Origin of the sequence: Pseudomonas rossensis, assembly GCF_039888995.1 — a bacterium.
GTDB classification, from domain to species: Bacteria; Pseudomonadota; Gammaproteobacteria; order Pseudomonadales; family Pseudomonadaceae; genus Aquipseudomonas; species Aquipseudomonas rossensis.
The window spans coordinates 1-57,671 of sequence record NZ_JBBWCB010000007.1 but is presented as its reverse complement, the minus strand read 5'-3'; the positions used below and the strand labels follow the sequence as shown (position 1 = coordinate 57,671).

Genomic DNA, 57,671 nt, shown 5'->3' with positions numbered 1-57,671 from the left:
TCGGCAGTACCCTGGACTTCAATGAAGCCGCCAGTGCTGGTCATCACCACGTTCAGGTCGGTCTCGGCGGCCGAGTCTTCCAGGTAGTCGAGGTCAAGTACCGGCTCACCCTGGTACATGCCCACCGATACGGCAGCAATCATTTGCTTCAGCGGGTCGCCGCCTTTCAGGCCGCCGCGCTTCTTGATCACTTTCAAGGCATCGACCAGTGCAACCATGGCGCCGGTGATAGACGCGGTGCGGGTGCCGCCGTCAGCCTGGATCACGTCGCAGTCGACGTACAGGGTGACGTCGCCGAGCTTGGACATGTCCAGCGAAGCGCGCAGGGAACGACCGATCAGACGCTGGATTTCCAGGGTGCGGCCGCCTTGCTTGCCGCGGCTCGCTTCACGCTGGTTACGCTCGCCAGTGGCGCGCGGCAACATGCCGTATTCAGCGGTCAACCAGCCTTGGCCCTGACCTTTGAGGAAACGCGGCACGCCGTTCTCAACGCTGACGGTGCAGATGACTTTGGTATCACCGAACTCGACCAGTACAGATCCCTCGGCGTGTTTGGTGTAGTTGCGGGTAATGCGGATCGAGCGGAGCTGATCGGCAGCGCGACCACTTGGACGTTTCATAGGGAATACCTGTACGGGGGACGGAAAACTGCGGAGCATTATAGAGCCGCAGGGCCATGAGTGGGCACTTCTAAAAAAATCCCCCGACGACTGAAGGCCCTGAACAGCGCTTTGCCGACGGCCTGCAGCCCTTTGTCACACCGTGTGTTTGGGCGCATTCGCCCCACTGCGCTACAATCCTGCGCCTTTGCTGCCTCTGGGCTTAAATTCATATAGATCAGGCCTGCGAAACCTTTGGTAACGCATGAACCTGCATTGCGAGGTACCTCCATGGTGCACAGCATGACCGCCTTCGCCCGCGTCGAGAAAGCCGGCGCCCAAGGCACCCTGAGCTGGGAACTGCGCTCGGTCAACAGCCGCTACCTGGAGCCGCATTTGCGTCTGCCTGAGTCCTTTCGCGACCTCGAAGGCGCGGTCCGCGAAGCGCTGCGCCAGGGAATCTCCCGGGGCAAGCTTGAATGCACCCTACGCTTCACCGAAGAAAATACCGACAAACCACTGCAAGTGGACCGCGAGCGCGCTGCGCAATTGGTCGCCGCCGCCGAGACCATCGCCGGCCTGATCAAAAATCCGGCCGCGCTGAACCCGCTGGAAGTCCTGGCCTGGCCCGGCGTGCTGGTGGGCGACGCGACCGACCCGCAAGCCCTGAATGCCGAAGCCCTGGCGCTGTTCAACGAAGGCCTGAAAGAACTCAAGGCCGGCCGCGAGCGCGAAGGCGCGGAGCTGGCGCGGTTGATCAACGATCGCCTGACCTCCATTGAAGAAGACGTGGTGACCCTGCGTGAACTGGTCCCGCAGATGCTTGCAACCCAGCGCCAGAAGGTCCTCGACCGCTTCGCCGACATGAAGGCCGAGATGGATCCGCAGCGGCTGGAGCAGGAAATGGTCATGCTCGCGCAAAAGAGCGACGTCGCCGAAGAACTGGATCGCCTGAGCACTCACATCATCGAAGTTCGCCGGGTGCTCAAATCCGGTGGCGCTGCAGGTCGGCGCCTGGACTTCCTGATGCAAGAGCTCAACCGCGAAGCCAACACACTGGGCTCCAAAGCCTTCGACCCGCGCAGCACCCAGGCGGCGGTCAACCTCAAGGTGTTGATCGAGCAGATGCGCGAACAAGTGCAGAATATTGAGTAAGGCAAACCCCACATGACCCACAGCACCGGCACCCTGTACATCATTTCCGCACCTTCGGGCGCGGGCAAGAGCAGCCTGGTCAAGGCCCTGACCGACGCTGATCAGGAGATCCGCGTCTCCGTCTCCCACACCACCCGCGCCATGCGCCCCGGTGAAGTGAACGGCGTGAACTATCACTTCGTCGAACGCAGCGAGTTCGTCAAGATGATCGAGCATGGGGATTTCCTCGAGCGCGCCGAAGTGTTCGGCAATCTCTACGGCACTTCGCAAAGCCATTTGCAGCAGACCCTGGACGAAGGCCACGACCTGATTCTGGAAATCGACTGGCAGGGCGCCGAGCAAGTGCGCAAGTTGATGCCCCAGGCTCGTTCGATCTTCATTCTGCCGCCGTCCCTGCAAGCCTTGCACCAGCGCCTGACCAATCGCGGCCAGGACAGCGACGAGATCATCGAAGGCCGGATGCGCGAAGCCGTCAGCGAGATGAGTCACTACGTCGACTACGATTACCTGATCATCAACGACGATTTCGCCCACGCACTGCGCGATTTGCAGGCGATTTTCCGTGCCAATCAGCTGCATCAGAAGCGCCAGCAGCAGCGTAACGGAAAACTTTTGGCCGAATTGCTCGGCTAAACAGCACTTCCCAAAACCGCTGCAAGGGCTTTACATTGGCACTTGCAGCGCGTCGAAGAGCTTGGTCAAAAAATCAGCGCTTCCCTAATCGCTGGTGATTTTTTAAACTGTTGAGTCCGCTCGCCCAACCGGGCAGCGCGCATATTGCATTCGCTCCGAGGAATACCATGGCCCGCGTAACCGTTGAAGATTGCCTAAACCACGTGGAAAACCGCTTTGAGCTGGTCATGCTGTCTACCAAGCGTGCCCGTCAACTGGCCACCGGCGGCAAAGAGCCACTGGTTCAGTGGGAAAACGACAAGCCTACCGTTGTAGCCTTGCGTGAAATCGCTGAAGGCCTGATGAGCTACGAGTTCATCGCCAACGCTGAAATCGTCGAAGACGAACCGCTGTTCGCAGCGTTCGAGGACGAGTCCAACGAGGCAGTCTAAGCCATGCCTGGTCGACGTAGCACGGCGCGGGGTCACAGCGAACGGCAGGTTTCATCATGCCGAGCATAGACGCCCTCGCCGATCGCTTATCGACCTACCTCGGCAAGGACCAGGTCAACCTGGTCCGCCGAGCGTACTTCTACGCCGAACAAGCCCACGATGGCCAGCGCCGCCGTAGCGGCGAGGCGTACGTCACGCACCCACTTGCGGTTGCGAATATTCTTGCCGACATGCACATGGACCATCAGAGCCTGATGGCTGCGATGCTGCATGACGTAATCGAAGACACCGGTATTGCCAAGGAAGCGCTGCAAGCGCAGTTCGGCGAAACCGTGGCCGAACTGGTCGACGGGGTCAGCAAACTGACCCAGATGAACTTCGAGACCAAGGCCGAAGCCCAGGCTGAAAACTTCCAGAAAATGGCCATGGCCATGGCCCGCGATATTCGCGTGATCCTGGTCAAACTCGCCGACCGCTTGCACAACATGCGGACCCTGGAAGTCCTGTCCGGCGAAAAACGCCGACGAATCGCCAAGGAAACCCTGGAAATCTATGCGCCCATCGCCAACCGGCTGGGCATGCACGCCATCCGCATAGAATTCGAAGACCTCGGCTTCAAGGCGATGCACCCGATGCGTTCCGCACGGATCAACCAGGCGGTCAAACGCGCCCGGGGCAACCGCAAGGAAATCGTCAACAAGATCGAAGAATCACTCAGCCACTGCCTGGCCATCGACGGCATTCAGGGCGAGGTCAGCGGTCGTCAGAAACACCTCTACGGCATCTACAAGAAAATGCGCGGCAAGCGTCGGGCCTTCAACGAGATCATGGACGTCTATGCGTTCCGGATCATCGTCGACAAGGTCGATACCTGCTACCGCGTGCTGGGTGCTGTGCATAATTTGTACAAACCGTTGCCGGGGCGCTTCAAGGATTACATCGCGATCCCCAAGGCGAACGGCTACCAGTCGCTGCACACCACATTGTTCGGCATGCACGGCGTTCCGATCGAGATCCAGATCCGCACCCGCGAAATGGAAGAGATGGCCAACAACGGCATCGCCGCCCATTGGCTCTATAAATCCAGTGGCGATGAGCAGCCAAAAGGTACTCATGCCCGCGCCCGCCAGTGGGTCAAAGGCGTGCTGGAGATGCAGCAACGGGCCGGCAACTCGCTGGAATTCATCGAGAGCGTGAAGATCGACCTGTTCCCGGACGAGGTCTACGTGTTCACGCCCAAAGGCCGGATCATGGAGCTGCCCAAAGGCTCCACGGCGGTCGACTTCGCTTACGCGGTGCACACCGACGTGGGCAACAGCTGCATTGCCTGTCGGATCAATCGACGTCTCGCACCGCTGTCCGAACCGCTGCAAAGCGGCTCCACGGTCGAGATCGTCAGCGCCCCCGGCGCGCGGCCGAACCCGGCGTGGCTCAACTTCGTGGTCACCGGCAAGGCGCGGACGCACATCCGCCATGCGCTGAAACTGCAACGCCGCTCCGAATCCATCAGCCTCGGCGAACGCCTGCTGAACAAAGTGCTGAATGGCTTCGACAGCTCGCTGGAGAAAGTCGCGGCCGAGCGCGTCAAAGCGATGCTCACCGAGTACCGTCTCGAACTGATCGAAGACTTGCTCGAAGACATCGGCCTGGGCAATCGCATGGCATACGTGGTCGCCCGCCGACTGCTTGGCGAAGGCGAGCAGCTGCCAAGCGCGGAAGGCCCGCTGGCGATTCGTGGCACTGAAGGCCTGGTCCTCAGTTACGCCAAGTGCTGCACACCGATCCCGGGCGACCCGATTGTCGGCCACCTGTCTGCGGGCAAAGGCATGGTCGTGCACCTGGACAACTGCCGCAACATCAGCGAAATCCGCCACAACCCGGAAAAATGCATCCAGCTCTCGTGGGCCAAGGATGTCACCGGCGAATTCAATGTCGAGCTGCGCGTCGAGCTGGAACACCAGCGCGGCCTGATCGCTCTGCTGGCCAGCAGCGTCAACGCGGCCGACGGCAATATCGAAAAAATCAGCATGGACGAACGCGATGGTCGCATCAGCGTGGTCCAACTGGTGGTCAGCGTGCACGACCGCGTGCACTTGGCCCGCGTGATCAAGAAACTGCGCGCCCTGACCGGGGTGATTCGCATCACTCGCATGCGTGCGTAAGCCACTCATTACAAGGAGCTATTCATGACCAAAACAGTTATCACCAGCGACAAGGCCCCGGCCGCCATCGGCACTTACTCCCAGGCGATCAAGGCCGGCAACACCGTTTACATGTCGGGTCAAATTCCTCTGGACCCAAAAACCATGGAACTGGTAGAAGGCTTCGAAGCCCAGACCGTGCAGGTGTTCGAGAACCTCAAAGCCGTGGCTGAAGCCGCTGGCGGTTCGTTCAAGGACATCGTCAAACTGAACATCTTCCTCACCGACCTGAGCCACTTCGCCAAGGTCAACGAGATCATGGGCAAGTACTTTGACCAGCCTTACCCTGCCCGCGCCGCCATCGGCGTAGCAGCCCTGCCAAAGGGTTCGCAGGTTGAAATGGATGCCATTCTGGTCATCGAGTAATACATCCGGCGCAGCTTTTTGAGGCTGCGCCGACTCCGTTTCTGAAAGGATTCCACCATGCGCCAAGCGCTAGCTCTCTCGCTGGTCGCCCTACTCTTGGGCGGTTGTGCCAGCAACCCTGCCGACCGTGACATCAGCGGCACCTGGATCAATCAAGTGGCGATCGATGCAGCAGCCAAAGGCGGCCCCCTGCGCGAAGCGCTCCAGGCCTATGGTCCGAACCTGGAATGGGACGTCAACACCAAGGCCGGCCAGGCCCGCTACACCAACGGTTTTGAAAATGTCGACGGCAAGCTGCTGGGCGAAGAGTCCGGCGCCTGGAAAATCGACTTTTATGGCAGCTCGGGTAGTGAGTTGAAGCGTGACGGCAAGCAACTGAGCCAGGTCGCCAGCGACAACGAACCAGAACAGGTCTTCGACCGCGCACTGATTCCTGTGCCGGACGGCGCACCGATGGGTGCCAGTTTTGAACGCGCACTGTATTCGGCCTACATGGGCGGTAGCTGGAAAGTCGTCAGCGGTCCCGGTGAAGGCAATACCGTGCAATTCCAGGCTGACGGCCAGGTTGCAGGTCTGCCGGGGGCGGATCGCTATGCCCTGTGCCTGGCCGGTGATTGCGCGTCGATGAGCGGCGGCAATGACAACATGTGGCTACAGGCGAATGGTCAGGGCAACACCTGGATCTTTGCGCGCAAGGGCAAGGAACTGGAAATCCTCCAGGCCGTGAACACCGCACAGGCGGATGAAATGCCGCAGTTCACCCCGGGTGATCGCAAGTGGTTGCTGGAAAAGCAGTAACCCGGCCTTAAAGCCAACGCAAAACCAATGTGGGAGCGAGCTTGCTCGCGATGGCGGGCTAACAGTCAACGATGATGTTGAACGTTAGGGCCTCAATCGCGAGCAAGCTCGCTCCCACATTTGGTTAGCGGGGTCTGGAAGTCAGCAGCGGCCTTCGAGAATCGCCGCATAACCTTCGCGATAGCTTGGGTACTTCGGCGTCCAGCCCAAGGCTTTCGCCCGAGCATTGCTGCATTGCTTACTGCCAGTGCGGCGCACGCTCGCGTCTTCGGCCCATTCGGTCACACCCAGATACTCACGCAACCAGTCCACCACTTCGGCTAGCGGCGCAGGCGCATCGTCCACACCGATGTAGACGTCATCCAGCGCCACACCGCGTCGATCAGCCTCAAGCAAAAACGCCATCAACCCCGCCGCATCGTCGGCGTGAATGCGGTTGCCGTACAACGGTGGATCGACGGCCACGCGATAACCCCGACGAACCTGCGTCAGCAGCCGTTCGCGCCCCGGGCCGTAAATGCCGGTCAAGCGCACGATGCTCGCCGGGATGCCGCTTTGGAGTGCCACTTGCTCCGCCTCTAGCATCAATCGACCCGAATAGCCTGTTGCAACGGTCGGCGAAGTCTCATCGACCCACTCGCCATCCTGCTGGCCATACACACTGCTGCTGGAAACAAACAGCAGGCGATTGGGCACCTGCCCGTAGTCGTTCAGCCAGTCCAGCACATGCTGCAAGCCCTGCACATAAGCAGCGCGATAACCGGCCTCATCGTGATCGGTGGCAGCCGCGCAATACACCAGGTAATCCACCGCACCGACTGGCCAGGTCGCCGGACAGTCTTCATTGAACAAGTCACCGGCAATGCCAATGACCCCCTGGGGCAAGCGTGAGATGTCACGCCTCAGGCCATGAACCTCCCACCCGCAAGCCAGCAATTGCGTAGCCAGACGGCTGCCGACATCACCGCAGCCGGCGATCAAAACAGAGGGCGCGGACATCAGAAAACTCCCATTGGAAAGGCACAGACTAGCGCCGGCAATGGACGAGCGGCTAGCAATGCAGGAAAAAAGATACTCTATTACTTTTGTTAACAAGAATTACTTGCAATAATGCCTGCCACTTTTGTTCTCGGCCTCACGAGGCCTGGAAGAGCATCTACCGTTTTTCTTTCTCAGGTCCGGCCAGCATGACACGCAATCAATTCCCCGCTTCGCCAACCAAACGACCTCGCGCCTGGAGCGCAGTGGCCGCCCTGCTGCTCAGCCTGATGCTGGCGCCGACCGCCGCTTTCGCTGACGCACAAGCGCCAGCCGCTCCAGCAGCCAATGCAGCCAATGCAGCTCCAGCTCCAGCTCCAGCCGATCATGTTACCCCGGCTGCGACCGACCCGGCCCAAGCCGTAGACACCGCCGCCGAAGACGTTCCGGAAGTCCTCGAAGCCGACAACACCCTGGGCATGGCCCACGACCTGTCGCCGTGGGGCATGTACCAGAACGCCGACATCATCGTGAAAATCGTGATGATCGGCCTGGCCATCGCCTCGATCATCACCTGGACCATCTGGATCGCCAAAGGCTTCGAGCTGATGGGCGCCAAGCGTCGTCTGCGCACCGAAATCGTCCACCTGAAAAAAGCCACCACCCTTAAAGAAGCCAGTGTGACAGCCACCAAGCAAGGCACCCTCGCCAATTTGCTGGTGCATGACGCCCTAGAAGAGATGCGTTTGTCGGTCAACAGCCGCGAGAAAGAAGGCATCAAGGAACGCGTCGCCTTCCGCCTCGAGCGTCTGGTTGCAGCCTGCGGTCGCAACATGAGCAGCGGCACCGGCGTGCTCGCCACCATCGGTTCCACCGCGCCGTTCGTCGGCCTGTTCGGTACCGTGTGGGGCATCATGAACAGCTTCATCGGCATCGCCAAAACCCAGACCACCAACCTCGCCGTCGTAGCTCCCGGCATCGCCGAAGCCCTGCTGGCAACCGCGCTGGGTCTGGTTGCCGCGATTCCGGCCGTTGTGATCTACAACGTCTTTGCCCGCTCCATCGCCGGTTACAAGGCGCAGGTGTCCGACGCGTCGGCAGAAGTCCTGCTGCTGGTCAGCCGCGACCTCGACCACCTGCCGACCGAGCGCAGCTCGCAACCGCACATGGTGAAAGTGGGGTAATCGGCCATGGGCCTGCATTTGAGAGAAGGCGCAGACGACGATCTGGCCGAGAACCACGAAATCAACGTCACGCCGTTCATCGACGTGATGCTGGTGCTGTTGATCATCTTCATGGTGGCGGCCCCGCTCGCCACCGTAGACATCAAGGTCGATCTGCCCGCTTCCAGCGCCAAACCGGCGCCACGACCAGAGAAACCAGTGTTCCTCAGCGTCAAGGCTGACCAACGCCTGTTCCTCGGCGAAGACGAAGTGAAGGCCGAAGCACTCGGCGCCACCCTCGACGCCAAGACCAAAGGCAAGAAAGACACGACGATCTTCTTCCAGGCCGACAAAGGCGTGGATTACGGCGACCTGATGAGCGTGATGGACAACCTGCGCTCTGCCGGTTACCTGAAGGTGGGTCTGGTCGGACTCGAGACGGCAGTCAAGAAATGATCACGACGCGCCAAAAGCTGACGCGTTACAGCGCGAGCCTGGCCGTGGTGCTGGGCGTCCATGCGCTGGCCATTGCGCTGGCGCTGAACTGGACGTCGCGCCCACCGATCGAGCTGCCGCCGCAGGCGATGATGGTCGAGTTGGCGCCGGTGCCGGCCCCACCACCGCCGGCACCGCCGAAGGTCATAACGCCGCCACAGCCACCCGCCCCGGTGGAAGAACTGCCGATACCGAAGCTGGCTGAAGTGCCGAAGGCCGAGATCGCCGTGCCGAAACCGGTCAAACCCAAGCCAAAGCCTCAACCGCCCAAGCCTGTGGAGAAAAAACCGGAACCGCCTAAAGAGAAGCCGTCCGAGGAAAAACCGAGCGACGCGCAACCGACTCAGGCGCCAACGGAGAAATCCGCTCAGCCGGCACCGGGCCCATCACCGGCGCAGCAAGCGGCCAAGGCCAGTTGGCAAGGCACCCTGCTCGCTCACTTGGCCAAGTACAAGAAGTACCCGGCCAGTGCGCAGGCGCGGGGCAAGGAAGGCATGAACCGTCTGCGCTTCGTGGTGGATGCTGAAGGTAACGTGTTGTCGTTCGAACTGGTGGGCGGTTCCGGCACTGCCGATCTGGACCGGGCCACCCTGGAAATGATCCGCCGCGCCCAGCCGCTGCCAAAGCCACCGGCTGACATGTTGACCAATGGCGCCATCGAAATCGTTGCACCGTTTGTTTACTCGCTGGAAAAACGCCGGCGCTAAAACAGACACCGCCGCTCCCACAGGGTTATCCAGCAGCAGAAAATTCCGTGATCAAGCAAATAAGGCACCCGAAAAGGTGCCTTTTGCATATCCGCCAGCGGCAAACCTGCTTTGCCCTGTGTCACTCAACACACTCAGTCTGATAACGTGCGTCTATCGATTGCAGCCGGTATGCTTGGCCCGCAACTTCATGGACGCTTGCTATGACTCTTACAGAATTACGCTACATCGTTACCCTCGCCCAAGAGCAGCACTTCGGCCACGCGGCCGAGCGTTGCCACGTCAGCCAGCCGACTCTGTCGGTGGGCGTGAAAAAGCTTGAAGACGAACTCGGTGTGCTGATTTTCGAGCGCAGCAAGAGTGCCGTGCGCCTGACCCCGGTCGGTGAAGGCATTGTCGCCCAGGCGCAGAAAGTGCTGGAACAGGCCCAAGGCATCCGCGAACTGGCCCAGGCCGGCAAGAACCAGCTGACTGCCCCGCTGAAAGTCGGCGCGATCTACACCGTCGGCCCGTACCTGTTTCCGCACCTGATTCCACAACTGCACCGGGTCGCCCCGCAGATGCCGTTGTACATCGAAGAAAACTTCACCCACGTGCTGCGCGACAAACTGCGCAACGGCGAGCTCGACGCGATCATCATCGCCCTGCCGTTCAACGAAGCCGACGTGCTGACCCTCCAGCTCTACGACGAACCGTTCTACGTCCTGATGCCGGCCCAGCACCCGTGGACCCAAAAAGAATCCATCGACGCCGCCCTGCTCAACGACAAGAGCCTGCTGCTGCTCGGCGAAGGCCACTGTTTCCGCGACCAAGTGCTGGAAGCCTGCCCGACCCTGGCCAAAGGCAACGACGGCGCCAAGCACACCACGGTGGAATCCAGCTCCCTGGAAACCATCCGCCACATGGTTGCGTCCGGCCTCGGCATCTCGATCCTGCCGCTGTCGGCGGTCGACAGCCATCACTACGCTCCCGGCGTGATCGAAGTGCGTCCACTGACGCCTCCGGTGCCGTTCCGCACCGTGGCCATCGCCTGGCGCGCAAGCTTCCCGCGGCCGAAGGCGATTGAAATCCTCGCTGACTCCATTCGCCTGTGCTCGGTGGCCAAGCCGCAAGCACCGGTGGTTGCGGCCTAAGTCGCTGCCATGACCGAGTTGTCGCAAGTGTCGGTGACGGCACTCAAGGGTGTCGGCGAAGCCATGGCCGAGAAGTTGGCCAAGGTCGGCCTGGAGAATCTCCAGGACGTGCTTTTTCACCTGCCGCTGCGTTATCAGGACCGCACTCGCGTGGTCCCGATCGGCCATTTGCGCCCCGGGCAAGACGCCGTGATCGAAGGCACCGTCAGCGGCGCCGACGTGGTCATGGGCCGCCGCCGAAGCCTGGTGGTGCGCCTGCAGGACGGCACCGGCGGGCTCAGCCTGCGTTTCTACCACTTCAGCAACGCCCAAAAAGAAGGCCTCAAACGCGGCACGCGCATTCGCTGCTACGGCGAAGCGCGGCCCGGTGCGTCAGGGCTGGAGATCTATCACCCGGAATACCGCGCCATCACCGGCGACGAGCCGCCGCCGGTGGACGAAACCCTGACCCCGGTTTACCCGCTCACCGAAGGCCTGACCCAGCAGCGCTTGCGCCAGTTGTGCATGCAGACTCTGACGATGCTCGGCCCGACCAGCCTGCCCGACTGGCTGCCGACCGAACTGGCCCGTGACTATCAATTGGCACCGCTGGCCGATGCGATCCGTTACCTGCATCACCCACCCGCCGATGCCGACGTCGACGAACTCGCCCTCGGTCATCACTGGGCGCAGCACCGTCTGGCCTTCGAAGAACTGCTGACGCATCAACTGTCCCAGCAACGCCTGCGCGAGAGCATGCGTTCCCTGCGCGCGCCGGCGATGCCAAATGCCACCCGGTTGCCGGCCCAATATCTGGCCAATCTAGGCTTCGCTCCAACCGGCGCTCAGCAACGGGTCGGCAACGAAATCGCTTACGACCTCAATCAGCACGAACCCATGTTGCGGCTGATTCAGGGCGACGTCGGCGCGGGTAAAACCGTGGTCGCTGCCCTCGCCGCACTCCAGGCCCTGGAGGCCGGTTATCAAGTGGCACTGATGGCGCCCACCGAAATCCTCGCCGAGCAGCATTTCATCACCTTCAAACGCTGGCTCGAACCGCTGGGCATTGAAGTCGCGTGGCTGGCCGGCAAGCTCAAAGGCAAGAACCGCGTGGCCGCACTGGAGCAAATCGCCAGCGGCACGCCGATGGTGGTTGGCACCCACGCGCTGTTCCAGGACGAGGTGAAATTCAAGAACCTGGCCTTGGTGATCATCGACGAACAACACCGCTTTGGCGTGCAACAGCGCCTGGCATTGCGGCAGAAAGGTGTTGGCGGGCGGATGTGTCCGCACCAGCTGATCATGACCGCGACACCGATCCCGCGGACACTGGCCATGAGCGCCTACGCCGACCTCGACACCTCGATCCTCGACGAACTGCCGCCCGGTCGAACCCCGGTGAACACCGTGCTGATCACCGATACCCGGCGCGTCGAAGTCATTGAGCGGGTGCGCGGCGCTTGTGCCGAAGGGCGTCAGGCCTATTGGGTGTGCACGCTGATCGAAGAGTCGGAAGAGCTGACCTGCCAGGCCGCCGAAACCACCTACGAAGATCTCACCGCCGCCCTCGGCGAGTTGAAGGTCCGGCTGATCCACGGTCGCATGAAGCCCGTCGAGAAAGCCGCGGTCATGGCCGAATTCAAGGCCGGCAACCTGCAACTGCTGGTCGCCACCACGGTGATTGAAGTCGGCGTCGACGTGCCCAACGCCAGCCTGATGATCATCGAAAACCCAGAACGTCTCGGGCTTGCGCAATTGCACCAGTTGCGCGGTCGTGTGGGTCGGGGCAGCGCGGCCAGTCATTGCGTGCTGCTTTACCATCCACCGCTGTCACAGATCGGTCGTCAGCGTTTGGGCATCATGCGCGAAACCAACGACGGGTTTGTCATCGCCGAAAAAGACCTCGAGCTGCGCGGCCCCGGTGAAATGCTCGGCACGCGTCAGACCGGCCTGCTGCAATTTAAGGTCGCTGACCTGGTGCGCGACGCCGATCTGCTGCCCGCCGTGCGCGACGCCGCCCAGGCGCTGCTGGAGCGCTGGCCGGATCACGTCAGCCCGCTGCTCGACCGCTGGCTACGTCATGGACAGCAATACGGCCAAGTGTGAGCACCGTCGCAGTTTCTGAGCCACCGTTCTGAGCAAGCTGGTTATACTCCTGCCATTGTTTTAAAACGGATACAGACCATGACCGAAGTTGCCCTCGCACCCGCCACCCCGCACGCTCCGTCGGTTATTCGGCTGATGCTGGGCAAACTGGGTATCGCCCACGAAGAAGTCCTCGACCATCACGGCCTGAACGCCGCACGCAAAGTGCAGGCTGTTCTGCTCGATGACGCCGTGGGCACGCTCATGGTGCTGTTCCCGCAGAACCAATTGCTGGACCTCAATCGCCTCGCCGAACTGACGGGCCGCCGCCTCACCGCCGTGTCGACCGAACGCCTGGTAAAAATGCTCGGCAAACACAACCTGAGCCTGCTGCCTGGCATGCCGGCGCTCACCAGTTCACCGTGTTTGTATGAAGAAAGCCTGCTGCGCGAGCCGAAGTTGCTGATCAACTCGGGTGAGCCCGGCGTGCTGCTGGAAGTCACCAGTGAAGACTTCAAGACCATGCTGACCAAGTCCAGCGCCGCCAACTTCGGCGAAGCCCTGACCAGCATCCGTCCGAACCTCGACCGCCCTCACGATGACCGCGAGGAAATCACCCAGGCCGTTCAAGCGTTCACCGCGCGGCGCATCCAGCAGCGCCTGGAAGAGACCATCGAGATTCCGCCGCTGGCCGAGACCGCGCAGAAAATCATCAAACTGCGCGTCGACCCCAACGCCACCATCGACGACATCACCGGCGTCGTCGAAACCGACCCGGCCCTGGCCGCACAGGTTGTGAGCTGGGCGGCGTCGCCGTACTACGCCTCGCCGGGCAAGATTCGTTCAGTGGAAGACGCCATCGTGCGGGTGCTGGGTTTCGACCTGGTGATCAACCTGGCGCTGGGCCTGGCCCTGGGAAAAACCCTGAGCCTGCCCAAAGACCATCCGCAACACACCACGCCGTACTGGCAGCAATCGATCTACACCGCCGCCGTCATCGAAGGCCTGACCCGCGCCATGCCCCGCGCCCAGCGCCCGGAAGCCGGCCTGACCTACCTCGCTGGCCTGCTGCACAACTTCGGCTACTTGCTGCTGGCCCACGTCTTCCCGCCGCACTTCTCGCTGATCTGCCGCCACCTGGAGGTCAACCCGCACCTGTGCCACAGCTACGTCGAGCAACACTTGCTGGGCATCAGCCGTGAACAGATCGGCTCGTGGCTGATGCGCTACTGGGACATGCCCGAAGAGCTGGCCACCGCCCTGCGCTTCCAGCACGACCCGAGCTACGACGGCAATTACGCCGAGTACCCGAACCTCGTGTGCCTGGCTGTGCGTTTGTTGCGTAGCCGTGGCGTCGGCTCCGGGCCAGATGAAGACATTCCGGATGCCTTGCTGGAACGCGTCGGCCTGACTCGCGACAAAGCCAATGACGTCGTCAGCAAAGTGCTTGAGGCTGAAGTGCTGCTGCGTGAACTGGCTTCGCAATTCACCCAAGCTTAGGCACATATCAAAGTCGCTCCACTTGATCAAGTGGAGCGGGTTTTACATTGATGTACAAAATAAATATGCGAAAACCATTATCCCAGATAGCGGAGTACCGCCCCAACAGGCTGCCCCTCTCCATCCCCAACACTGATTTCACAGCACACGACCATGCGGTTGTCATCCATAAGAGTACCGCCGCTATAGGAAGCGCTCTCTCCTTGGCCAGCCAGGAAGGTAACCCAGCCTTTCTCGCCGAAGTCAGTATCAGGTTTTCCGTCGTCAAATAAGCGCGCAATTAGCAGTGAGTGGCGGTCGCCCTGTCCAGAAACAACCAACCTGCCCGGAGTGCTTTGCAAATCACATCTGCGCCAAGCCAGGCTTCTTGCATCGATACGGGAATACAGAGGCTGCCCGCCGTTAAAGACTTGATTGAATACTCCCTCGGGAGTCAGAACAACAACCAATCCTTCACCGTTACTGGTACCAATAGCAACGACACCATCGTCTGCTCTGAGCGTCATGTTTGTAAACTCATGGCGCTGTCTATCTTTGGAAATGATGACTGATCCGCTGCCTTCGTTATATGAAGTGTCAACGCTGCCGTTTTGGTTATAGCGCATCACAAATGCCTCAAACGGCTCACTCTCACTGCGACGAAACATGCCACAAATCAGGATTTTTCCGGTTTTCTGAACGACATGCGCATTCGCCCAGTTTCGCTTGTAGTGGATACCTGGTACATCGACAAGCAAAAAGCCTATGCCATTTAGACTTTTATCGAGAGAGCCATCAGTATTGAACCGCAGCACTACTCCCCGAACTTCATTGGAACCATAAGAAATGGTGGTGATTGCAACGATCTTGCCATCCTGCTCAACAGCAGCAATGTCGCTGCCACGCCCCTGCGAAAGGCGACTTTCTGGCGCTTTCTCATTCGTTGGTTGGCCAGTCAGTTGGGCTTGCAACCCATAATGATCTTCAACAAGTTTTTCAACGTTGATGATGACTTTGCCGTCTTCACCAAAAGAAGGATCCATTTGGCCATCCTCATCTTGGCGAACGATGGTCAGAAAGCTACCTATGTGCCTGTCATCAACGACACTTCCAGATATGAGCCAGCCACCGTCCGGACGTCTGCTCAGTCCGTCGGGATAAAACCAGACTCCCCATTCGAAAGGAATTTCAATAGCACCGTTAGACCCGAATGCGAGATCAGGTGTGCCATTTTCGTTCAGCCTGACTAAGTGCGCCTGTTCTCTTATTCCCCAACGGCTTACTGCGACGAGCAATTGCTTATTGGGTAGCGCGAGCGTCGCGCGTGGAAGGCCCGGCACACCGGAAAATGGCGCAGAAACCAGTCCATTCTCACCAAAGCCGTTATCAGGAGTACCTGCTTGGTCCTTGTTCATGATCGTGCTCCATCATTGCGATTTAGGCCCGAAAATCAGGCTCACAACAGTGAAGCACGCAGGTATGAACGATCGCACCTGTCAGATCTGACAGGTCTATATTCTTTACAGGCCAAATAACTGGCCTTGTGAGCACCCCATTCAACTATTAGTCGATGTTTTTTTCCGAGGCTTCAAATACTTGGTCAACCCCTGGAACCAGATCACCAGCGCCGGGTTGCCCTTGATCTGAATCGACTTGTCCTGAATCCCCGTCATAAACGCCAACTGCTTGTTCTTCGCCTGCATCGTGGCAAAGCCATACGCCGCGTCTTTAAAGGCAATCGCAAACGCAGGTTCGGCATACACGCCGGACTTGCTGGTGATGCGCTGATCCTTCACAAAGAAATGCCGCGCCACTTTCCCGTCCAGGGTCTGTAATTGGAATACAAGCTCCTTGTCACCCAACTGCTGCTGAAACGCAGGATTAGTCCGACTGGCCTTACCCATCAACAAACCCAGCATCCACAGAAGAAAACGAAATTTCATGCGCACAGCCTCAAAAGGAAAATGAACGGCCGGCGCAGTGTAGCGGCTTCGAGCTATAACGCCACTATCTGGTTGCGTTAGAAGAAGATGCAGTGCTTTTTGAAGCTGATGACTACCAAGTCATTGCCGAAACCAACTGTTTAAAAGCGAAGATATTTTGATCTTTCTACGCTCGAGTCCATCGGATATTTCCTTCAACACGCGGTGCTGTTCGTGAACTAGGCAGCCTTAGGCGTCATCGATAGTCTTTGTTCGTTACCGCAAAAACGGTGACACGGACGTGCAAGTCCGGTACATATCGCCGCACAATCGCCAATCCGAACATCGAGCGTTTTCATGCTCGCTGTAAATGATTTATGGCGGCTGTGCGTGGGAGGTCCCTTTGGGGTCTGCCGGGGTCCGATATGCCCGGTCTTGCACACCTGCGCACGGCTGCCACCCTTATTCGAATGCAAGCGAAGAGGACACAGCCACATCCAAAACACATATCGGGACATACCAATGATCAAGCCAACACCCAATCCTCCAGAACACGAAGACACATCCCCCTACGAATCCTTCGATTCGAAGAAACTCCACGAAGCCGCCGAACGCGCCCTCGACCATCACTTCGCGCCACCTCCCGACGAAAAACAAAAACGTCGCAAAGGCTACCTCTTCATCGTCGCTCCCGACCTCCACACCGAAACCCTCCTGGCCAACGCCTCGGAAGACCTGCTATCCATCAGCGCCATCGCCGCTGACTTGGCCGACGGCGTAGAAGGCTCACGCCGCTCCGTCGCACTGGCACTCAGCAGAATGGCGGATGGTGTGCATCTATTGGTGGAGCGAGCACTGGATCACATTGATTCGCCGAATCCGGCGGAGCATCGGGCCAAGGTGTAGAAGGAAATGAGGGGATGGGTTTAGTCTTAAAACTCATCCCCTTTTATCTAATTCGTCAACTTCAAAAGCCGGTGCACCAACGTCTCGCCGGGACTCCAATCACGCAGGGTCGGCAATAACCCCTTGTTCCGACTTTTTTCGTAGTCATCCGCGCCCTCCGGAACGACCAGTTCATCCCACACAAAGTAGACCTTCGCAACAATGCCCGTTTGCACGTAATACTCGGGCGACTCTCCTCGCGCATCCGTTTCAAAATAGGCAGGAACCGGGTTAGTTGAGAACACCACTGCCATGTTTACGTGCTTCACAGGTGAGTCCGGGCCAGCGAGAATCTTGACTTGAATGAGCGAAGTCCGAGGAAACAGCGTCATCCATAGATCATCGACTTGGCCGAGGTCAACGATGCCTGGGAGGATTAGAGCGCGCGACGTGAAATTACCCAAATCCCATTCGTCTCCACCTGCGCGCAGAGAAAAAACGGGCTCCTGATCAGAAAAATCGGGGATCTCCTGGCTGACCAGCGCAGTGTCATTCTCGCTATGGTTTTCTACGACAACGCTCGGGGTACCGCTTTCGCGACCGGCATCACCGCATGCGCCGAGCATAAGAAAAGAAAGTAACCAAAAAAGCTTCATTAGCATTACGACTCCTGACCATCAACTTCAATTTTTGGAGACTGGTAGTTCTCTTCAATATCTACTCCCGTAAAAATGGGAGGGATTTATTTACTGATGAGTGCCCCACAAAACAGCGAGGCCAACTAAATAACTCCGCCCCGGGACAGATTTATTTATCGATAGCCAACCGAGCTAATAAATAAATCCTCCCTATTTTTCGGGGAAGATGATTAACCTAGTACGAACTCCTCCCCGCAAGTATGATTATTTATCTTCACTCGCAACCAAATGAAAAACCTTCCCGTCGAACTCGTAATACCTTGTCCGATACTTACGCGAAACTTTGTTATTGTTCGCATCCACTTCCCGATTTTGTGACACACCCATGATTACAATCAACCTACTATCAAGCTGATAGCTAATATCGAAAGAATCATCTGCCTCCTCAACATCCGCCTTATAAGCATTCGGCAAACTCCTTACTACCTCTCCCGTTTCGGCATCTATGACCTCCCCGCAGATAGATCCTCCAGCACACTCACCGGTAAAAACAATATAGTGCCCTGCGAAATTTACTGGACTGATTGCAGCCTTTTTCCTCAGCTCATCCCAGCGCTCACCTGCCGTATCAATCTTAATTAATGGATGATTCTGTCCTTTGTATACATTATCAACCTTGTACTCAGAAAATGATGGAACTTCTGCAAATGCAGAAACACTAAAAACGCAAAACAACAGAAGCGATCTTGCAAATAATTTACCCAGCATTTCTCTTCGACTCCTCAAGTACTCGAACCATTTCGTCGGGTGTAATATGCGCAGTATTCAAACCATCTCCGTGGTAAAACGATACTCCCTCTGTCTCAGCATGCCGTTCTACCCACTGTTTTTTATGAGTTACGGGATGAAGAATAGGTTGCCCCGCAGAGTTCTTTAAAACTATCGAACTAATTTTCTTTCCTTTCCTGACACCTGCAGAAGCGAATTCTTTTGCCCAAGCGTAAATTGCGTCTTCTACATCACCATTACCTTCCAGGTAACTTATGATGGCTTTTCTTTTTATCTTTATTAGATACTCAGAAAATATCTTATCCTGCATAGCCTCGTCATACTTCTGAGAAGTATCCAAATTTAGCTTATCAACAGCCTCAGCCAAAGTAGGGGTAATCAGTTGATATCTGCCCGTTGCAAACATCTCATCATTTTCTTGTTTTTGCTGTACTTCCGCAATAGTCAAGGAAGTCAGATTGGTCTTATAAAAAGATTTCAGCACCGGTGTTGTAGCGTTATATGCCGTATAATCGTTATTCGACTCAACCCTACCCAGCAAGTCAGCAAACGCACTGTGAGCCCATCCTGCTAGCGCTGGCTTAAGAAGGTGAGTTTTAACAAACTCAATTGGATGAAAATGCCAAATCACATCCGAGCTTAACGCCGCCTTTCCAGAAAGCTCATCCCAAAATACATATTTACTAATTCGCTCTTTTTCATGCTTCAAGGTTTTAGGTGATAACTCCAGCAGCTTATCGAGTTTACTCCACTTGGCAGACTCAGCTTTTTCTTTCCACTCAGTCGGGTGATGAGCAATAAGCTTTGCCCAATGATTTCTTGTGCTAGTTCTCTTTAACGCTTCTGCAAGCTCACTCGGCTCTACCACTCCATCATGGTTTTTATCAATTTTCGCGAAGAGGTCTTTAAAAAATTGGGGTGTGTCTTCAGGATCAAGAAAACCATCCGCTGTGGCGTTTGTTTCTTCAACAATCTGGAAGCCAAGCTTCTCCCAATCATGTTGTGTGATGATTTCCGCACCAGCCTTCTTCACCAGCCCCGTAATTGGCTGCTCGTCCTCAACAACACTGACTTCGTACCAGCTTTCAGTGCCTTCCTTAATAACCCTGGCCTTATGCAAATCAACTGCATGCTCCATCTTGAGCGAAGTAGTCCCCGTTGCTGGTGCTTTCTTTTTCAGTTCGGCTCCGATTGGCAGGTGCAGAAACTGCCTTCCTACCTTCAATCCGGCAGGGTTCTTGAGAAACTCCTTGACGTCGGCTTCGGCGGTGAATATTTCGATGTGAACCTGGAATTTACTATCTGTCCCCCCCTGCTCACTAGTGAGGTTTTCAGTTTTTCCCATGTAACCAATCGGATCGCCAGCCTTGATTCCAGTGCTCGTTGATACAACACTGTCGAAGTTCGTAGGAGTAAGTGTCTCCCAGTGAACAAACTTACTTGAAGGCTCGTTTTCAACAATCGTCCAGAATGTTGACGGTGCATTTCCTGTTGCCTGCCATACACCGCCAGACACCAACGTACAAGAGGCCATGCGCCTTAACTTGTTGCCGATTACAAGATTCACCACATCCTTACTATCGAACGCAATAACACTATCGACAGCCAACTCCAGGTTCCCGCTAACGGTCGCACCGACGGGCTGTCCATTTATTGGATTTGCCGGAGCTTGATATAGAGGCAATTTTTTACAGGCTCTTGCCCTCACCTTCCCTTGCCAGTAGTTCGGTCTGACCCGTTCAGGTGTTACGTCAGCAATCCAAATCCGGCGATGGGCTGCGTTCTTAAACGGCTCACCATCCTTTAGGTAAGCGAACCAGACCTCATCTCCCACACCACGGGTTTTCGCAGACCCATTTTTCACGCTGCCTGAAAGAATTTTGCCTTTTGCATAGGTGATGTTGCCATTTTCAGCCCTGTCGAGAATTTCCAGCTTGGTGCCACTGGTTAGCTTTCCGCAGGAATCTGGTGTTGTCCCAGGCACGGGCGCAAGTCCGTAGCCTTTGAAGTCACCAACTGTCATGGTCACTTTGGCCTTTGGCGTCTCTTCTGGGGATAACGGATAACGGTCAAACGGTAGCAAATGCATGTATAGGCTGTAGAAATTCAACTTGTTCTGCTTGCCCTTGTTGGCGCCTTCTTCGGGGTTTGGCACTGATTTGTACTCATGCCGAATCAAGCAAAACGAGTTGGAATACTTCAGCGTTTTCGCGTCAGCGGCCTCACCAAATGTAGAGCCCAAATAGTCCTTGTTCAAACGATAGGCAACGACTTCACCATCGGCCATGCAGCAAATCGCATCGTCCAATACACATTGAGGAGCGCTCTTTTCGGTGACGTGGATACCACCGTGCCAAAACTTGTTACTACCGAGCAAATAATGGCCCGATACCTCTTTTTCGAGTGTTTTGTAGAGTTCTTCCGCGTCGGTGAACGGTTTCTTGTCGGCGCGTCTGAATGGATAGTGGAAATTAATCAGTGGTGAAGCAGCAGGCGTTGTCGGGGCTGGAGCCGGAGCAGGGCTAGCTGGAGTAGTTGAATCAGGATGCGTCAGATTGGATATGTCGAACTCACGGGGGTTAACCGTCGCATGGCCCTGGACCAGATTTGGGTGGCCTTTCGTACCATTTCGCAGAACCTCAAAGTGCAAATGTGCCCCTGTGCCAATACCTGTATTTCCGCACGGCCCAACCGTCCCTCCTTTGGCAACAGAACTGCCCATCGCCAGAGGAGAAGGAGTCCTCATATGCGCATAAAGGGTGTGCACAATTTCCGACCCATTGGCGTGTTCTAACACAACCAAATTGCCGTAACCGTTCATTGATCCTTTATAGACGACCTTACCTGCACCTGCGGCCGGGATTGGGGTTCCGCTAGGTGCGCCCCAATCTTCACCACGGTGCGGCTTGACTAGCCCGGTTACCGGGTGCACGCGAGTGGGGTTCCACGCGCTTGTATAGTGAAAAGGTGCGCCAGGGTTATACAGTTCCATACTTATTACTCACTGTACTCATCACAGTAAAAAACCGAACTTCCTTGTTGCTTGGGGTCGGCGATCAATAGGGGGGATTGGCCATCATTTTGGTTCAGCTTCAAGTCTTTGAACTGAGCACGCAATGCTGCTTCAGCGACGGCGGGGCTCTCTTTCAAGTAGATCGCATGAACGCTGAAAGGACCTCGATATGGAATAGCGACTTGAGTTACCGTCAAGCCATAGAACGTATCGTTTACACAATAAAACGCTGCCTCATCAATACGGCAAGGTTCGAGTTTTCTATCGCTAAAATACTGGCCACTCGGCTTGTTGGTCACTGGATCAAGAAAGATATCGTGGATATTGCAGGCTTCAATGCCCTTGAACTGCTCCTCCAAAGTCGTATGAGAACACGCACTTACTACAAGCAATCCAATAATCAGCGAAATACGCTTCAACCACTGCGATGCAGTGAATGTTTTGTTAGTAAACATCCGCTCTATCCTCACTCAGAAAACACAAAAAAAGCCTTCGGCTTAACCTTCTCCGGCACCGCATTCCCCAACGCCTGATCCATCAAACTCCCCGCCTTATCCTTATCCGCAGTCCCCGGCAGTACCGGTGGCTTAATCCCAATCCCCGTCCCACTTCCCGCCGACCCACCGGCATTAATCTTCACCACCGGCCCAACCACCGTAATCCCACCCGCATCCAGCTTGATGAAACTCCCTCCGGCCTTAACCGTGAGCTCCATCCCAGCCTCAATAACAATCTTGTCCCCAGCCTTCAGATGAATCTCTTTCCCAACGCTAGTCAGCTGCGCAGTCCCCAACTTCACATGCTGGTTCTGCCCAATCGTCAGGTGATCATCCATCCGCGCTTCAGTCTTGCGATCCGCAATCGTGGTGCGATGCTCTTCCGCCTTCAGCTCGGTGTAGGTGTTCTTCTCCACCGTGTCATGCCGTTCATTCCCCACACGAATCTTCTGATCATGCTCAATGTTTTCATCCCAATCCCGCTGGGCATGGATGTAGATCTGCTCCGCCCCTTTCTTGTCCTCAATCCGCAATTCGTTGTACCCGCCGCCCCCCGGTGAGCTGAGGGTTTTGAACACGGTGCGAGTCTTGTTCGCCGGCAATTCGTACGGAACCTGGTTTTCCTTGTGATACAGGCACCCAGTCACCAACGGCTGATCAGGATCCCCTTCGAGAAAGGTCACCAGCACTTCCATACCGATCCGCGGGATGGCGATGGCGCCATAACGATCGCCGGCCCAGCTCGAAGAGACGCGCATCCAGCAGCTGGTTTTGTCATCCGCCAACCCTTCGCGGTCCCAGTGGAATTGCACTTTGATTCGGCCGTACTGGTCGCAGTGGATTTCTTCGCCTTTGGGGCCGGTGACCATGGCGGTCTGACTGCCGAGGACGCGGGGCTTTGGGTGTTCCAGCGCGGGGCGGTAGAAGACGTCCCACGGGGTGGCGAGGAAGCGGTTGCGGTAGCCCTGGTGGAAGTCGTCCTTGTGGTCGGTGGTGTCGCTGGTCACCGATTCTTCGAGGACTTGCGGCTGTTTGCCTTCGTGGACGATTTCGGTGAGCAGCCAGAGGTCGTTCCACTCGGTGCGCGGGTGGTCGGACATTTCCAGGAAGTGGCCGCTGATCAGACGGGTCTGATCGCCGTGGCCTTCGGCCTGGCGGTAGTCGGCGCGGTGGCGTTCGAGGGCGCGTTGGCTGAGGAATTTGCCACGCGCGCGGTCGATGAAGCGACCGGGGTAGTCGTAGTCTTCGAGGTCCGGTGCGTCGCTTTGCGCCTCGGGCTTGTAGGCGGATTCGAGTTGCAGGCGTGGTTTTTCGAAGTCGTAGTCGCGACGGGTGACGCGACCGGTACGGGTTTCGAGGCGCAGTTTGAAGCCTTTGATCACCGGCTCGTCGGCGACCATGCCGCTGCCTTGGACGTAGGCGGTGGGCTGCCCGAGTTTTGGAAACACTGTCTGGTCATCGCCGAATACCAACAGATGACCTTTGGAACTGTGCTGGAAGTGGTAGTGAATGCCTTCTTCTTCGCACAGGCGTTGGACGAAATGCAGGTCGGTTTCGTCGTACTGCACGCAATAATCGCGATCCGGGCACGGCTGGCTGAGCTGGAAGCTGTAGGCGTTGGCCTTGATGCCGTGTTCGTCGAGGATCAGCGCGATGATTTTCGGCGCGGACATCTGCTGGTAGATGCGCTGGTTGGTGCGGTGGTGCAGGTATTGCAGTTGCGGCACCAGGGAGATTTTGTAGCGGGTCAGGCGTTTGCCGGCATCGCCTTGGGCTATGCGGTAGATCTGGCCGTGTATACCGCTTCCCTGCGGATCGAACGCCAAAAAAGCCTGTTTGTGCAGGAGCTTTTCCAGGTCGAGATCGGGGTTTTCGCTGACCAGTTCCAGGTCGAAGCGATACGGCTGGCTGATGCCTTCGGTGCCGGTGAACGACAGCACTTGCAGGTCGCCGACGTAGTCTTCCACGGTCAGGCTGAAGTGCGTTTCGTTAGCTGGGTTGAACATTGCTTGCTCCCTGTTCGGTAGTCATCCGTTACGCCCGCAGTCGCAGGCGTTGCAGCAAAGACGAAGTGGCGCCCAAGGCGTCACGCAATTGGGCGGCGGTGATGGTGCGCTTGGCCGCATCGAAAGCCAGCGCCGTTCGCAGGGCTGGCCAGCAGTGTTTGGGTAGGTTTCGAGGTGCGTGCAGCTCGCGTTCGAGGTGGCCGTCGCGGGCCTCGGTCGAGGGCAAGCGGCGGAACGGGTGTTTGCCGCCGGCCAATTCGTAGAGCACGCAGGCCACGCCATAGACATCCGCACTGGCCGACAGCGGTTGGCCTTCGAGCAGTTCGGGGGCGGCGTAGCCGGGGGTCCAGGCGTTGAAGCGGTTGCGGCTCAGGTGTGGCAGGCCGGGCAAGATGCCTTCCTCGGCCTGGCCCAGACCGAAGTCGAACAGGCGCACGCCTTCTTCACTGAGCATGACGTTGCTTGGCTTCATGTCACCATGCAGCACGCCGCGAGCGTGGGCGAAGGCCAGCGCGTCGAGCAGCGGCAGCGCGATGTCGCGCAGTTCTTTCCACGGCAGGCCCAGCGGCCGCTCGCAGAGTAATTTGTCCAGGGTCAGCCCACGCATGAGTTCCATGGTGATGAAGGCGCGCTGGCAGTCGGTGTCCACTTCAAAGCTGTGCAAACGCAGCACGTTGTCGTGGCGCAGTCGTCGGGTCAGGGCGAACTCGCTGTAGAGCAAGGCACTGGCGTCCGGCGATTCGGCAAATTCTTCGCTGAGGATTTTCAGCGCGATGTAAGGGTCGGGATCGCCGAACTGCTCGCTCAGCAGATCCCGTGCGCGGTAAACCGCGCCCATGCCGCCGGCACCGAGCAGACGCTCGATGCGGTAACGGCCTGCGAGTACGTCCGGCATTTCGCCGATGCGGGCCTTGGTCGGCGCCAGCGCAGGCTCTGCTTTATGCGGCTTTCCGTTTAGATGCTTGGCAAACGCAAAGTAAGTCAGGTTATTGGCTTCCTCGTCGGTCACCAGCAGGTCGTCGAGCGGCGGCATGAGTTGAGTCATTTTCGGATCACCACAGCAGTCAAGTTGTCCCGGGCCGAGCCACGCAAAGCGCCATCGAACAAACGCTCCAGCGCAACGTGCGGCGCGGTCAGGCTCAGGGCGTTGCCCAAGGCATCGGTGCTCAGCCCCTGGTACAAACCATCGCTGCACAACAGAAACGTATCGCCGGGGTAAACCTCGAGTTCGAGCACGTCCAGAGTCAGCACATCGGCTGCCCCGACCGCACGGGTCAGGGCATGGGCCGAAGGATGCGCACGGGCGTCCTCGATGCTCATGTGTTGCTCGTCGATGAGTTGCTGTTGCAGCGAATGATCCTTGGACAGCTGATACAAACGCTGGCCGCGCCACAGATAGCAACGGCTGTCGCCGGCCCAGATGCAGGCCGCGCGATTACCTTCCACCAGCAGCGCCACCACGGTGCTGCCCATGATGCTGTCGTGGCGCCCGGCCGTGACGGTCAACTCCTGCCCCAAACGACGGTTGAGCCAGTGCAGGCACTGGCGTATGCCTTTGAGTCGTTCGTCGAAGTCGTCCTGCACCGGCAATTCCGCCAGGCTGGCGACGATCAACTGGCTGGCGATGTCGCCACCCTGATGACCGCCCATGCCATCCGCGACCACCCACAGCCCCTGCTGTGGGCAATCGAGAAAAGCATCTTCGTTGCGCGCCCGAACCTTGCCCGGATCGGTACGCGCAGCGCTGCGCCAGGGACTGGCAACCAGCATCAGAGCTGCACCGGCATACGGAAGGTACGCAGCACGCCCATGTCGAACGGGTTCGGTGTGCGCTGGCTCGACAGCAAGTAGTTGGCGCGCAGGCCGCCTACATCAGCTTTGAGCACCAACACATCACGACCGCTCAGGTACTCGGTCTGCATCAGGTCGAACAGACGGAACAGCGACCATGGGCCGGTGTTCTTTTCGATACCGATCGGGCGGCCGGCCATTTTGTCGAGGACCAGGCTGGTGCGACCGTCTTCAGCATCGGTCGGCCATTTGAACGACACCGGCACGATCGGGCCGTGGCGGTATTCGATGGTCTTGTCGCCAAACTTGAACTCGGAACGGCTGACGGCCGGGTCGAGGGTGTATGGCTCCAGTTTGAATTGCACTTGCGGTTCGGCCGGGTTGATCGAGAAGAAGCTCTGGCGAATCACTTGGGCCGCGGCCATCTGGTCGAGGTAGACCTTGGAGATCGGCATGCTGTGACCGTCGATGCTGCGCAGACGGTAGTTGCCTGGATCGCCACTCACGAACGGACGCATGTAGGTCTCGAAGAAGCGATCGTTGATGCCCTGAGCCTTGAAGAACTCGCGGAAGTCGCTGATCGCAACGTCGCTGGTGCTGTGGGCGCTGAACGGGTAACGCTTGTTGATCGCCTTGCCATAGAAGCTGTACAGCTCGCTCTGGTAACGCTGGTTCAGGTACTGGTAGGAATCGTTCAGCACCAGGCGCCAGGTGTCTTCAGCCAGGACGTTGAACCACACGCTGACCGGACGCGGCAGACGGTTGGAGGCATTGCGCAAGTTGCTCAGCGCATCACGCTGGCCGCTCATGCGGGTCTTGGCCATTTCGAACGCAGCCTGTTCCGGCGCACTGGCACGCGCCAGGCTTGCCAGTTGCAGTTGCAGGTCGTTGAGCGCCGTCAGGGCCGGGGTCAAATCAGCGGCCGGGCCGTTGTTGTCATCCAGCAAACGGTGCAGCGGTTCGAAGCGACGTTGCAGGGATTTTTTTGCGGTGTCTGGCAGGTTTTTGATCGCAGCCATGTCCGAGGCTTGGTCCGCTGCGGCAGACGCCAGTTTGCCCAGCTTGCCCAACTTGCCTTTCTGATCGGCCAGCGCTCCAGCGGCATCAGCCGCTTGATCAACCGGTTCGGCTTCTGCCGGGAAACGCGTGTTCTCGCGCACCTCCACCAGCAGTTGCAGCACGGGGGAGTTGGCGGACGTCAGGCCTGCCAATTGCTCGGCGCCTTCACCGGCGTCGTTGATCGGTGGCAGGGCAACCTGGCCGACCGCTTCACTCCAGAAGTTGGCGTAGTCGCGGAAGTACAGTTGCTCCAGTTCGACCATCAGGCGACGCAAGTCCATGCCGCTGATGCCCGAGCCTTCGCCCAGCACCCAGTTGTCACGCAGGATATCGGTGACCAGCGCACTGCCCTGAACCGAGAAGTACTGCTGATAACCCTGTTGGGTGTAGAAACCCGGGATCACATATTCGGTGCCAACAAACAGCGAAGCCTGCGGGCCGATGTGTTGGCTCAGACGGTATTCCGGCAGGTTACGGGCCTGCTCGCGCAACATCCGGTAAACCACGTTGGCCAGCGATTCGCTGCGCAGTACCTGACGCGCTTGCGCTACCAGTTGATCGTTCAGCGGATAGATAAACGGCTGCTTGAGCAAACGCTCGAAGTGCGTGTTCAAACCGTTCTGCACCGCGGTGTTGCCGGCGTAACGCTGGGACCAGTCAGTGGCGACCCAATCCTTGAGCCAGCCCGCATCGCGGCGATCTTTCATGTTCAACATCAGGTACGCACGCAGGCTGTTGAGCAGGCGTTCGCGGTCCTTCATGTTGGCGCGGATCTGCCCTTCCAGCAGGGTCGCAACCTTCGGCAGCAGTTGCGCTTCGAGCTCACGCTCGTAGGCCTCCTTGACCACCGGATTGACCTCTTCGCCTTGGTACAGACCACCACGTTCGTGGTACGACACGTCACCTTTTTTCGGGAACACCTGAGTCGCTGCGTAGCTGGCGTCGAGGGGCTTGAGCACCGCCATGGAATCATCACGCGCGGTCAATGCCGAGCGCTGTTGCGTCCAGTTGGTCGCCAGGTTGCGCAGGTTTTCCAGACGCTCGTAGTTAGCGGAGAAACCGCCGGCCCAGAGCATGCCGAACAGTGCCAGCGCCGCCAATGCGCCCACGTACAACGCGCGCTGGCCCCAATGAATGCGGCTGCGTTCGCGCTTGTCCAGACCGGCCAGATCGGCCTCGGGGAAAATCACCCGGCTAAGCAAGTGGTGAATGAACCGGGAACGGCCGCTGCGCAGGGTCGGCAACACGCCGGCGTCGATGCCCAGGTTGGCGCCGATGCCGGCGGTGGTCTGGTCCATTTCCTTGGTCAGGTGCGGTGCGCTGGTCAGGTAGAAACCGCGCAATTGGCTGACACGCTGGTAACGGTTGCCGGTGAACGCCATGTCGACGAACAGGCACAGGCGCTCGCCGATCTGCCCCAGTTGATGCGGGAAGTCGAGGATGCGGCCACGACGCTGGGTGTCGCGCTCCTGGTGCATACGCATGATCACCTGGCTGTTCAGGCGACGCAGCAGCTCTTCGAACTCGGCGCGCAGGACGGCGACGTCGGTGCCGCTCTGTTCTTTGCGGAAACTGGTGCCGAGCACCTGATCGCTTTCTTCGCGGGTCAGTTGATCGAAGAACTCGTCGAAACCGAGCAGCTTGTCAGCCTTGCTCAGGACCAGATAAATCGGCACATCGACGTGCAGTTTCTGATGCACGTCTTGCAAACGCGCACGCACTTGGCGGGCCAGGGTGTCGAGCTCTTGCTCGCTGCCGCCCAGCAGTGTTTCTACTGGAATGGTCACCAGCACGCCGTTCAACGGACGGTTGCGGCGACGCTTGCGCAGCAGGTCGAGCAAGGTGCTCCAGGCGCTGCCATCGACTTCGGCATCCGGCTGGGTCAGGTAACGCCCGGCGGTGTCGATCAGCACACCGTGGTCGGCGAAGTACCAGTCGCAATGCCGAGTGCCGAGGGTGTCGCGGGTCAGTTTGCGGTCGATCTTGTTGATCGGAAACTCAAGGCCCGAGAAGTCCAGCAGACTGGTCTTGCCGCTGCCCTGCGGGCCGATCAACAGGTACCAAGGCAAATCGCTGCGCCAGCGTTCGCTGCGACCGCGATAGAGGCTCGAGGTCTTCAGGGTTTTCAACGCATCCTTGAAGCGTACGCGAAGCTCTTTCTGCTCTTCGTCGATCAACTCTTCACGGCGGATACGATCCTGGCCGTCTTCGGTGTCTTCGATAGCCTTTTTGCGTACGCCAGCGCGCCAGCTGACGAAGACCATGGTCAGGCCCCAGATCAGGAACAGCACACTGATGGTCAGCAGGCGGGAGGTCGAACCTTCCCAGAACTTGTAGTCATTGACCGCCAGCAGTGGCCCGACGAACCACACCAGCAGTGCGACGAACAGCACCAGCAGCAAGGTCCAGACCCAGGTCTGACGCAAGAATGCGCCGACTTTCTTGAAAAACTTTTTCATCACACGTCCCTGTTTACGGCTGCGACTGCGGCTGGACCGCGGCCGGATCTAGCTGCTGATAAGGTTGCAGAACGGTTTCGCGTTGCTCGCCCAATACCCAGGCGAAGCCCGAATACATCACCACCAGGCAAACCACGGTGAACAGCACCACCATCCACGCCGGCACGATGCGTACCAGGCTGCGGCGCTGATCGTTCAAGCCTTCCCAATGGGGCGACAGTTCGCGAGGCACGTCGCCGCGCAACTGACGAATCTGACGATACAAGGCGTCGCGGATGCCTTCGAGCTCGAGCATGCCGCGGGCTTGCACGCGGTACTTGCCTTCGAAGCCCAGCGACAGGCACAGGTACATCAGCTCCAGCATCGGCAGGTGCTTGACCGGGTTTTTCGACAGGCGATCCAGCAGCTGGAAGAACTTCTCGCCGCCGAAGGTTTCGTTGTGGAAGCTGCTGAGCAGGCTCATCTGCGACCACTCGCTTTCGTTGCCCCACGGCGTGGTCACGACGGCTTCGTCGACCACGGTGCAGAGCACGTAACGCGCGGCCATCACCTGGCTGCTTTCGGCGCCGTTGTGCAGCGCACGCACTTCAAACAGTTTCAACCCGGCCGTCAGTCGCTCGTTGAGCGCGTACATGTCTTCGCGGGTGTCGCTGTGCTTGAGTCGCACCACTTCCGACAGCAGGTCAGAGGCAGCGGCCACCAGCGAATTGAGGCTGATGTTGAACGCTTCGGCCGGGCGCAAACGCGCGGCGTAGATCATCCGTTCTTCGAGCTGTTCAAAACGCGGCGGTGCGGCGAAATCTGTCAGCGGACTCTGCGCCGGGCCGTGGCCCTGACGGTCGAGCAGGACGGTTTTATCGTCCTGGTTGTGTTCCATGTCCTTGATCATGTCGGTCAGTTCCTGATGGCCCAGAATTTCAGTTCAAGCTCGGCAAATTCGCCGGACACGTGGAACGCGAAGCCGCCGGAGCGCTCGAGTTGTGCCAGGTCTTCGGAACTGAGTTCGAGAATGAAATAGGTTTTGTTGGAGTGGAACGCGATCTGCCGCGGGGCCACCGGCAACGGTTTGACCTTGATGCCCGGCAGATGCAGGTTGACCAGTTGGCGAATGCGCTCCACCGGGCCGACCTTGAGGTGCGCCGGCAAGCGATGGCGCAGTTCTTCGGAGTCGCAGTTGGCACTGGCGGCGAGCACGAACGAGGCCGAGCCCAGCAGTTTGTGGTCGTGCAACGGCGAGACGATGATCCCGTACTGGCGCGCTTGCAGGACCAGTTCGATGGCGTGCTGTTCGAGCACCATCGACAGCACCTGACGAATCGCTTCCATCAGTTTGCGGAAACTCGCGCCCTGGTCGCTGTGCTGGTAACGGCTGTCCAGACGCGGGCGTTTACTGTCGCTGGAAAACGTCGCCAGATCGCCGAGCATGGTCAGTAGCGTGCGGTACAACTCTTCCGGGTGAACCTGCTCCAGGCCGAGGTAATGACGCAGCAGCAGTTCGGTGCGGTTGATCAGTTGCAGCATCATGAAGTCGCCGACTTCCGCGCCACCGACTTTGCCATTCGAGCGGATGCGCTCGGCGATGGTGTCGCCCCGGTGGCCGAGCATGCTGATCACTTCTTTCAGGCACGACAGCAGGTAGCTGGACGAATGCGCCTGAATATAGGTCGGCACGAAATCCGGGTCGAGGCTGATCACGCCGTCGGGGGTGGTGTCGAGCACTTCGCAGATCTTCAGTTTCACGTAGGCCTGGTCGCTCTGCTGCTCGCCGAGCAACAGTTTGAAGTCCGGGCGGCCGCAGCTGACCTGGCTGGCAGAATCGTCGCCGGCGTTGGAATCGGCGACTTCCGCTTCGTACGCGGTGTAGCGCGCCAGCACGTCAGATTGCTCCGGACGTCGCGACTCGATGTGGTTACCGGTGACCAGTGGCAGCGCCAGGTAGATCGGCGTATGACCGGTGTTCGGCGGCACGTCGAGGGCCAACGGTTCGGTGTTGCCGCCGAGTTCGAACAGGCTGCCGTCCGGCAGAATCCCCGAGGCCTGGCTGATCACCAGTTTGCCCATGTTGAGGAACTGCAAGTCGATGTCCAGGTTCAGGAAGCCCCAGGTGTAGCTGCCCAGCAACTGAGTGCGGGTCTTCATCTGGTGGTCGTAGTAGCGATCGTTGTGCTGGAAGTGCTGCGGGCGTAGCAGCATGCCTTCCTGCCAAATCACTTTATGGGAATTCATGATCAGTCATCCGCCTTGGCGAGCGTTTCGTTGCTGTTGCGAATACCGGCCTGGTCGAGGGTCAGATCAGCGTCGGTGACTTCCACCGGGGTGACTTGCACCGTGTAGCGCCATTTGGTTTCCGGCAGATCGCGGTAGGCGGCGAGGATGCCGACGTAGCGACTGCCCTCCTCCACGCTGAGTTTCATCTCCACGGTTTCACCTGGACGCAGTTCAATTTCTTCGCTGGCCACCAGGTCCGGGGCCAGGGATTCCTTGGCGCGCTCGTACAGGCTGAAGAAATCAGCGTTCTCGAACGTCACCGGATGCTTGAGCTCGAACAGACGCACAACGATCGGCGATGGACGCCCGTTGAGGTCCGGGTTCAGTTGATCGCTGGCGGTCAGCTTCAGGTTGAGCTTGGTGACATGGGAATACGGCGACAGCGACGAGCAGCCGGCCAGCAGCACCAGGGCCGCGAACGCCGTCAGCGTCTTGAAAAAAGCGGTCGAGCAGCGAGACATGCGCATCATCCTTGGTGGTCGGTGTGAAGGGTGGAAATCAGGCGAATCTGTTCTTCGTAAGCCTGAGCGAAGTCGCGGGCCAGCAGGCGCTCGCTCCAGTCATCGTCCTGACGCAGGGCCTGGTGATAACGACCGTAAGCTCTCCAGCGACTGCCGGATGTGGCGAGCAACGGCTTGTTGTCGCGCTCGAAACGCAGGGTCAATTGCTGTGGCGAGAAGTGCTCCAGCGTGCCGCGAACGGCAGCACGGCTGGCGGTCAGCAAGGCCACCTGATGCGCCTGCAAATCGCGGAATGCACGGGAGATCGCCTGCTCGGCCGGCAACTGGCCCGGCTTGTTCGGCTGCAACAAAATGCCCAGCGCTTCGCCGGCATCGACGGCAAATTTCAGCGGGTTTTTGTTCGTGCCTTGCACGGTGGTCTGGGCCAGACGCAGTTCGTTTTTCAGTTCGCTGCGGGTGCGCAGGCTCTGCTGCAAGCCGCCGACGCTCTGCTTGAGCAGGCGTGCAGCGTTCAGCGCCAGGGCTTCGCGGGCGTCGTGGTCGAGGCCTTTGAGGTCCACGCCCAGCGCCGCGCCGAAGTGCTCCCAGAAACCTTCGCTCTGACGCTCGACGGCTTTCGGCGCCGGGGCTGGCTCGGGCTCTGCCGGGGCGTTGATCAGCTCCGGCACCATCAGGCTTTCCATGTCGATGCGCGCATAGTCGGCGCGCTGACGGGTGTCTGAGAGGGTCGTGCTCGGGGAGATCAGTTCGTCGATTTCCGAATACACGCGCTCTTGCTGATCGAGGGCGTTGAGCGGGTCGAGATCGAGAAACGCGTCATCAGGGATGATGCTGCCTGCCGCTTGCGGACGGCCGACTTCGACATCGAAGGTCGCCGGGTCGCGCACCAGCCGCGCACGGATCTCGAAGTCACCCAGCACGTAGACACTGCCGTGCTCGATGCGCATCGCTTCGCCCTTGCGCAGGCGTGCGCCGCTTTCGCTGTCCTGGATACCGTTGCTGCTGGTATCGGTCAGGAAAAACGTGCCTTCGCGGTAGCTGATCAACGCGTGATGGTTGGACAGGTGACGCTTGCGGTCCGGGATGATCCAGTCGCAATCCTCACCCCGACCGATCACGCCACCGGCCTGTTTGAAGGTCTTCTGGCACAAATCCGTGGGCACGAACTGCTTGGTGTTGAGCATTTCGAAAACCAGTTCCATGGTGATACTCCTTGCGGTCACTTGCCGCGATTGACCGCCTGCGGATCACCCAATGGGCGATAGGTGTTGTCGTTGTATTTGTAATTGCCGCTACAGCCGCCGAGGCCGCATAGAACGACGAGGGTCAGCAGGACGGCTTGCCAGTGACGAACAGACATCAGAGGGTCTCCAGGGGTAGACAAAGTACAAAGCGCCGACCCGTTTGGGCGGCGCTGCTAGAAGCGGATGAGGTGAAGTCGACGGTCGTTTGCCTAGCCATCGAAATCACCCAAGTTGATATTCAGGCGCCCGAGGCGGTACAGCAGCGTGCGGCGTGGCAGCCCGAGTTCGCGGGCGGCGAGGGTCTGGTTGCCGTCGTTTTTGCGCAGGCAATCGAGCAACATTCTGCGTTCGACATGCTCCAGGCGTTCGCGCAGGTTCAGGCCGCTGCTGTCATCCGGCATGGCTTCCATGCGCAGAGAGAAATGCTCGGCCAGTAACTCACCGCCCTCGCACAGCAGCACCGCGCGTTCGACCAGGCCTTTGAGTTCACGCACGTTGCCGGGGAAGGCGTAACCGGACAGGTGATCCAGCGCCGCATCGGACCAGCACACCGCATCGCGCTGCAAGAACGAGCACGCCTTGTCGGCGAAGTGCCGGGCCAGGTCGAGAATGTCGCCTTCGCGCTGACGCAAGGCCGGCAACTCGATCGGGAATTGCGCGAGGCGGTAGTACAAGTCCTCGCGGAATTTGCCTTCGCTGACCAGCACCGCCAAATCACGGTGAGTCGCGGCGATGATGCGCACGTCGATCTTGTGGGTGTCGTTGGAACCCAGTGGGCGAATCTCGCCTTCCTGCAGAACCCGCAACAGCTTGGCTTGCAGGGACAACGGCATGTCGCCGATTTCATCGAGCAGCAAGGTGCCGCCGTTAGCCGCATCGAACAGCCCGGCGCGGTCGCGATCAGCACCGGTGAATGCACCTTTGCGGTAGCCGAACAGTTCGCTTTCCAGCAGGTTTTCGGGGAACGCCGCGCAGTTCTGCACGATGAACGCCTGAGAACGGCGCGGGCCGCAATCGTGAATCGCCCGCGCCACCACTTCCTTGCCGGTTCCGGTTTCGCCGCGCAGCAGCACGGTATACGGGCTGTGCAGGACTTTGCTGATCAGCGAATAGGTCTGGCGCATGGCCGAACTCTTGCCGATCAAACCGTAACCGCTGGCGCTCGGGACGCTGGCCTTCACTGGTCGCGCATCACCGGTTGGCTGACGCAAGCGTTGCAGCAAATGCAGCTGGCCGAGCACGAACGAACCCAGTTGCCCGAGGGAATCGGCGAAGCCTTGCAGGTCGATGTGCCGGCGACTGGCGCACAGCAGCAAGCCCTCGACGGCCTTCTGCTGATTGACCAGCGGCACGCACAGCAGCGACTGCCAAGGCGTGGCCTGGGGTGGCAGGAAACTGGTTTCGTGCAGGCTGCCGCTCAGCTCGCTGAGACACACCACGCGGTTCTGGCACAGGGCGAATTGCAGCAGTTGTTCACCGTTGTAATCCGCCGGCAGGCTCGCCGCTTCCCGCGGTTGCAGGATGCCGTTGAGGCATTCGGCGTTCATCCCCAGGCACGTGTGAGTCGCGTCCAGCAGGTACAGCTGCGTCAACTCGCAACCGCTGAGCTCGGCCAACCCGCGCACAAAGTCACCCAGCAGCGCAGCACCGTCCGCCGCGCGCGACAAGCTGGCGAATTGCGCCAGCAAGGCTTCGGCATAGACCAGCGGTTGCGGCACTTGAGTGAACATCACACCCACCTCAGGCGAACTCGCACGTCACGCTGGCGTTGCCGTCGAGCGTCGCGTGGACACGCTTGAGGCTTTCGCCCGTGGCCATCGCATCGAGCAGGCGGTCGGCCACCAGCGGCAGCACGTGCAGGTCGAGCAAATGGTCGATCAGGCGCGCGCCACTGTCGCTCTGGGTGCAGCGTTCGGCCAAGTGATCGACGAGGTCTTGCGAGTAAGTGAAATCCAACTGACGACGGTTCAGGCGCTCGCCCAAACGACCGAGTTTGATTTCGATCAGCTCGCGCAGCACCGGGCCGCCGACCGGGTAGTAAGGCACTACGCGCATGCGCGCCAGCAGCGCCGGTTTGAAGTGTTTGCTCAGCACCGGGCGGATGGTTTCTTCAAGAACTTCGGCCGACGGCCGCGCGCCGTTTTCACAGAGCTCGGCGATACGGTCGCTGCCCAGGTTTGAAGTCATGAGGATCAGCGTGTTGCGGAAATCGATCTCGCGCCCTTCGCCGTCGTTGGCCACGCCTTTGTCGAAGATTTGGTAGAACAGATTCAGCACGTCCGGGTCGGCTTTCTCGACTTCATCGAGCAGAACCACCGAGTACGGCTTCTGCCGCACGGCTTCGGTGAGCATGCCGCCCTCGCCATAACCGACGTAGCCCGGCGGCGCACCGATCAGGCGCGAGACGGTGTGTTTCTCCTGGAACTCGGACATGTTGATGGTGGTGATGAAACGATCACCGCCGTACAGCAAGTCCGCCAGGGCCAGCGCGGTTTCGGTCTTGCCGACGCCGCTCGGGCCGACCAGCAGGAACACGCCGACCGGTGCATCGGGTTTGTTCAGGCCGGCAGCGGTGGCGCGCATCGAGCGGTCCAGTGCGTGAACGGCTTGTTCCTGACCACGGATGCGGGTGCGCAAGTCGGTGGCGAAGCTCGCGACCTTGGCGTTGTGCTCACGGGCCAATTGCGCCAATGGCACGCCGGTCCAGGCGCTGATCACTTCGGCGACCAGACGCGGGCAGACTTCGAAGCTCACCAGACGTTCTTTGACTTGCAGCTCGGTCAGGGCGCGGTGGGTTTCGTTCAACGCAGCTTCCAGGGACGCGACGCTTTGCGCTTCGTCCACAGGGGCTTCGAGAGTTTCGATCACGGTGCCTTCGGCATCTTCTTCAACCGTGACAGTGGGCTCGACTGCGGCAGCTTCGCGCGCCTTGGCCAATTGCTGACGCAGATCCAGAAGGCGCTCGGCCAGTTCTTTCTGCTCGGTCCAGAGGGTTTCCAGCGCAACCCTTTCGTCGTCGGCGGCAGCCAGGCGATCTTCCAAAGCGTCCAGCGCTTCGTGATCGATCAGCAGACCAGCCTCGGCATCACGGCGCAGGGCCTGACGCTGACGACCACCTTCAGCCAGTTCGCCACGCAGGCGTTCGAGGCTTTCCGGGGCAGCGGCGAGGCTGATGCGCACGCGAGCGCACGCGGTGTCGAGCACGTCGACGGCTTTGTCCGGCAGCTGACGGCCCGCGAGATAGCGAGCAGACAACTCGGCCGCCGCAACCACTGCGTCGTCGCGCAGGTAGATGCCGTGGCTCTTCTCGTAGACCTGAGCCAGGCCACGTAGGATGGTCACCGCTTCGCTGACGGTCGGTTCGTGCAGTTGCACCGGTTGGAAACGACGGGCCAGGGCCGGGTCTTTTTCGAAGTACTTCTTGTACTCCGCCCAGGTGGTGGCGGCGATGGTGCGCAACTCGCCACGGGCCAGGGCTGGCTTGAGCAGGTTGGCCGCGTCGGAACCGCCGGCGTTGCCACCCGCGCCGATCAGTGTGTGGGCTTCGTCGATGAACAGGATGATTGGTTTCGGCGAGGCTTTGACTTCATCGATCACGCCTTTGAGGCGACGCTCGAATTCACCTTTGACGCTGGCGCCGGCCTGCAACAGGCCCATGTCCAGCGACAGCAACTCGACGCCTTTCAAGACTTGCGGCACTTCACCGGCGGCGATGCGCGAGGCCAGGCCTTCGACGATGGCGGTTTTACCGACGCCGGCTTCACCAACCACAATCGGGTTGTTCTTGCGGCGACGGGCGAGGATGTCGACCATCTGACGGATCGCGCCATCGCGGCACAACACCGGGTCGAGTTTGCCGTCGCGGGCCTGTTGAGTCAGGTTGTGGGTGAAGCGCTGCAGCAGCGATTCGCCGGGTACAGCGGGTTTGCCCGTCGCCGGTTGTTCTTTCTGCGACAGGGCGAATTCTTTCAGGCGCTCGATGTTCAGTTTGGCCAGCAACGACTGGTAGCGGCTGCCGGCGTAGCGCATCGGATTGCGCAACAGCGCGAGGATCAACGCGGCTTGCTCGACCTGGCTTTGGCCCAATTCAAGGTTGGCCACCAGCAACGCGTCTTGCAGCCACTGCACCAGTTCCGGGGCGAACACCGGGTTGCGCGAAGCGCTGTGCTCGACCCGCGATTGCAACGCGGCGCTCAGCTCACCGGCATCCACTTCGGCGTCTTGCAGCGCGCGTGCGAGCAAGCCTTGCGGGCGCTCCAGCAAGCCCAGCAGCAAGTCTTCGACGAGGATCTTGCTGCCGCCACGGGCGACGCAGCGTTCGGCCGAACTTTCCAGGTCACGACGGGTTTCGGCGTCCAGCGCCTGGATAAGTTGTTGCAGGTCTACGTTGATCATTGGTCATCTGTCCTTAATGAATTTTGCTGCCCAGGGTCACCACGCCGTCCGCTTTTTCGCGGCCGAGCCAACTGGTCCATCCCAGGCGACAGGCGTTTTGCTCACCGATGCGCAGTTCGCGGATTTCTTCCTGGCGCAACACCAGGCGAATGTCGTAATCGAGCGGGTCACGCAGCGTGAACCGCACCAGCGCGCAGAGCGGCTGGTAGCCGAAACCGATCGGCAGGAATTCGTGGAAGCGTTGCCAGTCGAGTTCGCGGATATGGATGCGGAATTTGCCGCTGCGGTCGCGCACGTGTTCGCCCAGCACCAGGTCTTCGCCGAGCAGGCTGTTGGCGCGGCCCAAGCGATTGCGCTGCTCGTCGAGGATTTCGACGCGGCGCTCGATGCACTGCTCGATGGTCAGTTCGGCGTGCTTGAAGTAGTAACGCAGCACCGCTTCGATCAGCGCCGCCGAGTGCGCCCGCAAGCTGAGCAAGCCGAGGTACGGCAGCAGGCGTTTCCAGTTCAGTTCCTGGGCTCGGCGGATCTCTTCGCCACCGAGGCCGATCAACGCAAACAGCTGCGAAGAAAACGGGTCGAGGGCGCCGCTCTGGAAGCTTGCGCGGTAGCGGTATTTTTTCCAGATAGGCAACATCAGGCGTTGCAGGCGATGGTGGAAAAGGTCGAGGAAGTTGCGGGTCGGGTTACCGTCTTCGCTATCGCCCAGGGCCTGTTCGCCGTAGAACGCCGGCAGCGGCGAACCGGAACCGACCAGGCCGATCAGGTTGAAACGCAGACGCGCACGCATCTGCCCGTGCTCTTCGAAAAACTCCACGCGATCGACGTCACTGCCGGGGAAACCCAGGCTCGGGTTGGCCTGGAATTCCAGCTGGTCGTACAGATCGTCTTCGCTCAGGTACGGGTGCGCCTCGCGCAGCCGGTCAACCACCAGCAGCACGGCCTGAAACAGCGAGTACTCGCGTATTACCCGAGTCAGCCCGCTTAAAGCAGGGGTTGCAGACCCATACGTGGTGTCCATTGGTACACCTCTCCCTGTGTGCTTTTTACCCGCAGCTCGTGGTACGAATTGAGACTGGCGTAAAGCGCGAAAAACTCGTTAAGAACTGAAGCGAAAACGAACAGGTCGCCCTCACCGATATACCCTTCCGGGTCGATGGTCAGCTCGGTGCGCAACCCGCGTACCGGCAACCCTCGGTGCAAGCGGTCGACGTGTTGGTGTTTGATCGACTTGAGCCCACCCAGTAGGCGCTTGCTGACTTTTTCAGCGTGTTGGTCGTAGTAGCGCGGCAAGTCGTAGGTTTCGAGAATTACCTTCAACGCATTGACGTCCGCCAGCGACAGATAGTTAAGCGACATGTTGCTGATCAGCTTCCAGAGGAAGTCACGGTTCAGCGGCGGCGCATAACTGGGCGTAGCCGGGGTAATGTTGCGGAAACTGAGAAACTCCGGCGTCTCTTCGCAGGCCATGCAGATGTCGCCGAGCTTGAGCTTGCGCGGCAGGTTCTGGTTGGTGCACATCAGCTCGATCGACAGGGTTTCATGGGCTTCGGTGTGGCGAATGCCGAAGCTCAGGTAAGTGTCGAGACCGTCGTGCAACGAGGACGAACGCTGGCGGATGCTGTAGTGCGGACGGCTGTTGGGCACGTCGAAACTTGGATCGTGCTCGAACGATTCGAACGGCACGTACTCCTGATAACCGAGGCCGCCGGGCTTCCAGCCGGTGACGGTTTCCACCGAAAACACACCGCAGTTTTCCAGGTCGTATTCGGCGGGCAGCAGCAGGTATTCGTCCTGTTTTCCATCGAGGCGGATCGGCAACGCATCGTGCTTGAACAGGTTGACGATGGGCGTGCAGTAGAGCTTCACGTTGTCCAGCGTCGGACGCATCCGCATGATGCCGCTCTTGCGAATATCGAAGCGCAACTCGAGGCCGCGCATCTGCTTCAGCGTGTCTTCCGGCAGGGCTTTGAGCAGGTCCAGACCGTTGACATCGACGAACAGGAATTTGTCCTGGAAGGCGAAATATTCCTGCAAGTAGCGGTAGCCACGGAAGGTGTTCAGCGGATACGGGATCAACGCCTCTTCTTCGGCAAAACCCACCGGCTGCACGCGGTCGCCGGGCATCTTGAATGCCATTGGCGTGCCGTTGACGCCGTTGATGGGCTTGCCGGCGCCGTCCAGCGGGATCAGCTCGATGCCTTCCAGGTTGCGCAACAGGCTCAGGTAAAGCATCTGGCTGATGTAGCGCTCACCGGCGAAGTGCAGACGCAGACGGCTCAGTTCCAGTTCACCGAGGTGACCGTCAGCGCTCATCTCCAGGCGCAGGCTCAACAGCGAACCGTCGCCTTTCACCGAGTAATTCAGCGCGGCCAGATCCAGCGGCAAAACTTCGGTCGGGTAGCAGGTACGGAAACGGCAACGCACGTCATCGATCGGCACACTCTCAACCGGTGTGTCGCGCTCGACCATCAACGCAGGCCCCGATCGCTTCAACGGATCGAACTGCAAAATACTGAACGCCGGCAGCGGGCGCATGTAGTTGGGCCACAGCAGGTGCATCAGCGAATGGCTGAGCTCTGGCAACTCGTCGTCGAGCTTCTGACGCAAGCGGCCGGTCAGAAACGCAAAGCCTTCCAGCAACCGCTCCACGTCCGGATCCCGCCCGGCCTGACCCAGGAAAGGCGCCAACGCCGGGCTACGCTCGGCGAATCGACGACCTAACTGGCGAAGTGCGGTGAGTTCGCTTTGGTAGTAGTGGTTAAACGACACGGGTTACCTGCCTGGTATTGAATCTCATGAAAAAAACGTCCTGTAGAGCGCAACCGTCAGCCCGGCACAGACGTAGCCGGCGATCAGCAGGTACGGCACGATCAGGATCCAGCCGTAGGCCATGTCAGAGTCACTGAGCGGCCCGGCGACCAGACTGAACAAGCCATAAAGCATCCATGGCACGGCGTAGAACGGAATGAACTTCAACGGCGCCCACCAGACCATCCGCAGCGCCTGTTGCTCGTTTCGGCTCTTGGCGGATCGAGAACTCCACAGCGAAAACATCAACAGCCCGGGGATGCCCCACCACAACAGATACACCCAATGGGTCTCGGATGAATCGAACGTGGAGTACTCGCCAATCCACAGGCCATAGGAAGAAATCGCCAGCACCGCCAGCAATGGCCACCACAAGGCAACCATGAAGAAACTCAGTTGCGCGCGGCTAAGCATGCCCATCTCGTCAGCTTCATCGGTCATTGGCGAGCCTTCACCGTCGAAGACTTGACCCGGCCGACTGGTAACACCGTTGTCAGGAAAGAGCGAAACTTCACTGGGCCTGCCCTCCCTTATTCGCAGTGATCGGCACGTATGAGTCAATGAAGAGGTACTCGCTGTCCGCACCGCTTACACGATTCATCGTCAGCGGTTTGCCATCAGGGGTGCTGAAGCGAGACCAGCCTTCGGTGACCAGACTGCCGCCCTCGGCGCGCACCTGGACGAAATAGTCCGGGGGGGTGGATCGAGTGATTTCGATGAAGTAGCCACCATCCTGTGCACCGCGCCACACTGCATCGGGATGCTCGGGCAAAACCGGCTTCGCGTTGCCCCAACTCGACACGACCCAGAACGTCACGACCACGATGGTCGCAAGTGCGCCGATCAGGCTCAGCAGGTGATTGAGCCATTTCCATACGCGCATCCATGGCGTCATGGTGTACACCACGTGCGAACGCCGCGCTTTTCGAAGCCCGCACACTGATTGCTTTTAGCGAACACTTGGTAAGCGTTTTCGGGGCTGTAGGCGGAGTCCAGCGTATGCTCAACCCCGGCCATGGCTCTATCGGCACTCAGAATCTGGCGTTGCTGAAGGTAGATGACGCCCTCACCGGCAAAGAACATCACGTTATCGACAGTGAATGGCTCACTGTTTTTTTCTCCAAATCTCAGCCAACCCTCGTCCCACAATGACCCATCATCGTTTCGGATCTGAACAAAATAATATGGCCGCTCAGACTTGGTGATTTCGACGAACTGGCCACCGTCAGCACCACCCCGCCATTTCGCGTTCGGGTACTCGCTCAACAAGCGAGGCTGAGCTTTAGAAAAGTCCATGTACGAAACGATCACCACAAGCGCCACGCAGGCAAGCGCGCCCATTACAATAAGGAAGCGCTGTAGCCAGATCATTTCGACACAGTCCAGGCGAACGGAGAGGGACGGAAGAGACGAGTCATCTCAAGATTCCGCCGTGTATGCGAAGGGCGTATTGCTGACGAGTGTAATCATCAGATTGAAGCGCCACACCCGTTGAAAACTTCCTGGCTTGCCTATCCATGGATATAAACACCACTCCAACTCCGGTCATGTTTCGGCCCGTTTAAACGAAACTTTTAGAGCGCCACCGCTCAATTATCAAGCGCAACACAAGCGCCAACAGACTCATACTGGTGGTAAGACCACCATAGGCGAATGCTCGCACCGGGTTATCTGGCAAAAAATAAAACAGTACAACACTCAGCATCACTGCTATCACAAGTAACTTCAACAAAACCTTAGGCACAAAGAAAACGATGAAATTGGCCAAAATAAAAAAGTAAAACGTCAGCTCTGCGGTACCACCTATTGCGGCACCCCTGTCTGTGAAGCCCATATGCGATTTGTAGTAAACAACACCAATATCATGCACGTAGAAATACAAAACGCCGACGAGCAAATAAATAACGGCACCAACGAAAACTTTCAAAATCACGCTTCCCATGTTTTGTATTTTGCCAACAGGCCTGCGTCAACCGACGTCTTGAGCCGTACATTAGAGGCGGGTTTGAACACAGTGCTTGCGACTGTCGCACCGCCGATCCCAAATCTTTGACCACTCATGGCTCTTTTCTCGAGCACCAGCTCAAAGTTCTCAGAAGCCCACAAACAGGCCCTGATGATTATGAAGTTGTCGTAGACATTCTTACTGCCATCGTCGCTGCCGCCGAGCGTTCCGTCTGCCCAGTCTAGGCCGGTTTGGCCAGTCTTCCTGACCGCGGAATCAACCTCGTGGGTTTCTTCCCAACACTTTCGGAAGGTATCCACTGCGAATGGAATTTGCCCCAGTCCATCTGTCCAGTAAGGATCCCCTTCAACGAGACAAAGAAGATACTTGGCACCACCTTCAGGTTGTTTTTTCCAATCTCCGGGAAGATTTCTATAGTAAACAAGCGATGGCCTGTCCACGACTGCAAAATCAATAATCGATTGCCATGTATGCTGCCGATAAGCTCCATACACTTCCGACCCTTCTACATTACTTTCGGGGTTTACCCATAAGCGTTCGCGATAGAAGCCGGCCAATGGTTCAAACCATTGAATCTTCTCAGCGTATAGCTTTTCAGCGCTTAGGATTCGAAAAGGCTTATCACAGATATCTGGTTTTACAGCGAATAGAGGTACGCCATTAGAACGAGTCACCAACCAAACTTCAGGTAGATTCAAAGTCCCCAGATCCGTATCGTTGCTGGCGGTCGTCTTATCATCAAGCCTTAATGCGGTAGCACCGTCTTCGGTAACAAAGGTATAAGGCACGCCGCCAATTTCAACAATCGTTTCCAAGATATATTACTCCGAAGTTACAAAAATCGAGACGGACTCAGGTTTCTGCCCCGTAGAGAAACAGGCAGACGTACCAGCTACCGCGGTACCAAACTTCTCGATTCCACTTTCGGAAACTATTTTATAATTCAGTCCCTCGACCATTTTCCCACTGGCAGTTTTAAAGGCAAAAACACGATTGAATATTCCGGGGATAATCACAGGCAACGGCGCCACAAACGGCACCGCCGAATGCGAATTCCCGATAATCACCGTCCCGGAACCGGCCGTAACCTTGTTGCCATGAGTCCCAACGGAATCCACCGTCGCAGCCGGTTTCCCGTTAATCAAAACCGTCGTCGCCAACCCGCCCGACATCGCACCACCACACGCCGAGGCATCGCCTTGGCGGGCGGCCGCGAGGCCGTCGAAGAACACGTCGCCGGAACCGGCGACAATCGGGTTGGTGCCGTGGCCGGGGAGCGGGCAAGCGGTGGGGTCGGTGACGCGGGCTGCGGGTTTGCCGGACATCGGAGTCTCCTTAGTTGACCTTGACCTGACCGCTGCCATCCAGGCGCGCGGCGAAACTGACCTGACGCTTGAAACCATCAACTTCCAGCAAGCCTTCGATGCTGAAGGACAGGCGAAGCTGATCGTGGTCACGCGGCAGGGAAATGACACGCACATTGCTCAGGCGTGGCTCGTAGGCTTCGATGAAATTTTCGATGGCCAAACGGGCCTGACTCAGGGAGTCGTGCAGGCTCAGACGCATGTCATTGAGATCGGGTAGCCCGTAATCGGACAGCGTTTGCACGCTGCCCGCACGGGTGCTGAGCATCTTGGCCAGATGGGCAGCCACGGACGCCATGGCGGAGACCTCGCGGCTCCAGCCGACGCGTTTGTCCGCGTCGCCACCCAGGCGTTCGAAAAGGCTGCCGTATCCAGTCATGAGTTAGCTCCGTTTACTCTTTGTCCAGCTTGCCAACCAGCGACAGGGTGAAATCGGCACCCATGTACTTGAAGTGCGGGCGCACGTTCAGGCTGACACGGTACCAGCCAGGCTCGCCTTCAACATCGCTGACGATGATCTGGGCAGCGCGCAGTGGACGACGGCCACGTACTTCGGCGCTTGGGTTTTCCTGGTCGGCCACGTACTGGCGGATCCACTTGTTCAGTTCCAGCTCGAGGTCGGTGCGTTCTTTCCACGAACCGAGTTGCTCGCGCTGCAGCACTTTCAAGTAGTGAGCCAGGCGGTTGACGATCATCATGTACGGCAGTTGGGTGCCGAGCTTGTAGTTCAGCTCTGCTGCCTTGCCTTCTGCGCTGATGCCGAAGAACTTCGGCTTCTGCACCGAGCTTGCGGAGAAGAACGCCGCGTTGTCGGAGCCTTTACGCATGGTCAGGGAGATGAAGCCTTCCTCGGCCAGTTCGTATTCACGACGGTCGCTAACCAGAACCTCGGTAGGAATCTTGGTTTCGATTTCGCCCATGCTTTCGAAGTGGTGCAACGGCAGGTCTTCAACCGCGCCACCGCTCTGCGGGCCGATGATGTTCGGGCACCAGCGGAATTTGGCGAAACTGTCGGTCAGCTTGGTACCGAACGCGTAGGCAGTGTTGCCCCACAGGTAGTGCTCGTGGCTGTTGGCGACGGTTTCTTTGTACACGAACGATTTGACCGGGTTTTCTTCCGGGTCGTACGGGTTACGCAGCAGGAAACGCGGCACGGTCAGGCCAACGTAACGGGAGTCTTCCGACTGGCGGAAGCTCTGCCATTTGGCGAATTGCGGGCCTTCGAAGTGATCCTTCAGATCCTTCAGGTCCGGCAGACCGGTGAAGCTTTCCAGACCGAAGAATTTCGGGCCGGCCGCGGCGATGAACGGCGCGTGGGACATGCAGGCAACGCTGGACACGTACTGCATCAGTTTCACGTCCGGCGAGCTTGGGGACATGAAGTAGTTGGCGATGATCGCGCCAACCGGCTGACCACCGAACTGACCGTATTCAGCGGTGTAGATGTGTTTGTACAGGCCAGCCTGCATCACTTCCGGCGAATCTTCGAAATCGTCCAGCAGGTCTTCTTTGGAGACGTTGAGGATTTCGATCTTGATGTTTTCGCGGAAGTTGGTGCGGTCGACCAGCAACTGCAGACCACGCCACGACGATTCCAGGGACTGGAACGCCGGGTGGTGCAGGATCTCGTCCATCTGGCGGCTGAGCTTGGCATCGATCTCGGCGATCATGCGGTCAACCATGGCCTTCTTGACCGGCTCACCGTTGTTCTGCGGCTTGAGCAACTCTTCGATGAAGGCCGATACACCGCGCTTGGCGATGTCGTAGGCTTCGTCGTCCGGCGTCAGGCGGGTTTCGGCGATGATGCTGTCGAGAATGCTGTATTCGCCGTTCTCTTTGCTCTTTTGCTGTGCTGCGCTAGTGCTCATTGTGTTGGCTTCCTTGGCTGATGGAGACTCAGGCGTCCTGGGCTGCGGCGTTCAAGCCCAGCTCACCCAGTACGCGACCGCGGGATTCGTCGTCGGCGAGCACGCCTTCGATGGCTTTGCGGAACGCAGGCGCGTTACCCAGCGGGCCTTTGAGGGCCACCAGCGCGTCGCGCAGTTCCATCAGTTTTTTCAGCTCAGGCACTTGCTCGACCAAGCTGGCCGGGTTGAAGTCCTTCATCGAGTTGACGCGCAGTTTCACGGCCAGTTCTTCAGTGTCGCCTTCTTCCTGAAGACGGTTCGGTACGCTCAACGTCAGCTGCAGCTCTTGCTTGGCCAGCACTTCGTCGAAGGTCATCTTGTCGATGCTGATCGGCTTGCGATCTTCGACTTTACGTTCGTCCTTGCGGTGGGTGTAGTCACCGATTGCCAGTAGTTTCAACGGCAGTTCAATCTCTTCCTGAGCACCACCGGTGGCAGGTTTGAAAGTGACGTTGATGCGTTCCTTGGGGGCTACCGAGCCTTCTTTGGCCATGGCTATTCTCCTTGCGGTTGTGGCCCTGGGGCCTATTCGAGTACCACTTCGAGATCGAGGTGGCACAGCCTGCGATAAATCTCTTCCTTGCGTTCACGTACGGCATGGTTCTGCGGTAACAACTCGCAGCAGCTATGCAGTAAATGCAGCACTTCCAGCGCAAGATCGGGCTCCCAGGCGTTCAGGCCTGAGTCCTGTAATGTTTGGTCCAGAGTTTCGAGTTGGGTCTTGGCCAGTTCGTATTTCTTGGCCATGAAGCACAGCCGCGCGAGGGCGAACTGCCAGAAGAATCGGACGCGTCCGCCGTGGGCGCTTTGCAGGCCTTGCTTGAGGATCTGCACGGCGGCCTTGAGGCCGTCCTTGCGCAGGATCGGCAAGACTTCTTCCAGGGCCACTTCCCAGGCCGGCTGGCTGTCGGCGACTTCGACCTTGCGCGGCGCACTGGCGCTTTGCAGGTGCGGCATGACGTGGGCGCTGACCCAGGCGCGCGTGGCCGGATCGGCAAACGGGGCGCCGTCATGGAAGCGCAATTCGATAATGCCGGGCAGGCGTTGAATCAAAAGCGCGAAGTGGATTTCCACTTCGCGCATAGCCATCTCGGCGTTGAGCCCCTGGAGGCACTCCCAAACCATTCGCTGGCCATCGAACCAGAACGGCGCCTTCGCCAGGCTCGCCTCCAGTTCCACCAGCAGGTCAGCGTATTTGGCCTGGTCGTAACGGTCCTGATAGGCCTTGAGCTTGTCGGCTGGCAAACCGCGCAGCACGGTGATCTGCTCGGCGTTGCGCTCGGGCACCGCGTCGATGGGCAACCACAACAGTGTGCGATTGAGGCGCAAGGCGCGCAGGTCGGTGGCTTTCTGCTTGAGCCACCAGGCGCACAACGGACGGGCGCTTTCCTGCTGAGCGCGCAGGGCTTTATGGGCTTCTTTCTCGTTATCGATCGGTGCGCCGGGGGTGAACAGTTGCGTGGCGGCTTGTTTGACCTGAGCCACCGCCGCGCCGACGACGCCAGGTTCCGGCTGATTGTCGGCGGCGCGCTGAACCATGTTTTTCAAGCGGCGGGAGATCGGCAGCAGCAACGGCGCATCGTCGCCCAAGTGCTCGGTGCAAGCGGCATCGAGACCTTCAAGGTGTTCGACCAACCGCCGGAACATCGGCAACTGCTCTTTGATCGCGACGTTTTCGGTCAGCACCTGCTCAAGACGCGGCACCAACCAACTGATGGCAGCGGAGCGGGTGCGGGCCTTGTTCGGGTGGACTTCGGCCCAGTGGCTTTCGCACAGGTAGTGCAGCAAACCGAGGCCGGCCAGCAGCCCTTGAAAGGATTCGCGCTGGTACAGCGCCCAGGTCAGCCAGGCGCCAACCCGCAAATCCTTGGACTGGGTGCGCAGCAGGTTTTCACTGTTTTCGCGGATTTTCAGCCAGTCGATCTGACCGCTTTCGTGCATGGATTGGGCTTTGCCCAGCTCGCTTTCCAGTGCCTCATATTCGCTCGAAAAGCGAACGTCCTCGCCCGCGAAATTCTCTTTGGAAACAAAGGCTTTTGCGAGTTCAAGGTAATGAGCGGAAAGTTTGCTTGAGTAGGACATCCATGGCCTTTAATTAGGATTGCAGTCATACGTCTATTGGAATTCCAACGACGCGAGACAGAATCAAAGAGCTGCGATGAGTCTCATCCAATTGAGTTCGTGCTCTTTCAAGTGCGCGCATCGTAATCACAATGATGGCCACTAGCAAGCATCTGATTAAACAACAAGACGAAGTGTGTTTTTATCTCGTAGGAGATGTCCCTATATGTAGCAGGGGGATCCCTGATATCCGTATAACAATTCATCGCTCGACCTAATGGCCTGAAACCACTGAGATAGAGCCATCAGCCCCTCCACCTTAATAAATGCCGTATTCATTGTCGATTCGCTCCCTGAGGCGGACGCGAATCATGCCAAAAATACAAAATGATGAATGTAGGATCATTCCGAAATGTTACCGATATCCATGAGTTTAACGACGAGCGACAACAGCCAATAAGAAAAGTGCCATCATTGTGATGGCATTTTTATGTTTCAAACAAAGTTCCAAGATGGAACTTTCGGTATCGCGGAAATTTCATACCGGGCTTCAAGACCCCTCCTACATCAATACTTTGGATGCCTTGTTAGCGTGCACGGCATTTTGGCGACCTGCTCGGGCCAAGCACGACTCGGGCATCGCGATTTTTCTCTCTCAGCTTAAGGACGAGCTAAAGAAGCAAAAGGATAAGCGCATGTTCGCATCTGCTAATGCCCCTCAATTCACCCTCGTAATCCCGACGGTGCGCAACGACTTTAAAGTGCTGGCCTTTAAAGGCACTGAAACCATCAGCGCGTTGTACTCAATCAGCGTCGATCTGGTCAGCGAGTACCCGGATATCGATCTGGAGACACTGCTTCACCAACCTGCATTTCTGCAATTCGGCCTGGACGGCGAAGGTATTCACGGACACATCGAAGGTGTGTCCGCAGGTGATGCTGGTAAACGCCTGACCCGCTATCGCGTGAACCTGGTGCCGGCACTGCATTATTTGCAGTTCAGCCAGGATCAGAGAATTTTCCAGGGTCAGACGGTGCCGCAAATCATCGATCAGGTCCTCAAGGGGCACGGCATTCAGGCCGATGCCTTTACCTTCCACGTCAAAACAGGTCCCGCGCGCGAATACTGCACTCAATACCGGGAAAATGATTTGGAGTTCGTCCAGCGGCTCTGCGCCGAGGAAGGCATTACGTGGCATCACCAGCATTCCCTGGAAGGCCATGTGCTGGTGTTTACCGATGACCAGACATACTTCCCCAAACTGGGCGAAACGCCGTATCAGCAAGACTCCGGCATGGTGGCAGAGCATCCGGTCGTCAGCCAGTTTTCCATGGGTTTCAAAACCCGCCCCAGCGTGGTGACCCGCCGTGACTACGACCTGAAACGTCCGAACGCGTTGCTGGAAAGTCGCTTTACTGCTGAGTTCGACCCCAAGCTCGAAGACTATAGTTACCCGCTGCCATTAGAGAGCGAAAAGCGCGGCAAAGAACTTGCCCGGCAGGCACTGGAACGGCACCGAGTCGATTATCAGTTGGCGGAAGGCAAAAGCGACCAGCCCACGCTGCGCAGCGGCCACTTTTTCGACCTGACGAAATGCCCACACGAAACGCACAACGATCTATGGCTGCTGCTAAGCGTGACCCACTCCGGGAAGCAGCCTCAAGTGCTCCAGGAAGTTCGCCACCAGTGCGACCGAACCTGAGGAAGGCTTTGTTCAGGGCTACCGCAACAGCTTCAGTGCAATTCCCTGGGGTGTGTTTTATCGGCCACCGATGCCGGCACCAAGGCTCCTGCTGAATTGCCAGACCGCCCGCGTCACCGGGCCTGTCGGTGAAGAGATTTACTGCGACGAATACGGGCGCGTGAAAGTCAAATTTTTCTGGGACCGGTCTAAACGCAACAACGAAAACAGCAGTTGCTGGCTGCGGGTAGCGTCCAGCTGGGCGGGCGATAACTTTTGCACGGTGATCATTCCGCGTATCGGGATGGAAGTCCTCGTTACCTACATCGAGGGCAATCCCGATAATCCATTGATAACCGGTTGCCTGATCAACAAGGTCACGCCACCGCCCTACTCATTGCCTGAAAATAAAACCAAAACCGTACTTCGAACCCACAGCTCCCCCACTACGGGTGGCTACAACGAACTGTCGATGAAAGATCGCGCTGGCGATGAGTTGATCCACCTGCGTGCTCAGCGGGATATGGAGCAGGAGGTTGGAAACGACAGCCGGCTGGAAGTGGGCAATGAGAGTCGAGTCACCATCAAGGGCGACCGTATTACGGTGCTGGGATCTGAAGAGCACCTCACTATCACGTCGGATCGAAAAATCCGGGTAAGCGGCAACGACTACCTGCATGTCTCTGGCGACAGCCACATAAAATCTGAGAAAACGCTGGTTATCGAAGCCGGTCAGCACATGCACATCAAGGCAGGCGCGCACCTTGTGATAGATGCGGGTGAGAGCCTTTCCATAAAGGTCGGCGATCAACACATCGTGCTCAACTCCGACGGTATTTTCAGTAGTAGCGCGATTGAGGTCGGCGGTTCTCCAGCGCCGGGTACGGCTGCACATACATTACTGCAGGGGGCTGCGGCGGGCTTGTTGGTGTCCGTCGCGCCTGAGCCACCGCCGTCGGAAGAGAGTGAAGTGGATGAGCTGGAGGAAGAGGAGGAAGAAGTCGAAGAGGAAGGGATTACTTTGCGGATTGGCGTGTTTTTTGATGGCACCGGGAATAACCGATCCAACAGTGAAATGGTTACCGGGTGTTATGCGCGGGATGTGAATCTGCTGGAGGAGGCTGAGGATATTCGACAGTTTTGTCAGGCACATGGGTATGACGTTCAGGGGAACACGCCGGACAGCAGTTATGGGAATGACACGAGTAATGTGGCGAAGCTGCATGACTTGTATGGCGATGACAGTAAGCGGTTATTGGCTATTGAAGAAACCATTGGGTACATCCCAATTTATCTGGATGGAATTGGCACCAGCAGTGGTGAAGAAGATTCACCTTTTTCATTGGCAACCGGCGTAGGTCACACGGTGTATTAGCACGGGTTGCGCAGAGTCCAGCGCGTATTCTCGAAAGGGTTGAGCGGTTCAAGCGATCTAATCCTGATCGAAAGGTTGAACGTGTCGAGTTCGATATCTTCGGTTTCAGTCGCGGTGCCGCAGCTGCGCGGCATTTTGCCAATGAAGTCCAGAAAGGAGAGAAGAGTCCATTGGCAGCGCTGCTACCAGGCAATGCGACGTTGTTTACCGAGGACTTTTCCTGGCGCACCAACACCGATGCCTCCATCAACTTTATCGGCATTTTCGACACCGCTGCCGCAATAGGCAGCATGGCTGACGGTGACTTTAGCGTCCACGACGCCAACAACCCCGGTGTTAACTTGTATCTGGCGCCCGATGTGGCAAAAAAGGTCGTGCATTTGGTGGCGCGGGATGAGCGTCGCCATAACTTCTCACTCAATAGCGCCGGCGCTGCTGATATCAAGCTACCCGGCGTCCACTCCGACTTGGGTGGAGGTTATATACCAAATTTCATTGAACGAGTTCTGCTTAGCAAGCCGCGCTGCAGCCGCGATATGGAACTTCACGTGCCTTCCACAGCGTCAACCGCCTATCGTTGGGCTGAGCAAGAGCTAGGTCGCCTTCAGGATCAACTCAATCTGTATGGGGTAACACTGGAGGTGAAAACCTGGGCGGTGGAGATGACTGGCAACGCAAAAGGCGACAGATCCAAATCGAAAAATGCTTATGCCGCGGTCCACAGCGAGCGGACTGTCCGCAACGATCTGGCGTTGGTTTACCTGCGAATCATGCGCGAGTTGGGGGCCAGGCACGACGTCCCGTTCAAGGTTATTGACGAAGAGGATCAAACGTACGCATTACCGACAGAGCTGAAACCGATTGCCAAAAAACTGATGGCTTATGCGTTAGGTGACACTCGCCGCACGAGCCTGAGCCTCGACGAAGAGGAGCTGCTCTACCGCCGCTATATCCATCTGTCTGCGAACTGGAATGCTGCCAAAGGCTGGAACAATAGCGATCTGAACGTCGTGTTTATTGATCGACCTGCCGAAAACTATAAGCGCGTGGTGCATCCCAATGCATAGGTGCTCACCCTTGCTTAAGTCCGGCTTTGCACTGTTTTTTGTGTTGTTGGGAGGATGTGCCTCTTTCGAGAACAGATCACTACCTTATGACGCGTGGAGCCTTGATTTTTTTTCGCCTGACTATATGGAAGTCTGGATCGAAACGGCCAGTGTCGTTGATATCAATGAGCGCGCGTTCCTTCGCGCGGGCAGCGGTATACCGGCTATGGGGTATCCACGCGCAATGAGCAAAGGCGTACCGTCCGAGTTCAGAGGCAAACCAGCTGGATGGCGAGAAGATCCTGGAGGAAAAGGCCGGTATGTCACCGGGGCTGACCTGCCTCGTTTGGTCTATGTACGTTGGCAGTCCATGGCAGAACCGCAGACCTACTGGGCCTACATCGAGATCCCTGAATCTGCGCGGGACACCATGCTCAAGGGTGAAACAGCTTATTGCGGTGCGGTAGGCAAATGGAAAACCGATTACCGAAAGTTTTTGACTATCGGCCTGGCGCCAGGAGGAATCGCCAAGGTGTGGTTGGGAGGGCCTTGTCTTAAATCGACCGAAGTCACCCGAGTCCAAGGCACGATCCATCCCAAAGGCCCCTACGGGGGCACATCCAACGGGAAACACCGCCCGCTTTCAGAAGAATCAAAAGCCTACATCGACAAATTCGGCATCCCGTTCGAAAGCTGGTAAGGAGAGAGAATCAAATGGATTTAAGAACAATATTTTTCGCAGCGCTTGTGTGGCTGCCTTTTGCAAACGCCGCAGAGTCCCGCCCAATAGAGGGGGATTATTATTTGTACGGGGCCATGGAAATGGCCGCTAGGCTGGTTCTTCAAAAGGACGGATCTTTTGCAGCAGCTGCTGCGTACGGGAGTGCCAACGGTGCTGCGAAGGGAACGTGGAGTATCGAGAGCAATACGCTGACGCTAACAAGTGAAGCTGACCCTCATGCAGCTAAAAAACTGGCTTTCGAAATGCCCAGAACAAGGAACCTGGCTGAATTGGAGGAGAGTTATCGAATCCAGCACGGCAATTACGACGAGATCGATAACGACACGGCTAACTACGCACAGACTCACTACATTTTGCAGATGCAATACGACCAGCACCCAAAACCTCCGGCCATCGATCCTGTGTACCTTTATTTTGAGTTTTCCGCAGGCCCCGGGAGCCAGCAGTTATTGGAGTCAAATGAAACAACGGACCTCTGGCTGCCTTACGACCCACAAAGAACGCTGACAAAAATAGGCTTTGGGACCTCCCGTGATTCCGGCCCGACTCAATGGATTGACGTTTCGCCGGATAGCCGCTGGTTCGGTATCGGCTGGAAAAAAGAGAAAAGCCAGCCTATCGCGTTCACCCCGCGTAAAGAAAAGGGACTGGCCGAAATTCAACGTGATCTGAACGATGATGAACAAGGTCGAATTCTGAAGAATTACCTCATCACGGTTTATCCCTTCGATCCAATCAGCACGCCCGCCATAACGCCTGTCGATGTGTACTGGAGATTTGACGACGGCTCTACCAAGCAACAGGTCTGGGCGGATTCGAAGCAAGAGAGATTATCCCTGCCCTACTCTCCCACGAGGACCTTGGAGAAGATCGGCCTGCACACTCAAGGCTCAAAGGACGAAATCGAGTGGATTCCTACCCTGCCTGATATGAGATGGATGCGTGTGGATTGGAAGGATTACGCCGTACCCGCCAATGGTGAGTTGTCTCTTCTGTTTCAGGACCTGCGACTCGCCATCGAGCCTGACTGCCTCGCGGTAGATTTTGGCAACGGCAAAGCATGCTTTCGCCGTCGTTAACATGCTCGGTCTGGTGAGGATTTTCAGGAAGCTCAGGTGTTGCTTCTCCACGGCTTAAACATCGCTCGACAACGACCGTTTAAAACGCCTCAAGGTTACGTCCTGCAAGCTACAACACCTTGCGCTGTTGCCTACGGCTACGCCAGAATCCGCCGGCTTGTGCGCCTTGGGGGCGGTCGGTAACTTGGTTCCTGTCACTGCTCATCAGTGATCGGGTTTAGTCGCTCGCTGGTAATTGAAGTTGCACAAGCTTCTGTCAGACAGGTATTTCCTACCTGCATTTGATGGTGGCTGTGCGTAGGGCACCTTCGGGTGCGCCGGCTTCTTCAATTCCCCGGTCCGACTAACCTGCGTACAGCTGCCACCCCTTCGTTTAGTCGGCGAAGTGTTGTCAGCATCATTCAAGGAATTGAAGATCATGTTCAAGGTCACACCAAACCCGCCGGACACCGACCCAATCTCCCCCTACGAAAGCCCCGATTCAAACAAACTCAACGAAGCCGCCGAGCGCGCCCTCGACCATCACTTCCCGCCAGCCGACCCCACACCACCAAAACGCAACGGCCAGCTCTTCAGCGTCTGCCCGGGTATCAACCCTGAAACCCTTCTCGCCAATGCCTCGGAAGATTTGCTGTCCATCAGCGCCATCGCCGCGAACCTCGCCGACGATGTGGACGGTTCCCGCCGCTCCGTAGCCTTGGCGCTCAGCCGCATGGCTGACGGCGTGCATTTGTTGGTGGAGCGAACGCTGGATTATCTGGATGAGCCCGAGATGGCGGCGATTTTTGCCAAGCAACAAAGCAAAGTCAGCTAATTCACCAAGTCGTAAAGCAACCCCGATGGGTGTGTTCCTCGCCATCGGGGGTTTTCTCGTCAAGGTGCCCAGCACGCGGCTGGGAGCACAAAAACCAAAACATTTACCTTCTCTGTTTCCGGAACACCTGTAGGACGCGTCCGGTTTGGTCTCCTTGGGCTTGAAGTGCCTATCTGCTTCGGTAGTTTGCACAAGCACTCTCAATGTTGAGTCGGTGCGGCACGTCGCTTATGGCAGCGCGCTGACGCTTAGGGCGACCACAGACAGGGAGTTCAACCAGATCATGACTACTCGACGCAATAAAAAATGGACTGTGGCCTTCGGGAGCGTATGGGGGGCCATGATCACACTCCTAGGTAGCGACTCTGTTCGGGCTGAGCCTACTTATACCCCCTCGTCATTCACTGGACACGGGTTGCTCATCACAACGGTCGGACCGTTTATTACGACAACGAACGACATCAAAAAAGGCTTTTCCAAACTCTACATTCAGGCAGTGAAAGACGATGCCGCCGCTTATATCGCTACCGACGGCGATCTTGATGGCCCCATGCTTGAATCTGCATGGCGCGCGCATTTGGAGCAGCACGCTGATCTTCAGCCAAGCAAGAAAGAGTTTGCCCACATGGTATTAGCTACCTATGGATGAACAACCGAGTTTCTGGCAATTGAAAGGAATCACTTAACGCAACGGCCAACTCTTCAGCGTCTGCCCAGGCATTAACACTGAAGCACTGCTCGCCAACGCCTCGGGAGATCTACTGTCCATCAGCGCCATCGCCGACGATGCGACCCTGTAGCAGCCTGCGTTCGGCTGCGTAGAAGTCGTAAACGCTGAGTGCTCGGCGGGTCTGATACACCGCATTGTCTGATTTTACGACTGCTTCGCAGCCGAACGCAGGCTTCGCCACCTGCTACACGGATCGCGTCTTGGCTTAACTGATTGGCGTTACCCTCGCCCCATAAAAAAATGGGCACCCAACCTCGTTGGCGTGCCCATTTTTTATCCCGCTCACCCGCTACGCGGGAAGTCGGTGCGTGTTACGGATTAACGCTGTCTTTCAACGACTTGCCTGGCTTGAACGCAACAGTGTTGCTGGCCTTGATTTTGACGGGCTCACCGGTTTGCGGGTTTTTGCCGGTGCGGGCACCGCGGTGGCGTTGCAGGAAGGTACCGAAGCCCACCAGCGTAACGCTGTCCTTGCGGTGCAGAGCGCCGGTGATTTCTTCGAGAACGGCGTTGAGAACGCGGTTGGCCTGCTCTTTGGTGAGGTCTGCTTTTTCAGCAATTGCTGCGGCGAGTTCTGGTTTACGCATGTTAGTGAAGCCCCTTTGACGGTTTTTTGTTGTTATGTCCGTGCTGTTCTCGTTGGAACAGCGCCCAAAGCGCCGCAGGTGCTCTACTCTGCGGCAGACGGGAGTGAGGATGGCACGCACGGAAGAGCCGCGCCAGTCTCGGCGCGACCTTTGTAAGGGCAAAAGAGGGGTGATTCCGACAGAACGACCGGTATTTACGCCAGCAGTGCCGGAAGCTCTTTGTTCAGGGCCAGTTTTTCCATCACCGCCGCGCCTGTCAGGGCATAACCCAGCAGTTTGCCGCTGGCATCGCGGCACAATACCTTGATGTCCGCGCCCTGTCCTTCGACTGTCCAGACGCCCTCCGAACCCCGTGGTGGCGGTGAAACCACCAAGGGGCAGACCGGCGTTTTAACGGTGATGGGCATCGGGCCATAACTCACCGCCGTCGGGTTTCCGGCGAGGGTTTGGGCCAGCGCTCTCGCACAGCTCATGAGGGGCATGACGTACAACAGATTCAGCCCATCGACTTCGGCGCAGTCGCCCAAGGCATAGATATTGGCGTGGGAGGTTTTCAGCTGACGATCGACCACCACGCCGCGATTGACCTGCACACCGGCCGCAGCCGCCAGGTCGATGCGCGGACGCAGGCCAATGGCCGACACCACCACATCGCAAGGAATCACCTGGCCGTCGGACAGATGCGCCTCCAGTCCATCAACAACTCGCTGCAAGCGATTGAGCACCGGCCCCAAGTGGAAGCGTGCGCCCAGGCTTTCCAGCCCGGCCTGGACCGCAGCGGCTGCCGCCGGGTGCAGCAAGGTCGGCATAACCTGCTCGCACGGTGCAACCAGTTGCACCTCGTAGCCGCCAAGGATCAGGTCGTTGGCGAACTCGCAACCAATCAGGCCGGCGCCGAGCAGCAACACCCGACGTTTGCCGGCCGCCGCGGCGCGAAAGCGCGCGTAGTCTTCCAGATCGTTGATCGGGAAGACTGCGTCAGCCGCATCGCCTTCGATCGGCACTCGCACGGTTTCCGCGCCCCAGGCGAGGATCAGGTCACGGTAAAACACCGCTTCCTCACCGATCCACAAGCGCTTGTGACCAGGGTCGATGCCGCTGATGCGCGTGTGTGTACGCACTTCGGCCTTCAACTGCTCGGCCATGGTGCCGGGTTCGGCCATGCTCAGGCCGTCGGCGTCTTTGTTTTTGCCGAAGCCGGTGGAGAGCATCGGCTTGGAGTAGGAGCGTCCGTCATCTGCAGTAATCAGCAGCAGCGGGGTTTCGCCATCGAGTTTGCGAAACTCCCGGGCCAGGTTGTAGCCAGCCAGCCCGGTACCGACGATCACGACAGGTGCGTTCATTCCTTACTCCTCTAAAAGTCTTAGTTGATTTCGATCATTTCGAAATCCATCTTGCCTACGCCGCAGTCCGGGCACAGCCAGTCTTCCGGCACGTCTTGCCACAGGGTGCCGGCCGCAATGCCGTCATCCGGCCACCCGTCGGCTTCGTTATAAATCAGGCCGCAGACCACACATTGCCACTTTTTCATTCACGTACATCCTCAAGATTCAGGCTTTTGCCGGCGCGAACGGTCGATGGTTGGAGCGCTGCCGTCCGGCTCAGCGCGTTTTGTACTGATCGGGCCCGGCAGATGCAAGCCTGTTCGACGCAATGGCCGGCCGGATCAATCAAAATCGCAGGCTGACATGGTAAGCTCGCTGCCTCATTTGCTGCCAATAATGACTCACTGTGCCGCACTCAAAATCCCCCGCCGCGACCCCGCTTTGGCTCCCTCGAGGCCAACTGACGCCCCTCCCCGACACGTCTACGCTCGACTTGCTGTTCGACGAAGGCTCTCTGACCCGACGGCTGATCCGTTTGTCGAATGACGGCTTC

General features: G+C 58.1%; 51 protein-coding genes and 3 pseudogenes (1 of these 54 running past the window's edge). 20 read left to right on the top strand and 34 right to left on the bottom strand.

What is annotated here, in order from left to right:
• A protein-coding gene (gene rph, locus WLY71_RS04010; protein ID WP_010465211.1) for a ribonuclease PH crosses the window boundary here: on the bottom strand, window positions 1-620 show its 5' portion. It extends 103 nt beyond the left edge of the window; the window shows 620 of its 723 coding nt (coding positions 1-620); the start codon lies at window positions 618-620; its stop codon lies beyond the left edge, outside the window.
• Between the two features lie 270 nt (window positions 621-890).
• Here rph and WLY71_RS04005 point away from each other — a divergent pair, with 270 nt between their 5' ends.
• The 6 genes from WLY71_RS04005 to WLY71_RS03980 all read left to right on the top strand — a co-directional run bounded on the left by WLY71_RS04005 (window position 891) and on the right by WLY71_RS03980 (window position 6,183).
• Entirely contained in the window at window positions 891-1,754 is an 864-nt protein-coding gene (locus WLY71_RS04005; protein WP_008150145.1) for a YicC/YloC family endoribonuclease, read from the top strand.
• Between the two features lie 12 nt (window positions 1,755-1,766).
• Window positions 1,767-2,387: a guanylate kinase gene (gene gmk / locus WLY71_RS04000; RefSeq protein WP_046045040.1), complete on the top strand. Its 621-nt coding sequence runs from the start codon at window positions 1,767-1,769 to the stop codon at window positions 2,385-2,387.
• 167 nt (window positions 2,388-2,554) lie between these two features.
• Entirely contained in the window at window positions 2,555-2,818 is a 264-nt protein-coding gene (gene rpoZ / locus WLY71_RS03995) for a DNA-directed RNA polymerase subunit omega (protein ID WP_007894670.1), read from the top strand.
• Between the two features lie 56 nt (window positions 2,819-2,874).
• A complete protein-coding gene (gene spoT / locus WLY71_RS03990; RefSeq protein ID WP_033059343.1) occupies window positions 2,875-4,980 on the top strand; it encodes a bifunctional GTP diphosphokinase/guanosine-3',5'-bis pyrophosphate 3'-pyrophosphohydrolase in 2,106 nt (701 codons plus the stop codon).
• Between the two features lie 24 nt (window positions 4,981-5,004).
• A complete protein-coding gene (locus tag WLY71_RS03985) occupies window positions 5,005-5,385 on the top strand; it encodes a RidA family protein (RefSeq protein ID WP_003229509.1) in 381 nt (126 codons plus the stop codon).
• A gap of 57 nt (window positions 5,386-5,442) precedes the next feature.
• The gene (locus WLY71_RS03980; protein WP_347802594.1) at window positions 5,443-6,183 is read left to right on the top strand and encodes a hypothetical protein; all 741 of its coding nucleotides are present in this window, start codon (window positions 5,443-5,445) and stop codon (window positions 6,181-6,183) included.
• A gap of 141 nt (window positions 6,184-6,324) precedes the next feature.
• Here WLY71_RS03980 and WLY71_RS03975 read toward each other — a convergent pair whose 3' ends face one another.
• On the bottom strand, window positions 6,325-7,182 hold the full coding sequence (locus WLY71_RS03975; protein ID WP_347802593.1) for an SDR family oxidoreductase: 858 nt from the start codon (window positions 7,180-7,182) through the stop codon (window positions 6,325-6,327).
• Window positions 7,183-7,370: 188 nt separating this feature from the next.
• Here WLY71_RS03975 and exbB point away from each other — a divergent pair, with 188 nt between their 5' ends.
• The 6 genes from exbB (at window position 7,371) to WLY71_RS03945 (ending at window position 14,223) form a co-directional block, all read left to right on the top strand.
• Window positions 7,371-8,345 (top strand): tonB-system energizer ExbB, encoded by a 975-nt coding sequence (gene exbB / locus WLY71_RS03970; RefSeq protein WP_347802592.1) that lies wholly within the window; start codon window positions 7,371-7,373, stop codon window positions 8,343-8,345.
• A gap of 6 nt (window positions 8,346-8,351) precedes the next feature.
• Entirely contained in the window at window positions 8,352-8,780 is a 429-nt protein-coding gene (gene exbD / locus WLY71_RS03965; RefSeq protein WP_149630664.1) for a TonB system transport protein ExbD, read from the top strand.
• Window positions 8,777-9,526 (top strand): TonB family protein, encoded by a 750-nt coding sequence (locus WLY71_RS03960; RefSeq protein ID WP_008150128.1) that lies wholly within the window; start codon window positions 8,777-8,779, stop codon window positions 9,524-9,526. Before exbD ends, WLY71_RS03960 begins: the two co-directional genes overlap by 4 nt.
• A gap of 203 nt (window positions 9,527-9,729) precedes the next feature.
• Complete coding sequence (locus WLY71_RS03955) at window positions 9,730-10,659, top strand: hydrogen peroxide-inducible genes activator (RefSeq protein ID WP_008150125.1); 930 nt, start codon at window positions 9,730-9,732, stop codon at window positions 10,657-10,659.
• Window positions 10,660-10,668: 9 nt separating this feature from the next.
• Window positions 10,669-12,744 carry an ATP-dependent DNA helicase RecG gene (gene recG / locus WLY71_RS03950; protein WP_347802591.1) on the top strand — a complete coding sequence of 692 codons (2,076 nt, stop codon included), beginning with the start codon at window positions 10,669-10,671 and terminating at the stop codon, window positions 12,742-12,744.
• A 78-nt stretch (window positions 12,745-12,822) separates the two neighbouring features.
• Window positions 12,823-14,223, top strand: coding sequence for an aminoacyl-tRNA deacylase and HDOD domain-containing protein (locus WLY71_RS03945; protein ID WP_347802590.1), 1,401 nt, complete (start codon window positions 12,823-12,825; stop codon window positions 14,221-14,223).
• A 77-nt stretch (window positions 14,224-14,300) separates the two neighbouring features.
• Here the strand turns inward: WLY71_RS03945 and WLY71_RS03940 are convergent, their stop codons facing one another.
• Window positions 14,301-15,617 (bottom strand): hypothetical protein, encoded by a 1,317-nt coding sequence (locus WLY71_RS03940; protein ID WP_347802589.1) that lies wholly within the window; start codon window positions 15,615-15,617, stop codon window positions 14,301-14,303.
• 141 nt (window positions 15,618-15,758) lie between these two features.
• Complete coding sequence (locus tag WLY71_RS03935) at window positions 15,759-16,145, bottom strand: helicase (protein WP_347802588.1); 387 nt, start codon at window positions 16,143-16,145, stop codon at window positions 15,759-15,761.
• A gap of 501 nt (window positions 16,146-16,646) precedes the next feature.
• Between WLY71_RS03935 and WLY71_RS03930 the strand changes: the two genes are divergently transcribed.
• Entirely contained in the window at window positions 16,647-17,030 is a 384-nt protein-coding gene (locus tag WLY71_RS03930) for a DUF6124 family protein (protein ID WP_347802587.1), read from the top strand.
• Window positions 17,031-17,077: 47 nt separating this feature from the next.
• Here the strand turns inward: WLY71_RS03930 and WLY71_RS03925 are convergent, their stop codons facing one another.
• The 27 genes from WLY71_RS03925 to tssA all read right to left on the bottom strand — a co-directional run bounded on the left by WLY71_RS03925 (window position 17,078) and on the right by tssA (window position 47,759).
• Entirely contained in the window at window positions 17,078-17,665 is a 588-nt protein-coding gene (locus WLY71_RS03925) for a hypothetical protein (RefSeq protein WP_347802586.1), read from the bottom strand.
• A gap of 246 nt (window positions 17,666-17,911) precedes the next feature.
• Window positions 17,912-18,415: a hypothetical protein gene (locus WLY71_RS03920; protein ID WP_347802585.1), complete on the bottom strand. Its 504-nt coding sequence runs from the start codon at window positions 18,413-18,415 to the stop codon at window positions 17,912-17,914.
• Window positions 18,405-21,428, bottom strand: a complete 3,024-nt coding sequence (locus WLY71_RS03915) for a peptidoglycan DD-metalloendopeptidase family protein (RefSeq protein WP_347802584.1) — start codon at window positions 21,426-21,428, stop codon at window positions 18,405-18,407. Before WLY71_RS03915 ends, WLY71_RS03920 begins: the two co-directional genes overlap by 11 nt.
• 5 nt (window positions 21,429-21,433) lie before the next feature.
• The gene (locus WLY71_RS03910) at window positions 21,434-21,904 is read right to left on the bottom strand and encodes a hypothetical protein (protein ID WP_347802583.1); all 471 of its coding nucleotides are present in this window, start codon (window positions 21,902-21,904) and stop codon (window positions 21,434-21,436) included.
• An 11-nt stretch (window positions 21,905-21,915) separates the two neighbouring features.
• The gene (locus WLY71_RS03905) at window positions 21,916-23,952 is read right to left on the bottom strand and encodes a type VI secretion system Vgr family protein (RefSeq protein WP_347802582.1); all 2,037 of its coding nucleotides are present in this window, start codon (window positions 23,950-23,952) and stop codon (window positions 21,916-21,918) included.
• 28 nt (window positions 23,953-23,980) lie between these two features.
• Window positions 23,981-24,997: a serine/threonine-protein kinase gene (locus WLY71_RS03900; RefSeq protein ID WP_347802581.1), complete on the bottom strand. Its 1,017-nt coding sequence runs from the start codon at window positions 24,995-24,997 to the stop codon at window positions 23,981-23,983.
• Entirely contained in the window at window positions 24,994-25,722 is a 729-nt protein-coding gene (locus WLY71_RS03895) for a PP2C family protein-serine/threonine phosphatase (protein WP_347802580.1), read from the bottom strand. The genes WLY71_RS03900 and WLY71_RS03895 overlap by 4 nt, the downstream gene beginning before the upstream one ends.
• Entirely contained in the window at window positions 25,722-29,261 is a 3,540-nt protein-coding gene (gene tssM, locus WLY71_RS03890) for a type VI secretion system membrane subunit TssM (protein WP_347802579.1), read from the bottom strand. Before tssM ends, WLY71_RS03895 begins: the two co-directional genes overlap by 1 nt.
• Before the next feature lie 13 nt (window positions 29,262-29,274).
• Window positions 29,275-30,150, bottom strand: coding sequence for a type IVB secretion system protein IcmH/DotU (gene icmH / locus WLY71_RS03885; RefSeq protein ID WP_149631550.1), 876 nt, complete (start codon window positions 30,148-30,150; stop codon window positions 29,275-29,277).
• A gap of 5 nt (window positions 30,151-30,155) precedes the next feature.
• Window positions 30,156-31,487, bottom strand: coding sequence for a type VI secretion system baseplate subunit TssK (tssK, locus tag WLY71_RS03880; RefSeq protein WP_046053871.1), 1,332 nt, complete (start codon window positions 31,485-31,487; stop codon window positions 30,156-30,158).
• A 2-nt stretch (window positions 31,488-31,489) separates the two neighbouring features.
• Window positions 31,490-31,990, bottom strand: coding sequence for a type VI secretion system lipoprotein TssJ (gene tssJ / locus WLY71_RS03875; RefSeq protein ID WP_008150089.1), 501 nt, complete (start codon window positions 31,988-31,990; stop codon window positions 31,490-31,492).
• 5 nt (window positions 31,991-31,995) lie between these two features.
• Window positions 31,996-33,192 carry a type VI secretion system-associated FHA domain protein TagH gene (gene tagH / locus WLY71_RS03870; RefSeq protein WP_347802578.1) on the bottom strand — a complete coding sequence of 399 codons (1,197 nt, stop codon included), beginning with the start codon at window positions 33,190-33,192 and terminating at the stop codon, window positions 31,996-31,998.
• Window positions 33,193-33,209: 17 nt separating this feature from the next.
• Window positions 33,210-33,350, bottom strand: a complete 141-nt coding sequence (locus tag WLY71_RS03865) for a hypothetical protein (protein ID WP_008150087.1) — start codon at window positions 33,348-33,350, stop codon at window positions 33,210-33,212.
• Between the two features lie 93 nt (window positions 33,351-33,443).
• Window positions 33,444-34,964 carry a sigma-54 interaction domain-containing protein gene (locus WLY71_RS03860; RefSeq protein WP_347802577.1) on the bottom strand — a complete coding sequence of 507 codons (1,521 nt, stop codon included), beginning with the start codon at window positions 34,962-34,964 and terminating at the stop codon, window positions 33,444-33,446.
• Window positions 34,965-34,974: 10 nt separating this feature from the next.
• Window positions 34,975-37,629 (bottom strand): type VI secretion system ATPase TssH, encoded by a 2,655-nt coding sequence (tssH, locus tag WLY71_RS03855; RefSeq protein WP_347802576.1) that lies wholly within the window; start codon window positions 37,627-37,629, stop codon window positions 34,975-34,977.
• Window positions 37,630-37,642: 13 nt separating this feature from the next.
• Complete coding sequence (gene tssG, locus WLY71_RS03850; protein WP_033059313.1) at window positions 37,643-38,650, bottom strand: type VI secretion system baseplate subunit TssG; 1,008 nt, start codon at window positions 38,648-38,650, stop codon at window positions 37,643-37,645.
• Complete coding sequence (tssF, locus tag WLY71_RS03845; RefSeq protein WP_347802575.1) at window positions 38,614-40,401, bottom strand: type VI secretion system baseplate subunit TssF; 1,788 nt, start codon at window positions 40,399-40,401, stop codon at window positions 38,614-38,616. Before tssF ends, tssG begins: the two co-directional genes overlap by 37 nt.
• Before the next feature lie 24 nt (window positions 40,402-40,425).
• Window positions 40,426-40,881, bottom strand: coding sequence for a hypothetical protein (locus tag WLY71_RS03840; protein WP_347802574.1), 456 nt, complete (start codon window positions 40,879-40,881; stop codon window positions 40,426-40,428).
• A gap of 70 nt (window positions 40,882-40,951) precedes the next feature.
• Window positions 40,952-41,335, bottom strand: a complete 384-nt coding sequence (locus WLY71_RS03835) for a hypothetical protein (RefSeq protein WP_347802573.1) — start codon at window positions 41,333-41,335, stop codon at window positions 40,952-40,954.
• Window positions 41,332-41,811 (bottom strand): hypothetical protein, encoded by a 480-nt coding sequence (locus WLY71_RS03830; RefSeq protein ID WP_347802572.1) that lies wholly within the window; start codon window positions 41,809-41,811, stop codon window positions 41,332-41,334. Before WLY71_RS03830 ends, WLY71_RS03835 begins: the two co-directional genes overlap by 4 nt.
• Before the next feature lie 190 nt (window positions 41,812-42,001).
• A complete protein-coding gene (locus WLY71_RS03825; RefSeq protein WP_347802571.1) occupies window positions 42,002-42,382 on the bottom strand; it encodes a hypothetical protein in 381 nt (126 codons plus the stop codon).
• Window positions 42,370-43,221, bottom strand: a complete 852-nt coding sequence (locus tag WLY71_RS03820; RefSeq protein ID WP_347802570.1) for a hypothetical protein — start codon at window positions 43,219-43,221, stop codon at window positions 42,370-42,372. Before WLY71_RS03820 ends, WLY71_RS03825 begins: the two co-directional genes overlap by 13 nt.
• A gap of 6 nt (window positions 43,222-43,227) precedes the next feature.
• Window positions 43,228-43,731: a PAAR domain-containing protein gene (locus tag WLY71_RS03815; RefSeq protein WP_347802569.1), complete on the bottom strand. Its 504-nt coding sequence runs from the start codon at window positions 43,729-43,731 to the stop codon at window positions 43,228-43,230.
• A gap of 10 nt (window positions 43,732-43,741) precedes the next feature.
• Window positions 43,742-44,149, bottom strand: coding sequence for a type VI secretion system baseplate subunit TssE (gene tssE / locus WLY71_RS03810; RefSeq protein ID WP_008150080.1), 408 nt, complete (start codon window positions 44,147-44,149; stop codon window positions 43,742-43,744).
• A gap of 13 nt (window positions 44,150-44,162) precedes the next feature.
• Window positions 44,163-45,638, bottom strand: coding sequence for a type VI secretion system contractile sheath large subunit (gene tssC, locus WLY71_RS03805; protein WP_095126885.1), 1,476 nt, complete (start codon window positions 45,636-45,638; stop codon window positions 44,163-44,165).
• 28 nt (window positions 45,639-45,666) lie between these two features.
• A complete protein-coding gene (gene tssB, locus WLY71_RS03800) occupies window positions 45,667-46,170 on the bottom strand; it encodes a type VI secretion system contractile sheath small subunit (protein WP_046045012.1) in 504 nt (167 codons plus the stop codon).
• Window positions 46,171-46,202: 32 nt separating this feature from the next.
• Window positions 46,203-47,759, bottom strand: a complete 1,557-nt coding sequence (gene tssA, locus WLY71_RS03795; protein WP_347802568.1) for a type VI secretion system protein TssA — start codon at window positions 47,757-47,759, stop codon at window positions 46,203-46,205.
• 674 nt (window positions 47,760-48,433) lie between these two features.
• Here tssA and tssI point away from each other — a divergent pair.
• From tssI to WLY71_RS31250, 6 genes and pseudogenes are all read left to right on the top strand, one after another.
• Window positions 48,434-51,862: pseudogene (gene tssI / locus WLY71_RS03790) on the top strand (type VI secretion system tip protein TssI/VgrG).
• Window positions 51,855-52,541, top strand: coding sequence for a DUF2931 family protein (locus WLY71_RS03785; protein ID WP_347802567.1), 687 nt, complete (start codon window positions 51,855-51,857; stop codon window positions 52,539-52,541). The pseudogene tssI and the gene WLY71_RS03785 overlap by 8 nt, the downstream one beginning before the upstream one ends.
• 14 nt (window positions 52,542-52,555) lie before the next feature.
• Window positions 52,556-53,662, top strand: coding sequence for a hypothetical protein (locus tag WLY71_RS03780; protein WP_347802566.1), 1,107 nt, complete (start codon window positions 52,556-52,558; stop codon window positions 53,660-53,662).
• 418 nt (window positions 53,663-54,080) lie between these two features.
• Entirely contained in the window at window positions 54,081-54,476 is a 396-nt protein-coding gene (locus tag WLY71_RS03775; RefSeq protein WP_347802565.1) for a DUF6124 family protein, read from the top strand.
• A 283-nt stretch (window positions 54,477-54,759) separates the two neighbouring features.
• Entirely contained in the window at window positions 54,760-55,125 is a 366-nt protein-coding gene (locus WLY71_RS03770) for a DUF2388 domain-containing protein (protein ID WP_347802564.1), read from the top strand.
• 37 nt (window positions 55,126-55,162) lie between these two features.
• Window positions 55,163-55,264: pseudogene (locus WLY71_RS31250) on the top strand (DUF6124 family protein); the annotation flags it as partial.
• A gap of 253 nt (window positions 55,265-55,517) precedes the next feature.
• Here WLY71_RS31250 and WLY71_RS03765 read toward each other — a convergent pair.
• From WLY71_RS03765 to WLY71_RS03755, 3 genes are all read right to left on the bottom strand, one after another.
• Window positions 55,518-55,793 (bottom strand): HU family DNA-binding protein, encoded by a 276-nt coding sequence (locus tag WLY71_RS03765; RefSeq protein WP_003213368.1) that lies wholly within the window; start codon window positions 55,791-55,793, stop codon window positions 55,518-55,520.
• Between the two features lie 194 nt (window positions 55,794-55,987).
• Window positions 55,988-57,136, bottom strand: coding sequence for an NAD(P)/FAD-dependent oxidoreductase (locus WLY71_RS03760; RefSeq protein ID WP_347802563.1), 1,149 nt, complete (start codon window positions 57,134-57,136; stop codon window positions 55,988-55,990).
• Between the two features lie 20 nt (window positions 57,137-57,156).
• A complete protein-coding gene (locus tag WLY71_RS03755; RefSeq protein ID WP_347802562.1) occupies window positions 57,157-57,324 on the bottom strand; it encodes a rubredoxin in 168 nt (55 codons plus the stop codon).
• A 200-nt stretch (window positions 57,325-57,524) separates the two neighbouring features.
• Between WLY71_RS03755 and WLY71_RS03750 the strand changes: the two are divergent.
• Window positions 57,525-57,671 (top strand): annotated as a pseudogene (locus WLY71_RS03750) (chorismate--pyruvate lyase); the annotation flags it as partial.

Excerpts from the sequence above, each read along its gene's own strand:
- WLY71_RS04005 (WP_008150145.1), top strand. The coding sequence starts at position 891 with ATGGTGCACAGCATGACCGCCTTCGCCCGCGTCGAGAAAGCCGGCGCC.
- gmk (WP_046045040.1), top strand. The coding sequence starts at position 1,767 with ATGACCCACAGCACCGGCACCCTGTACATCATTTCCGCACCTTCGGGC.
- rpoZ (WP_007894670.1), top strand. The coding sequence starts at position 2,555 with ATGGCCCGCGTAACCGTTGAAGATTGCCTAAACCACGTGGAAAACCGC.
- spoT (WP_033059343.1), top strand. The coding sequence starts at position 2,875 with ATGCCGAGCATAGACGCCCTCGCCGATCGCTTATCGACCTACCTCGGC.
- WLY71_RS03985 (WP_003229509.1), top strand. The coding sequence starts at position 5,005 with ATGACCAAAACAGTTATCACCAGCGACAAGGCCCCGGCCGCCATCGGC.
- WLY71_RS03980 (WP_347802594.1), top strand. The coding sequence starts at position 5,443 with ATGCGCCAAGCGCTAGCTCTCTCGCTGGTCGCCCTACTCTTGGGCGGT.
- WLY71_RS03975 (WP_347802593.1), bottom strand. The coding sequence starts at position 7,182 with ATGTCCGCGCCCTCTGTTTTGATCGCCGGCTGCGGTGATGTCGGCAGC.
- exbB (WP_347802592.1), top strand. The coding sequence starts at position 7,371 with ATGACACGCAATCAATTCCCCGCTTCGCCAACCAAACGACCTCGCGCC.
- exbD (WP_149630664.1), top strand. The coding sequence starts at position 8,352 with ATGGGCCTGCATTTGAGAGAAGGCGCAGACGACGATCTGGCCGAGAAC.
- WLY71_RS03960 (WP_008150128.1), top strand. The coding sequence starts at position 8,777 with ATGATCACGACGCGCCAAAAGCTGACGCGTTACAGCGCGAGCCTGGCC.
- WLY71_RS03955 (WP_008150125.1), top strand. The coding sequence starts at position 9,730 with ATGACTCTTACAGAATTACGCTACATCGTTACCCTCGCCCAAGAGCAG.
- recG (WP_347802591.1), top strand. The coding sequence starts at position 10,669 with ATGACCGAGTTGTCGCAAGTGTCGGTGACGGCACTCAAGGGTGTCGGC.
- WLY71_RS03945 (WP_347802590.1), top strand. The coding sequence starts at position 12,823 with ATGACCGAAGTTGCCCTCGCACCCGCCACCCCGCACGCTCCGTCGGTT.
- WLY71_RS03940 (WP_347802589.1), bottom strand. The coding sequence starts at position 15,617 with ATGAACAAGGACCAAGCAGGTACTCCTGATAACGGCTTTGGTGAGAAT.
- WLY71_RS03935 (WP_347802588.1), bottom strand. The coding sequence starts at position 16,145 with ATGAAATTTCGTTTTCTTCTGTGGATGCTGGGTTTGTTGATGGGTAAG.
- WLY71_RS03930 (WP_347802587.1), top strand. The coding sequence starts at position 16,647 with ATGATCAAGCCAACACCCAATCCTCCAGAACACGAAGACACATCCCCC.
- WLY71_RS03925 (WP_347802586.1), bottom strand. The coding sequence starts at position 17,665 with ATGAAGCTTTTTTGGTTACTTTCTTTTCTTATGCTCGGCGCATGCGGT.
- WLY71_RS03920 (WP_347802585.1), bottom strand. The coding sequence starts at position 18,415 with ATGCTGGGTAAATTATTTGCAAGATCGCTTCTGTTGTTTTGCGTTTTT.
- WLY71_RS03915 (WP_347802584.1), bottom strand. The coding sequence starts at position 21,428 with ATGGAACTGTATAACCCTGGCGCACCTTTTCACTATACAAGCGCGTGG.
- WLY71_RS03910 (WP_347802583.1), bottom strand. The coding sequence starts at position 21,904 with ATGTTTACTAACAAAACATTCACTGCATCGCAGTGGTTGAAGCGTATT.
- WLY71_RS03905 (WP_347802582.1), bottom strand. The coding sequence starts at position 23,952 with ATGTTCAACCCAGCTAACGAAACGCACTTCAGCCTGACCGTGGAAGAC.
- WLY71_RS03900 (WP_347802581.1), bottom strand. The coding sequence starts at position 24,997 with ATGACTCAACTCATGCCGCCGCTCGACGACCTGCTGGTGACCGACGAG.
- WLY71_RS03895 (WP_347802580.1), bottom strand. The coding sequence starts at position 25,722 with ATGCTGGTTGCCAGTCCCTGGCGCAGCGCTGCGCGTACCGATCCGGGC.
- tssM (WP_347802579.1), bottom strand. The coding sequence starts at position 29,261 with ATGAAAAAGTTTTTCAAGAAAGTCGGCGCATTCTTGCGTCAGACCTGG.
- icmH (WP_149631550.1), bottom strand. The coding sequence starts at position 30,150 with ATGATCAAGGACATGGAACACAACCAGGACGATAAAACCGTCCTGCTC.
- tssK (WP_046053871.1), bottom strand. The coding sequence starts at position 31,487 with ATGAATTCCCATAAAGTGATTTGGCAGGAAGGCATGCTGCTACGCCCG.
- tssJ (WP_008150089.1), bottom strand. The coding sequence starts at position 31,990 with ATGTCTCGCTGCTCGACCGCTTTTTTCAAGACGCTGACGGCGTTCGCG.
- tagH (WP_347802578.1), bottom strand. The coding sequence starts at position 33,192 with ATGGAACTGGTTTTCGAAATGCTCAACACCAAGCAGTTCGTGCCCACG.
- WLY71_RS03865 (WP_008150087.1), bottom strand. The coding sequence starts at position 33,350 with ATGTCTGTTCGTCACTGGCAAGCCGTCCTGCTGACCCTCGTCGTTCTA.
- WLY71_RS03860 (WP_347802577.1), bottom strand. The coding sequence starts at position 34,964 with ATGTTCACTCAAGTGCCGCAACCGCTGGTCTATGCCGAAGCCTTGCTG.
- tssH (WP_347802576.1), bottom strand. The coding sequence starts at position 37,629 with ATGATCAACGTAGACCTGCAACAACTTATCCAGGCGCTGGACGCCGAA.
- tssG (WP_033059313.1), bottom strand. The coding sequence starts at position 38,650 with ATGGACACCACGTATGGGTCTGCAACCCCTGCTTTAAGCGGGCTGACT.
- WLY71_RS03840 (WP_347802574.1), bottom strand. The coding sequence starts at position 40,881 with ATGACCGATGAAGCTGACGAGATGGGCATGCTTAGCCGCGCGCAACTG.
- WLY71_RS03835 (WP_347802573.1), bottom strand. The coding sequence starts at position 41,335 with ATGACGCCATGGATGCGCGTATGGAAATGGCTCAATCACCTGCTGAGC.
- WLY71_RS03830 (WP_347802572.1), bottom strand. The coding sequence starts at position 41,811 with ATGATCTGGCTACAGCGCTTCCTTATTGTAATGGGCGCGCTTGCCTGC.
- WLY71_RS03825 (WP_347802571.1), bottom strand. The coding sequence starts at position 42,382 with ATGGGAAGCGTGATTTTGAAAGTTTTCGTTGGTGCCGTTATTTATTTG.
- WLY71_RS03815 (WP_347802569.1), bottom strand. The coding sequence starts at position 43,731 with ATGTCCGGCAAACCCGCAGCCCGCGTCACCGACCCCACCGCTTGCCCG.
- tssE (WP_008150080.1), bottom strand. The coding sequence starts at position 44,149 with ATGACTGGATACGGCAGCCTTTTCGAACGCCTGGGTGGCGACGCGGAC.
- tssC (WP_095126885.1), bottom strand. The coding sequence starts at position 45,638 with ATGAGCACTAGCGCAGCACAGCAAAAGAGCAAAGAGAACGGCGAATAC.
- tssB (WP_046045012.1), bottom strand. The coding sequence starts at position 46,170 with ATGGCCAAAGAAGGCTCGGTAGCCCCCAAGGAACGCATCAACGTCACT.
- tssA (WP_347802568.1), bottom strand. The coding sequence starts at position 47,759 with ATGTCCTACTCAAGCAAACTTTCCGCTCATTACCTTGAACTCGCAAAA.
- WLY71_RS03785 (WP_347802567.1), top strand. The coding sequence starts at position 51,855 with ATGCATAGGTGCTCACCCTTGCTTAAGTCCGGCTTTGCACTGTTTTTT.
- WLY71_RS03780 (WP_347802566.1), top strand. The coding sequence starts at position 52,556 with ATGGATTTAAGAACAATATTTTTCGCAGCGCTTGTGTGGCTGCCTTTT.
- WLY71_RS03775 (WP_347802565.1), top strand. The coding sequence starts at position 54,081 with ATGTTCAAGGTCACACCAAACCCGCCGGACACCGACCCAATCTCCCCC.
- WLY71_RS03770 (WP_347802564.1), top strand. The coding sequence starts at position 54,760 with ATGACTACTCGACGCAATAAAAAATGGACTGTGGCCTTCGGGAGCGTA.
- WLY71_RS03765 (WP_003213368.1), bottom strand. The coding sequence starts at position 55,793 with ATGCGTAAACCAGAACTCGCCGCAGCAATTGCTGAAAAAGCAGACCTC.
- WLY71_RS03760 (WP_347802563.1), bottom strand. The coding sequence starts at position 57,136 with ATGAACGCACCTGTCGTGATCGTCGGTACCGGGCTGGCTGGCTACAAC.
- WLY71_RS03755 (WP_347802562.1), bottom strand. The coding sequence starts at position 57,324 with ATGAAAAAGTGGCAATGTGTGGTCTGCGGCCTGATTTATAACGAAGCC.